General features: G+C 40.7%; 48 protein-coding genes and 1 tRNA gene (1 of these 49 only partly in view). 22 read left to right on the plus strand and 27 right to left on the minus strand.

Annotation, left to right across the window (positions count from 1 at the left end):
* Positions 1 to 56: 56 nt before the first annotated feature.
* Positions 57 to 992, minus strand: a complete 936-nt coding sequence (locus tag RMX89_RS07260; protein ID WP_322686460.1) for a heme A synthase — start codon at positions 990 to 992, stop codon at positions 57 to 59.
* A gap of 404 nt (positions 993 to 1396) precedes the next feature.
* On the opposite strand from RMX89_RS07260, the gene RMX89_RS07265 reads away from it, so the two are divergent.
* The 3 genes from RMX89_RS07265 to RMX89_RS07275 all read left to right on the plus strand — a co-directional run bounded on the left by RMX89_RS07265 (position 1397) and on the right by RMX89_RS07275 (position 5153).
* Positions 1397 to 2488 carry a cytochrome c oxidase subunit II gene (locus tag RMX89_RS07265; RefSeq protein WP_322688435.1) on the plus strand — a complete coding sequence of 364 codons (1092 nt, stop codon included), beginning with the start codon at positions 1397 to 1399 and terminating at the stop codon, positions 2486 to 2488.
* A gap of 144 nt (positions 2489 to 2632) precedes the next feature.
* Positions 2633 to 4369 carry a cytochrome c oxidase subunit I gene (ctaD, locus tag RMX89_RS07270; RefSeq protein ID WP_322686462.1) on the plus strand — a complete coding sequence of 579 codons (1737 nt, stop codon included), beginning with the start codon at positions 2633 to 2635 and terminating at the stop codon, positions 4367 to 4369.
* Positions 4370 to 4526: 157 nt separating this feature from the next.
* The gene (locus tag RMX89_RS07275; RefSeq protein WP_104909637.1) at positions 4527 to 5153 is read left to right on the plus strand and encodes a cytochrome c oxidase subunit 3; all 627 of its coding nucleotides are present in this window, start codon (positions 4527 to 4529) and stop codon (positions 5151 to 5153) included.
* A 1192-nt stretch (positions 5154 to 6345) separates the two neighbouring features.
* Here RMX89_RS07275 and RMX89_RS07280 read toward each other — a convergent pair.
* Positions 6346 to 6486 (minus strand): hypothetical protein, encoded by a 141-nt coding sequence (locus RMX89_RS07280; RefSeq protein ID WP_322688436.1) that lies wholly within the window; start codon positions 6484 to 6486, stop codon positions 6346 to 6348.
* On the opposite strand from RMX89_RS07280, the gene RMX89_RS07285 reads away from it, so the two are divergent.
* Positions 6485 to 7642 (plus strand): serine/threonine-protein kinase, encoded by a 1158-nt coding sequence (locus tag RMX89_RS07285; RefSeq protein ID WP_322688437.1) that lies wholly within the window; start codon positions 6485 to 6487, stop codon positions 7640 to 7642. The two genes, RMX89_RS07280 and RMX89_RS07285, sit on opposite strands and share 2 nt — an antisense overlap.
* Positions 7643 to 7898: 256 nt before the next feature.
* Positions 7899 to 8972, plus strand: a complete 1074-nt coding sequence (locus RMX89_RS07290; RefSeq protein ID WP_322688438.1) for a PstS family phosphate ABC transporter substrate-binding protein — start codon at positions 7899 to 7901, stop codon at positions 8970 to 8972.
* A gap of 93 nt (positions 8973 to 9065) precedes the next feature.
* Here the strand turns inward: RMX89_RS07290 and RMX89_RS07295 are convergent, their stop codons facing one another.
* The 4 genes from RMX89_RS07295 to RMX89_RS07310 all read right to left on the minus strand — a co-directional run bounded on the left by RMX89_RS07295 (position 9066) and on the right by RMX89_RS07310 (position 13726).
* Positions 9066 to 9686: a Uma2 family endonuclease gene (locus RMX89_RS07295; protein ID WP_322688439.1), complete on the minus strand. Its 621-nt coding sequence runs from the start codon at positions 9684 to 9686 to the stop codon at positions 9066 to 9068.
* A 90-nt stretch (positions 9687 to 9776) separates the two neighbouring features.
* Positions 9777 to 11537: a tetratricopeptide repeat protein gene (locus RMX89_RS07300; RefSeq protein ID WP_322688440.1), complete on the minus strand. Its 1761-nt coding sequence runs from the start codon at positions 11535 to 11537 to the stop codon at positions 9777 to 9779.
* Entirely contained in the window at positions 11527 to 12819 is a 1293-nt protein-coding gene (locus tag RMX89_RS07305) for an ATP-binding protein (RefSeq protein ID WP_322688441.1), read from the minus strand. Before RMX89_RS07305 ends, RMX89_RS07300 begins: the two co-directional genes overlap by 11 nt.
* A 682-nt stretch (positions 12820 to 13501) precedes the next feature.
* Positions 13502 to 13726, minus strand: a complete 225-nt coding sequence (locus RMX89_RS07310) for a hypothetical protein (protein ID WP_322688442.1) — start codon at positions 13724 to 13726, stop codon at positions 13502 to 13504.
* Between the two features lie 176 nt (positions 13727 to 13902).
* Between RMX89_RS07310 and RMX89_RS07315 the strand changes: the two genes are divergently transcribed.
* The 3 genes from RMX89_RS07315 to RMX89_RS07320 all read left to right on the plus strand — a co-directional run bounded on the left by RMX89_RS07315 (position 13903) and on the right by RMX89_RS07320 (position 14924).
* Entirely contained in the window at positions 13903 to 14271 is a 369-nt protein-coding gene (locus RMX89_RS07315) for a hypothetical protein (RefSeq protein ID WP_322688443.1), read from the plus strand.
* A gap of 270 nt (positions 14272 to 14541) precedes the next feature.
* The gene (locus tag RMX89_RS34455; protein WP_416211968.1) at positions 14542 to 14703 is read left to right on the plus strand and encodes a DUF6888 family protein; all 162 of its coding nucleotides are present in this window, start codon (positions 14542 to 14544) and stop codon (positions 14701 to 14703) included.
* 8 nt (positions 14704 to 14711) lie between these two features.
* Positions 14712 to 14924: a DUF6887 family protein gene (locus tag RMX89_RS07320; protein ID WP_416211969.1), complete on the plus strand. Its 213-nt coding sequence runs from the start codon at positions 14712 to 14714 to the stop codon at positions 14922 to 14924.
* 188 nt (positions 14925 to 15112) lie between these two features.
* Here RMX89_RS07320 and RMX89_RS07325 read toward each other — a convergent pair whose 3' ends face one another.
* The gene (locus RMX89_RS07325) at positions 15113 to 17191 is read right to left on the minus strand and encodes an SUMF1/EgtB/PvdO family nonheme iron enzyme (protein ID WP_322688445.1); all 2079 of its coding nucleotides are present in this window, start codon (positions 17189 to 17191) and stop codon (positions 15113 to 15115) included.
* Between the two features lie 4 nt (positions 17192 to 17195).
* Positions 17196 to 17588, minus strand: a complete 393-nt coding sequence (locus RMX89_RS07330; protein ID WP_322688446.1) for a hypothetical protein — start codon at positions 17586 to 17588, stop codon at positions 17196 to 17198.
* 273 nt (positions 17589 to 17861) lie between these two features.
* Between RMX89_RS07330 and RMX89_RS34460 the strand changes: the two genes are divergently transcribed.
* The gene (locus RMX89_RS34460) at positions 17862 to 17963 is read left to right on the plus strand and encodes a hypothetical protein (RefSeq protein ID WP_416211971.1); all 102 of its coding nucleotides are present in this window, start codon (positions 17862 to 17864) and stop codon (positions 17961 to 17963) included.
* A 187-nt stretch (positions 17964 to 18150) separates the two neighbouring features.
* Here RMX89_RS34460 and RMX89_RS07335 read toward each other — a convergent pair whose 3' ends face one another.
* The 3 genes from RMX89_RS07335 to RMX89_RS07345 all read right to left on the minus strand — a co-directional run bounded on the left by RMX89_RS07335 (position 18151) and on the right by RMX89_RS07345 (position 20334).
* Positions 18151 to 18414 (minus strand): type II toxin-antitoxin system RelE/ParE family toxin, encoded by a 264-nt coding sequence (locus RMX89_RS07335; protein WP_322688447.1) that lies wholly within the window; start codon positions 18412 to 18414, stop codon positions 18151 to 18153.
* Positions 18407 to 18685 carry a hypothetical protein gene (locus RMX89_RS07340; RefSeq protein ID WP_322688448.1) on the minus strand — a complete coding sequence of 93 codons (279 nt, stop codon included), beginning with the start codon at positions 18683 to 18685 and terminating at the stop codon, positions 18407 to 18409. The genes RMX89_RS07335 and RMX89_RS07340 overlap by 8 nt, the downstream gene beginning before the upstream one ends.
* A 134-nt stretch (positions 18686 to 18819) precedes the next feature.
* Complete coding sequence (locus tag RMX89_RS07345) at positions 18820 to 20334, minus strand: phenylacetate--CoA ligase family protein (RefSeq protein ID WP_322688449.1); 1515 nt, start codon at positions 20332 to 20334, stop codon at positions 18820 to 18822.
* 169 nt (positions 20335 to 20503) lie between these two features.
* On the opposite strand from RMX89_RS07345, the gene RMX89_RS07350 reads away from it, so the two are divergent.
* Positions 20504 to 22204: a serine/threonine-protein kinase gene (locus RMX89_RS07350; RefSeq protein ID WP_322688450.1), complete on the plus strand. Its 1701-nt coding sequence runs from the start codon at positions 20504 to 20506 to the stop codon at positions 22202 to 22204.
* A gap of 64 nt (positions 22205 to 22268) precedes the next feature.
* Complete coding sequence (locus RMX89_RS07355; protein ID WP_322688451.1) at positions 22269 to 24446, plus strand: serine/threonine-protein kinase; 2178 nt, start codon at positions 22269 to 22271, stop codon at positions 24444 to 24446.
* 212 nt (positions 24447 to 24658) lie between these two features.
* On the opposite strand, the gene RMX89_RS07360 is transcribed toward RMX89_RS07355, so the two are convergent.
* The 3 genes from RMX89_RS07360 to RMX89_RS07370 form a co-directional block, all read right to left on the minus strand.
* Positions 24659 to 25537, minus strand: coding sequence for a TauD/TfdA family dioxygenase (locus RMX89_RS07360; RefSeq protein WP_322688452.1), 879 nt, complete (start codon positions 25535 to 25537; stop codon positions 24659 to 24661).
* Between the two features lie 126 nt (positions 25538 to 25663).
* Complete coding sequence (locus RMX89_RS07365) at positions 25664 to 26281, minus strand: NUDIX hydrolase (RefSeq protein ID WP_322688453.1); 618 nt, start codon at positions 26279 to 26281, stop codon at positions 25664 to 25666.
* Positions 26282 to 26446: 165 nt separating this feature from the next.
* A complete protein-coding gene (locus RMX89_RS07370; RefSeq protein ID WP_322688454.1) occupies positions 26447 to 27649 on the minus strand; it encodes a phosphoglycerate kinase in 1203 nt (400 codons plus the stop codon).
* Positions 27650 to 27738: 89 nt separating this feature from the next.
* Here RMX89_RS07370 and RMX89_RS07375 point away from each other — a divergent pair, with 89 nt between their 5' ends.
* Positions 27739 to 28149, plus strand: coding sequence for a universal stress protein (locus tag RMX89_RS07375; protein WP_322670366.1), 411 nt, complete (start codon positions 27739 to 27741; stop codon positions 28147 to 28149).
* 170 nt (positions 28150 to 28319) lie between these two features.
* Here the strand turns inward: RMX89_RS07375 and RMX89_RS07380 are convergent, their stop codons facing one another.
* From RMX89_RS07380 to RMX89_RS07390, 3 genes are all read right to left on the minus strand, one after another.
* Positions 28320 to 30854 carry a type II CAAX prenyl endopeptidase Rce1 family protein gene (locus RMX89_RS07380; protein WP_322688455.1) on the minus strand — a complete coding sequence of 845 codons (2535 nt, stop codon included), beginning with the start codon at positions 30852 to 30854 and terminating at the stop codon, positions 28320 to 28322.
* A 285-nt stretch (positions 30855 to 31139) separates the two neighbouring features.
* Entirely contained in the window at positions 31140 to 31850 is a 711-nt protein-coding gene (locus RMX89_RS07385) for a GDYXXLXY domain-containing protein (protein ID WP_322670216.1), read from the minus strand.
* A gap of 247 nt (positions 31851 to 32097) precedes the next feature.
* A complete protein-coding gene (locus RMX89_RS07390) occupies positions 32098 to 33516 on the minus strand; it encodes a DUF2157 domain-containing protein (protein ID WP_322688456.1) in 1419 nt (472 codons plus the stop codon).
* A gap of 192 nt (positions 33517 to 33708) precedes the next feature.
* Between RMX89_RS07390 and RMX89_RS07395 the strand changes: the two genes are divergently transcribed.
* The gene (locus RMX89_RS07395) at positions 33709 to 34674 is read left to right on the plus strand and encodes an RsmB/NOP family class I SAM-dependent RNA methyltransferase (protein ID WP_322688457.1); all 966 of its coding nucleotides are present in this window, start codon (positions 33709 to 33711) and stop codon (positions 34672 to 34674) included.
* A gap of 21 nt (positions 34675 to 34695) precedes the next feature.
* On the opposite strand, the gene RMX89_RS07400 is transcribed toward RMX89_RS07395, so the two are convergent.
* The 6 genes from RMX89_RS07400 to RMX89_RS07425 form a co-directional block, all read right to left on the minus strand.
* On the minus strand, positions 34696 to 36207 hold the full coding sequence (locus RMX89_RS07400) for a radical SAM/SPASM domain-containing protein (protein ID WP_322688458.1): 1512 nt from the start codon (positions 36205 to 36207) through the stop codon (positions 34696 to 34698).
* Entirely contained in the window at positions 36200 to 38992 is a 2793-nt protein-coding gene (locus RMX89_RS07405) for a tetratricopeptide repeat protein (RefSeq protein WP_322688459.1), read from the minus strand. Before RMX89_RS07405 ends, RMX89_RS07400 begins: the two co-directional genes overlap by 8 nt.
* A gap of 20 nt (positions 38993 to 39012) precedes the next feature.
* Complete coding sequence (locus tag RMX89_RS07410) at positions 39013 to 40671, minus strand: hypothetical protein (protein WP_322686476.1); 1659 nt, start codon at positions 40669 to 40671, stop codon at positions 39013 to 39015.
* A 17-nt stretch (positions 40672 to 40688) separates the two neighbouring features.
* Entirely contained in the window at positions 40689 to 41582 is an 894-nt protein-coding gene (locus RMX89_RS07415; protein ID WP_322688460.1) for a trypsin-like peptidase domain-containing protein, read from the minus strand.
* Between the two features lies 1 nt (position 41583).
* Complete coding sequence (locus tag RMX89_RS07420) at positions 41584 to 41925, minus strand: CU044_2847 family protein (protein ID WP_094352373.1); 342 nt, start codon at positions 41923 to 41925, stop codon at positions 41584 to 41586.
* Positions 41926 to 42879: 954 nt separating this feature from the next.
* Positions 42880 to 43125: a hypothetical protein gene (locus tag RMX89_RS07425; protein WP_322670209.1), complete on the minus strand. Its 246-nt coding sequence runs from the start codon at positions 43123 to 43125 to the stop codon at positions 42880 to 42882.
* A 229-nt stretch (positions 43126 to 43354) separates the two neighbouring features.
* On the opposite strand from RMX89_RS07425, the gene RMX89_RS07430 reads away from it, so the two are divergent.
* Together RMX89_RS07430 and RMX89_RS07435 are read left to right on the plus strand one after the other, a co-directional pair.
* Positions 43355 to 45331, plus strand: a complete 1977-nt coding sequence (locus RMX89_RS07430; RefSeq protein ID WP_322688461.1) for an AMP-dependent synthetase/ligase — start codon at positions 43355 to 43357, stop codon at positions 45329 to 45331.
* A 42-nt stretch (positions 45332 to 45373) separates the two neighbouring features.
* Positions 45374 to 45823: a YlqD family protein gene (locus tag RMX89_RS07435; RefSeq protein ID WP_012412623.1), complete on the plus strand. Its 450-nt coding sequence runs from the start codon at positions 45374 to 45376 to the stop codon at positions 45821 to 45823.
* A gap of 91 nt (positions 45824 to 45914) precedes the next feature.
* Here the strand turns inward: RMX89_RS07435 and RMX89_RS07440 are convergent, their stop codons facing one another.
* Positions 45915 to 46433: a hypothetical protein gene (locus RMX89_RS07440; protein WP_322670206.1), complete on the minus strand. Its 519-nt coding sequence runs from the start codon at positions 46431 to 46433 to the stop codon at positions 45915 to 45917.
* A gap of 473 nt (positions 46434 to 46906) precedes the next feature.
* Here RMX89_RS07440 and RMX89_RS07445 point away from each other — a divergent pair, with 473 nt between their 5' ends.
* A complete protein-coding gene (locus RMX89_RS07445; protein ID WP_322688462.1) occupies positions 46907 to 48202 on the plus strand; it encodes a dihydrolipoamide acetyltransferase family protein in 1296 nt (431 codons plus the stop codon).
* Positions 48203 to 48364: 162 nt separating this feature from the next.
* A complete protein-coding gene (locus RMX89_RS07450; RefSeq protein ID WP_322688463.1) occupies positions 48365 to 49267 on the plus strand; it encodes an Rpn family recombination-promoting nuclease/putative transposase in 903 nt (300 codons plus the stop codon).
* 8 nt (positions 49268 to 49275) lie between these two features.
* On the opposite strand, the gene RMX89_RS07455 is transcribed toward RMX89_RS07450, so the two are convergent.
* The 3 genes from RMX89_RS07455 to RMX89_RS07460 form a co-directional block, all read right to left on the minus strand.
* Positions 49276 to 50088, minus strand: coding sequence for a class I SAM-dependent methyltransferase (locus RMX89_RS07455; RefSeq protein ID WP_322688464.1), 813 nt, complete (start codon positions 50086 to 50088; stop codon positions 49276 to 49278).
* A gap of 107 nt (positions 50089 to 50195) precedes the next feature.
* Entirely contained in the window at positions 50196 to 50378 is a 183-nt protein-coding gene (locus tag RMX89_RS34465) for a helix-turn-helix transcriptional regulator (RefSeq protein ID WP_416211970.1), read from the minus strand.
* Positions 50379 to 50678: 300 nt separating this feature from the next.
* Complete coding sequence (locus tag RMX89_RS07460) at positions 50679 to 51860, minus strand: RtcB family protein (RefSeq protein ID WP_322688465.1); 1182 nt, start codon at positions 51858 to 51860, stop codon at positions 50679 to 50681.
* Between the two features lie 318 nt (positions 51861 to 52178).
* Here RMX89_RS07460 and RMX89_RS07465 point away from each other — a divergent pair, with 318 nt between their 5' ends.
* From RMX89_RS07465 to RMX89_RS07485, 5 genes are all read left to right on the plus strand, one after another.
* Positions 52179 to 53066, plus strand: coding sequence for a class I SAM-dependent methyltransferase (locus RMX89_RS07465; protein ID WP_322670200.1), 888 nt, complete (start codon positions 52179 to 52181; stop codon positions 53064 to 53066).
* A complete protein-coding gene (locus tag RMX89_RS07470; RefSeq protein WP_322686486.1) occupies positions 53063 to 53791 on the plus strand; it encodes an HAD family phosphatase in 729 nt (242 codons plus the stop codon). The genes RMX89_RS07465 and RMX89_RS07470 overlap by 4 nt, the downstream gene beginning before the upstream one ends.
* Before the next feature lie 65 nt (positions 53792 to 53856).
* Positions 53857 to 53929 (plus strand) — tRNA-Ala (locus RMX89_RS07475).
* 510 nt (positions 53930 to 54439) lie between these two features.
* The gene (locus RMX89_RS07480; RefSeq protein WP_322688466.1) at positions 54440 to 57052 is read left to right on the plus strand and encodes a calcium-binding protein; all 2613 of its coding nucleotides are present in this window, start codon (positions 54440 to 54442) and stop codon (positions 57050 to 57052) included.
* Between the two features lie 147 nt (positions 57053 to 57199).
* Positions 57200 to 57671: the 5' portion of a calcium-binding protein gene (locus tag RMX89_RS07485; protein WP_322688467.1), read on the plus strand. Its footprint extends 923 nt past the window's final position; only the first 472 of its 1395 coding nucleotides appear in the window; it begins with the start codon at positions 57200 to 57202; its stop codon lies beyond the right edge, outside the window.

Genomic DNA, 57671 nt, shown 5'->3' on the forward strand with positions numbered 1-57671 from the left:
GCGTCTCCCCTTGGGAGAAGACCGCACTGCCTCCCCAATGCCCAATGCCCCATTCCCTACTCAGCACTCAGTACTCGTGACTCAGCACTCACAGAGTCACGCAGTGCGAGAACTGTGAAAACCACCAAAGTACCCAGCAAAGTAGCTCCTATAGCTTGGTGAGAGACGGTGAGAGGCTCTACTTGGAGATGTAATTTGAAAGTGGCGAATCCCAACAAGATTTGTAAGGTTAGCAACGCACCAGCCAAATTTGCCAGTCGCCGTAAGGCTGGATGTAGTGCTGGTGTCCGCCAACAGATAAATACTATTGCCAAGGTTGCCAAGGAAGGCGGCACCAAACCAGCAATATGACTGTACATTACAGTACAAAGTTGAGAACCGCCGAGGCATTGGTGTAGCGCCCAGCGAGAGCCTACCAAAGCACCCAAGAGACTTTGCAGGTAAACCAGAACAGTGGCAGTTAAACCGACCCAAGGCAACTTACCAACGGTTCCATTCCCCTGATAGGGAGTAAGTGCCGTGCCGATAATCAGCAGGGTGCAAAAAAATAACAGCGCCGTTCCTAAATGAGCGGTAACGATATCAAACCGCAACAGTTCGGTAACGGTGAGTCCCCCCAAGATGCCTTGGAAGACGATTAGAAATAGGGCGAATGTAGATGCCCAAGGCAGCCAAGAGGGTAAAAAACGACGATGCCACCACGACAAACCGAAGAGTGCGATCGCGCTTACACCAATTAAAGCTGCATCCAATCTGTGAAACCACTCCAAAAACACTTGGAGATTCATTTGCTTGGCTGGCACCAGTTCGCCATAGCATAAGGGCCAGTCTGGGCAAGCAAGTCCAGCATTCATCACACGGGTGGCGCTGCCTATTGCCATCAAAATTAAGGTGGCTATGCATATTTTCCACACCAAGCGACGAATCATTTCCTTGGGTTTTTGCTGCTGAAGCGCCGCTTCATTTTGTTGTTGTAGGACAAATTCGCTCATGAAGGATACCTTCTGCCCGCTCTTGGTGAATCTCTTAAAATTTTCAATTTTCTTTTAGTGTCCCATCTCCACCCTAGCGTATAGGCTATGGGTTTATAGATTAGCACTCACTTATACTTTGAATCACTCCAGAAAGGTTTTGCCTGAAGCTTTAGGTATTTTTCAAGATGTGAGAAATTGATTCATGGGAATAAATTTAAACATCCTAAATTTTTCCTTAAACTTTTTCACTGATTTTCATCTATTTTTGGCGTTGTATGATAGTAAACTCATACTCAAAATTAGTGAAATAGCCAAAAAAATTAATAAAAATTTCAGACCTTTCTCCCCCATGTCTGACAGCCTAGACTACCTTAGTAAGTGAGCAGCTTTAAGATAACGTAGTAAATTCAATTAAGTAAGCCGTGAAGATTCCAAGTTCAATCTGGACATTACTCATTGGCATCGTGCTAACGCTCGCCAGCCTTTGGTACGGTCAAAATCACGGTCTGTTGCCAGCAGCAGCCACGGATGAAGCCGTCTTAGTGGATGGTCTGTTCAACGCGATGATGATCGTTTCAACAGGTATATTCCTGCTCGTCGAAGGTGTTTTAATTTACTCTGCATTTAAATATCGTCGGCGTGCAGGTGACAATGAAGACGGCCCGCCAGTTGAAGGCAATGTACCTCTAGAAATTCTCTGGACGGCGATCCCAGCAATTATCGTTATCGGTATTTCTGTTTACAGCTTTGATGTTTACAACGAAATCGGTGGCTTTGATCCCCATGCTATCCATGAAGCACCGATGATGAATCAGGAGTCGATGAAAATGCCAGGGCATGGGAGTGCTATGGCCGCAACTTTAAGCGATACTCCACCCAGCACCGAACCCAACCTCAATCAAGAAAAATCTGATGAGGCAATGCAAGACCCAGCTACCGCAGAAGTCCGCAATGCTGACCAAATTCCCCAACTGCGGAATGCCCCAGGTGTCGGTAGTGTTGCCCCGACGATTGGGGGAACTCCTGATAAAGCAGGTAAACCAGCAGAATTACAAGTCAACGTCACAGGTCTACAATATGCCTGGATTTTCACCTATCCTGAAACTGGTATAACTACAGGTGAAATGCACGTTCCTATTGGGCGAGAAGTGCAAATCAGTATGACAGCCAACGATGTCATCCACGCTTTCTGGGTTCCAGAATTCCGCTTGAAACAAGATGCGATCCCCGGTAGGCAAAGCGAGATTCGCTTCACCCCTCAAAAAGCAGGAGACTATACCCTGATCTGTGCAGAACTTTGTGGCCCCTACCACGGTGCAATGAGAGCGCCAGTAGTTGTTGAGCCACAAGAAGCCTTTGATAAATGGATGCAAGAACAGCTAGTTGCCAGCAAAGAAACGCTAAATCAAGCCATTGCTGTTAACCCTGCGAATCTATCCCCAAATGAATTTCTCGCTCCTTACACCAAGGATATGGGAATTAAGCCAGAAATCCTCCATCAAGTTCACAAATAGTCATTAGTCATTAGTCATTAGTCATTAGTCATTAGTCATTAGTCATTGGTCATTAGTACTCATACCAATGACAAAGGACAAATGACAAAGGACAAGTGACAAAGGACAAATGACAAAGGACAAGTGACAAAGGACAAATGACAAATGACCCAAGCTCAAGTGCAAGAAACTGCCAACGCCCCTGCTCTTGTTGAGGAGTCAGGGATCAGAAAATGGCAAGACTACTTTAGTTTCAACACCGACCATAAGGTGATTGGGATTCAATACCTAGTCACTACATTCATTTTTTACTGTATCGGTGGCGTGATGGCTGACTTGGTTCGTACAGAACTGCGAACTCCAGAAGTCGATTTCGTCACCCCTGAAGTCTACAACAGCTTATTTACGCTGCACGCCACGATCATGATTTTCTTGTGGATCGTGCCAGCTGGTGCGGGTTTTGCTAATTTCCTCATCCCTTTGATGATTGGGGCAAAGGATATGGCATTTCCGCGCTTGAATGCTGTTGCCTTTTGGATGATTCCGCCTGCGGGTTTATTGTTGATCGTCAGTTTAGTGGTAGGCGATGCACCGGATGCGGGTTGGACTTCCTACCCTCCCCTGAGCTTGGTAACAGGTCAAGTCGGTGAGGGAATTTGGATTATGAGCGTCCTCCTACTAGGTACGTCATCGATTTTAGGAGCAATCAATTTTCTCGTCACATTGCTCAGGATGCGTATCCCCGGTATGGGGGTTCATCAAATGCCCTTATTCTGCTGGGCGATGTTTGCTACCTCGGCGCTGACTTTGGTATCTACACCAGTGTTAGCAGCTGGTTTAATTTTGCTGGCTTTTGACTTATTCGCAGGAACGACATTTTTTAACCCAACTGGGGGTGGCGACCCAGTTGTGTACCAGCACATGTTCTGGTTTTACTCCCACCCAGCCGTTTACATCATGATTTTGCCCTTTTTTGGGGCAATTTCAGAAATTATTCCCGTGCATTCCCGCAAGCCGATTTTTGGCTATAAAGCGATCGCTTATTCGTCTCTCGCTATTAGCTTTCTGGGGCTAATTGTTTGGGCGCACCACATGTTTACCAGCGGTATCCCCGGTTGGTTGCGGATGTTCTTTATGATCACCACGATGATCATTGCCGTACCTACGGGAATTAAAATATTCAGTTGGTTAGCAACCATGTGGGGTGGGAAAATCCGGCTTAATACTGCCATGCTCTTCGCCATTGGCTTTGTTGGCACCTTTGTCATCGGCGGGATCAGTGGCGTGATGTTGGCAGCAGTGCCTTTTGATATTCATGTCCACGACACCTATTTTGTGGTAGCACACTTACACTACGTGCTCTTTGGCGGTAGCGTGTTAGGGATTTATGCAGGCATTTACCACTGGTTCCCGAAAATGACGGGACGAATGGTGAACGAATTTTGGGGTAAAGTTCACTTTGCCTTAACAATAGTTGGTCTAAATATGACCTTCTTACCAATGCACAAGCTGGGATTAATGGGCATGAACCGCCGGATTGCCCAGTATGACCCCAAATTTACCTTTCTCAACGAAATCTGCACTTACGGCGCTTACATACTAGCAGTTTCGACATTCCCCTTCATCATCAATGCGATTTGGAGTTGGTTATACGGTGAAAAAGCTGGTAATAATCCCTGGAGGGCACTTACCTTAGAATGGATGACAACCTCACCGCCAGCGATCGAAAATTTCGATCGAACCCCAGTACTAGCTACAGGCCCCTACGACTACGGTTTGGAAAAGGCTGACGAAGGTGTACCTTTATCCGATCCCAATCCAGTTTTATCTGGCGGGCCGAACTCAGTATTAAGAGCAGAACCCGATCCAGCGGTTGCTGCTAATCCCGAAGACCGGAAATAGAGTTATGAGTTATGAGTTATGAGTTATGAGTTATGAATGATGACTTTAATAAAGTTGTTAGTTCAAAATTTTTAACTCCTAATTTTTAACTCCTAACTTCTAATTCCTAACTTCTAACTCCCATTCCCCATTCCCCATTCCCCACTTATAAAAATTCATGCAAAGTCAAACTATTGACCCAGCTAAAACCGAACTAAATCATCACCATGCAGCGGAAGCGTCCGTCGGTCATCATGAAGAACATCCAGACCATCGGATGTTTGGGCTAATTGTCTTCCTAATTGCTGAAGGGATGATTTTTATGGGGTTGTTCGGAGCCTATTTGGCTTTCCGTGCTACCTTACCTGCATGGCCGCCAGCAGGTACTCCAGAATTAGAACTTTTGTTACCTGGAGTCAACACCATCAATCTAATTTCTAGTAGTTTTGTCATGCACAATGCCGATACTGCTATCAAAAAGAACGATGCGCGGGGTGCGCAAATCTGGTTAGCAATTACCGCTGCAATGGGTGCTATCTTCTTGGTGGGTCAAGTATATGAATATACCCATTTAGAATTTGGTCTAACTACCAATTTATTTGCGAGTGCATTTTACGTTTTGACTGGTTTCCACGGATTGCACGTTACCATCGGCGTTTTGGCAATCGTTGCCGTGTTGTGGCGATCGCGCCTTCCGGGTCACTATAGTAACGAAAAGCACTTTGGCATTGAAGCAGCCGAAATCTATTGGCACTTCGTTGACGTAATTTGGATTATTTTATTCGGATTACTGTATCTACTGTAAGTATTAATTAACTAGTTGTTTAATCCACGCGGACAACTTAATCAGCCCCCACTAGGGGGCTTTTTTAATTAACAGAATAAAAATATCAGTGAAAATGAACATAAAGACGTAGAAGTGCTACCCTTATGCAACAATACGCTTGGGTTAGCTCCAAAAACCTTAGACTTCTTGGCATTGTAGGGAAAAAAGTAAGCGGTAAAGGTTAAACAATTTTTCTGTATTGCCTTATACAAAGGTTATTAATATAAATAAGGCATATTTATTGCCTACCTAAAAAAGTTAAATAAAAATATATAAAAATCAGCTTCAACTATTTATTCCAACTATTACTTTTGCTAGATGCAACTGAGTGATTGAAAGTGATAAAAAGGCGAGTAAAGTAAAAGGTGGGAAAAGTCGGAAAAGTAGGATGTTTTAGAGAAAGTATTGAAGAACCAGTTAATATACTGTAAATTAATGTTATGAGGACTGAGTAAACCAATAAATAAAGTTCGCAAATTTATACGGATTTATATTTAAGGAAATATAATTCTCATATTTATTTTAGTCATAAAAGTAGCAAGAAACTTGAAGTTATTGGCGAGATTGCAAGTATTGTAATTCGCTTTGCTTTCTCATTGAAGTATTTTGATACCAATTCCAAAAATGTTTACGACAGATAACCCAACCTGCGCTGACACGCACCCTCCCCTTGCTAAGGGTAGGTAGGGATGGATTTTTTTTAACAATTGGTATCACACATATTAATTGGGGCATTTTGTGGAAGCGAATACGCATTAAAGATTTGCTATAATTATTAGTAAATTGAGATCGTAAAATGCGTGAGTAATTGAAAAGTTACACCTAACTATCTCAAAAACTTACCAAATCTTTTTTAGTTTTTTCGTCAAACTCACATCGATCTGACAACGCGATCGCAGTTAGTAACGACTAGAATCTGATGACAAAATGGTAGCGAACACTTTAAGTGCTATTTGTGCCTTGAAATTTCACTGCTCAACGTTTTGTCAGTAATCAGACTTAACAGTTAAAAGAATTAACCATCTTAACTCATAAATCTTATTCTCTGCCCACAGTTTAAATACTGTGGACTAGTGTTAAATTTACTTAAGTGATAATATTACAGAAGTATTTCATAAATTAATTTTGTATTAAGATACTTGTAAGGGTATTCAACAAAGCAGTCAAGCAACTAAGCACCAAAGGTATCCAAAGCATAGGTCGCGCGATGGCTAACTGCCGCAAAGATCGGCAAATCTAGCAGCAAGCAGTTATTAATAACCTCACTCAAGCTCTGAATGGTCAGTAAATTAAGAAGTAGTATACGCCACATGAGCCAGAACCCTCTAGTCAGAAAAACACTCCGAAGTCGCTTTGAAACTGTCAAAGTGATAGGAAGCGGAGAATCTGGTAATACTTACTTAGTAGGGGGTGCTATACGTAACAGACATCGCTCCTCTTTCAACAGAAAAACACTTCGGAATCGCTTTGAGATTGTCAAACAGTTAGGAAGTGGCGGTTCTGGTGATACCTACTTGGCCATTGACTTGGATTTACCAGGACAACCTCATTGTGTAGTCAAACATTTTCATCCAAAAGATTCTAACCCAGCTGTTCTACCCATTGCTAAAAAGCTATTCGATCGGGAAGCAGAAGTTTTATACCAGCTAGGCAACAACCACGAGCAAATTCCGAGACTGTTTGCTCATTTTAATGAAGACGGGGATTTCTATTTAGTTCAGGAATATATTGACGGTCATGCCTTGACTCAAGAAATTGTCCCAGGTCAGCGTCTCAACGAGAATACAGTCGTAAATTTATTAAAAGACATCCTAGAAGTACTGGCTTTCGTCCACCAACACGATATTATTCACCGAGATATTAAGCCTCAAAACTTAATGCGGCGGTACTCCGATCGAAAGATTGTGCTAATTGATTTTGGGAGTATTAAGAAAATTGGTGCTTTGGGAGCAGGCTTAACAATTGCGGTTGGGACTCCTGGCTATATGCCAAGCGAACAGGCTAAGGGCAAGCCAAAACTTTGCAGCGATATTTATGCAGTCGGGATGATTGGCATTCAAGCTTTAACAGGTTTAATGCCTGAGCAATTACCAGAAGATCCCACTACTGGAGAAGTTATCTGGCGCGACAAGGCAGAAATAAGTGATGCTCTGGCAAATATTTTAGATACAATGGTTCGCGATCGCTACAACCAGCGTTATCAGTCTGCCACAGAAGCTTTACAAGCACTTGATTCTGATGTAGCGTTATCACAGTCTTCACAATCTGCTGACATCAACTACAAAGCTGATGATACCAATTTGCTAACTTATAGAAACTTTATTTTGCTACTGGGTATTGGTCTTGGTGCAACTACGAGTTTGATAGTAATAGTTTTAATCTATACATTTATTAATACGGGGACATCGCTTCCAAACCAACCTACTCCACTAAAGAGTTTTATAGAAAGATTGAGTTCCCGTTATTAACTAATATAAGTAGTCTACTAGCTAAATCAGCAGCTAATAAAAGAATCTGTCAAAGCAATTGCACCATTGCAAAAACTACCAAAGAGTAAATTTAATTTCACTAAATTAGAAAAGTTAATTATCTAGCAGCAATCATCAAACTGGCTATTAACTAGCTATTACAAATTTACTGTAAATTTAAATATTTCAAGATTACTGTAGGATAAATACCTAGATATTCCTGTAAGATAAATACAATGAAACAATATTTAAAAAAATGGACAATACAAATCAAAGAAAAGCTTTAATTAACAGCGAAATCTCCCTCTTTCTTAGAGGTTTGATTATTGGTAAAGTTCTCACACTTATGGTTATTGGCGGATTACTTTGGTGGTTATTGAAGCCAAATATATTGCCCCGCAACAGCGTTAATTCCTCTAATCAAAATTTCAATCGCGTCTCTAAGAATGAATCAACTTTTCAGACAGTTGCTGATGTTCCCCCTGCATCATTCAACTACGGAGGTAGTACCGCTTGGGCATCTATTCGGCAATTGGTAGATTCTCAGATCCAGAGCGATCGCCCGGAACTACGATTACGCTACGTAAACCCTGTTAATGGTAGTCCTGGTTCTAGCTCTGGCATTCGGATGTTGCTTGATGGGAAAATAGACTTTGCTCAGTCTTCCCGTCCCCTCACAAATGAAGAACAAGCTATGGCAAAAGAGCGAGGCTTTACCCTTGAGGAACGCCAAGTGGGTAAAGATGGGATAGCAGTGGTAGTCAACCCATCACTCAATGTGCCTGGTTTAACTGTTGACCAATTGCAGCAAATTTATTTAGGTAAAATTACTAACTGGAATCAAGTCGGCGGGCCAAATCTACCCATCACAGCTTTTTCGCAACGACCAGAAGACGCAGATACAGTAATATTTCCTAACAATAGCGGCTTAAAAGGGCAAGCATTTGGCTCTAATGTGCAATATGTCTACTCTGCTACAGAGGCAGTGCGCCAACTCAGTAAAACTCCTGGTGGTGTGTATTATGCTTCTGCCCGTTCGGTAGTCTTTCAATGTAGCGTGAAGGCTTTACCATTGGGTCAGACTTCCGATCGGCTAATTACCCCTTATCAAACGCCGATGGTTTCGCCTGAAAAGTGTCCGCGTCAGCGCAACCAGCTAAATACTCAGGCGATCGAAAATGGCAGCTATCCGATGATTGCGAATTTGTTTGTGATTATTAAGCAGAATAAAGGACGGGAACAGCAGATTGGAAATGCTTATGCCAATCTTTTATTAACCGATCAGGGACAAAGGGCAATTGAGAAAGCTGGTTTTGTTGGCGTTCGCTAGTAGATTTGCAGGACAATTGAGCAAGCTTTCCAGAGATACCCGACTTGTTTAAGAGGTCGGGTATCTAAAAGTATAGACTGTGTGCGATCGCGGCTAGAACTGGGAACTACCAGCTTGCAGAATCTGTTGAGCAATCAGGTTTAGTTCGGGAAAAATAGGTGATACGATGCGGTCATCGCCTCTAAATTGAGTAACTCGGTATTCACCGTCAACTAATTGGTAGATAGAGATAGTAGGTTGTCTAGGATTACCGATAAACTTTTTACCACCGATAGCTAAATAATCAACAATCCAATATTCTTTTATCCCTATTTGTTCATATTCACCTAGCTTTTTATAATAATCATCCCGCCAGTTAGTACTAATAACTTCAATCACTAAAGGGATAGAATCGGCAAACTCAACCGTAGAATATTTCTGCCAAAGTAGCTCTAATTTTAAAGCAGGATGGTTGAGTAATAGCAAGTCTGGAGAATAGCAAGACTGACTAATAGCAGATTTAACTAATGCTGTTTTTGGGATGAAATAAGGTAGACCATTGCGAACGTACTCAACTGCAATTTTTTCAACCAAAAACCCGATAATATCTTCATGGTCTCCTACTGATTGTGCCATTTCAACAATCACGCCATCATGTAATTCATACCTTCCACCTTCAGGACGCCAAGCTGTAAAATCTTCAAAGGTTACTAATTTGGGTATAGCTTGAGTCATAAATTGCCTACCTTAGCTTATATATTGCGAACATTTTTAGTCATTGTTATTAGGTTTTTCATCACAGATCGTTTCAATCGCTACTTCCTTTTAATTATTCTGCATTGCTGCGGCAAGCTTATCTAAATTTTGACGAACAGTAACACTACGGTGATGATTTACACCCCAGACTCGTTCACAAATATCTAAAGCTTGCAAATAAAGCGGTTCTGCTTCACAGTAACGTCCAGTTGCACGATAAATTTCTGCCAGATTATTGAGACTTTCGGCAACATTGGGATGATTTTCTCCCAATAGGTGCTTATCAAGTTCTAAGGCTTTTATACATAAGGGTTCCGCTTCATTGTAACGTCCCTGTTCTCTGTACATATAACCCAGAGCATAGATCGTATCTGCTAATAGCGGATGCGCTTTTTGTAATACACGCTGCTTGAGTTCTAATGATTCTAAAAATAAAGATTCCGCTTCACTGTAGCGTCCTTGAGCGCGGTATATTAAACCTAAATTGTGCAAATCTGTGGCAACATCAGGATTTTCTTCTCCCAAAAATCGCTTATCTAATTCTATTGCTTGTTGCGACAAAGGTTCGGCTTCACTGTAACGTCCTTGATGATAATAAAGTAGCGCTAAATTATTTAGTATCAGAGCAAAAGAAAGATGATTTTCACCCAGCAGACGTTTTTCGAGTTCTAATGATTGCAAATACAGAGGTTCTGCTTCGTCATAACGTCCTTGTTCATCATATAGTAATGCCAAATTGTTCAGACTGGCAGCAACATCGGCATGGTTTTCTCCTAACAATCCTTTCCTCAGTTCTAAAGCTTGTTGATATAAAAGTTCTGCTTTACTATATTGTCCAGTAGATTTGTAAAGTCCTGCCAAATTATTCAGGCTAGTAGCAAAAGCAGGATGATTTTCTCCTAACAGGCGTTTTCTCAGTTCTAAAGCTTGTTTATATAAGGGTTCGGCTTCACTGTAGTTTCCCGTTGCACGATATATTCCTGCTAAATTGTTGAGACTATTAGCTAAATCTATCTGCAAACCTAATTCATTTTGTAACTCACTCGCTTTCCGCAAATATTTAATTGCTAATTCCTGTTCTTCTTGATAGTTTTGAGATTCACCCCGATCTAATCTGCTGTGGTAAATATCGCCCAATCTTGAGTATAAAGTAGCCAAGGTGGGGTCTTTAGCTCCCCGTTCTTGTTCTACTTTCTCAATTAACCTTTGTAAATCTTGAATGGGTAAGAAAAAGCGATTTGTTTCATTAGTATCTGTACTAGCTAATTCTGTGTCTCGAAAAACAAAGCGGATATTTTCTAATTCTTTACCAGGAATAGCATTTGTTTTTTGAGATTCAAACCGAAATACACCGTTGCGCCAACTCCAAAAATCAGGAGCTTTTTTAATTAAGTTGACTAAAATTTGGTTAGTTACCCAAAGCACGATCGCAAATGGAAATTCGCGCAATCCTTCCCTTGTCCACTGTAAGTAACCAAACAATTTCTCCTGTTCCGATTGCTCATTTCCCAATCTGAGAAAATACAATTGTTCAGCACCCGTCACAGTGATTACCGCCGGATTCTGCTGACGGAGATATTCTTCTTGTTGTACCAGTTGGTTAATAGCAGCTTTGAGACTAGGTTCTTGACGTGCTAGAGTTACTCGATATACACCGAAGGCAGGTTGTAGTTCAGCTTCATATTGAGCAATAATCCGATCGCGAAAGCTAGCATCATCGCAAACTGCAATCAGTAAGTTTAATCCCCGCTTTTGAGCTTCAATAGAAACAATTAAATCATCATACGCATCTTGATTTTCTCCTTCATCAAATAATTCCTCATTTAACATTAATGGCTCCCTGTCTTCTCAAGCTTTCGATAATAATTGGATGAACATCATACCAAGTTTCATCAGTGCGATATTCTAGAACATACAGCCCGTGTAACAAATCTAAAAACTCTGCTTGTTTGGGGTCGTTGGGCATAAATTGTTCATAAACGCTCTGTAAAATATCGATATCAGTTTTTCCTAAGCGTATCGAAAAATCATTGCGAATTTTATTGATTGCTTGCAGAAGAATTTTATCATCAATAATAACTTCGGCTGAGGGGTTTCGCCGGATAGTTCGCAAACATATCCGACAACATTCTTTAGAAATCCGAATTAATTCTCGCAATACGCCACCACTGTAAATCACAATTTTTTCAGCAGTTTCTACCGCGATTAATTCACTGGGAATCCGCTTTTGTAAAACTTCACCGAGAATCTTTGTTGCTTCCCGGCGAGGTTGGGCATTCGGTAAGCGATTTTTACCTTTATCAAATATTTTTAATACAGGCATTGCCACAACTTGATCGTTGGTTTCAGTGGCAATTATTGTACTAATAAATGTTTCTCGAAGGACTGCGATCGGGATAGTGTAGATAATTTGAAAGTTAGGTTGACAAAGAGCTTTAATGTTATCTCGATAAATTTCGTTAACTCTGCCTAAATCCAGTTTATCTAAATCATCAATAATTACTAAAACGTTTTGTTTAGTTGCAGCTTGAATTAAAGCAGCGATTTCGTTAATTCTCGCAACTAAATCTGATAACTTGCGTTCAAATTCTTGCTTAATTTCATCCCGAACACTTGCATCGGCTTTTAATTTCGAGCTAATCAACTTTAAAAGGTCAAAACCTATACTTACTTCTGCTTGCAAATTGGATTCTTCAGTACGAGTGCGGGTAGCGAACCACTTATAAAGAGCTTCTTTAGTAGATTGCGGAATATCAACTTTGCGGGCTTCTGCCTCTGTCATTAAATTAACTGCGATCGCAAACAGTATATTAATATGATTAACTGCCGACATTTCAATTTTGTCAGCAATAGAAAATAGAACTACAAAATATTTATCTTGAATTTGTCGGCTAAACTCAGCTAACAAAGTAGACTTACCACATCCTCGATGTCCTGTAAAGACTATTTTGCCATCTCCATTAGGACTATCTTCTACTAATTGGTTCAGGTCTGCAATCAAATCATCACCATATTCGACTCGAAATCTTTCCATTTCGTTCCGTTCCATTAACGGAAACAGTTCGAGATTGCTGTATGCTTCTTGAAAGGAGTTTAATAAGTCTTGAGACATTGGATAGTGCTGTTAACGTGCTAACTATTCATATAATGGCTCATGATTTTTGCAGCACAAGTTTAGGTCATGTCTAGGATAGAGTATGCCTACATAACTTCTCAAATTCAGTTAATAAATAACTACTAAGTGAGTGGTATGTTATGTCTGAAAAAGAGATGCCCTAATTCCCACATTTCAACCTATCAATGAGTAACAGAGGTTAATAATCAATCAGACTGAATGATAGATTATACATTCGATAATTCAGACTGAATGATAGATTATACAGATAATATCCTAAAAGCTACTTAACATATAAATAAAATAAAATTTTCAGTTATAAAAATAAATTTTTAGTGTGCTTAGTCTCATCCCCCTCTAGCCGAAATGGCTACGGCGTATACACAAGTCTGAAATAGCTGATTACCCCACCCTAACCCTCCCCTTATAAAGGGGAGGGAACTAGATTTCTTTTCTTGTTTCCCCCCTTTACAAGGGGGGATTAAGGGGGGTAATTCGACTTGTGTATACAGCGTAGCCCCAAAAGATGGAGAGGCTTTGATTCTTGCTCCCCTTCCCTGCAAACTGGGGGTTAAGTTTAAAAGAAAGTTGCACGCGGCGCTAAAAAGCATTATTTTAATTCCGCCTTGCGGTAATAGTCGCAACCCCACGGATAAATCTGTGGAGTTGTTCTGTTGAACTAATTAAGCGTTATGGAATTATTTAAACAATCTTTCATCAAACCAGCTTTTGCGACTTCAAAATCAGCTTTTGCGACATCAAAACCAGCTTTTGTGACATCAAAACCTGCTTTTGCGACTTCAAAACTAGCTTTTGTGACATCAAAACCTGCTTTTGTGACTTTAAAACCTGCTTTTGTGACTTCAAAACCTGCTTGTGCGACTTCAAAACCTGCTTTTCTCAACGAATTTCAGCAAATATACCCGCATCTATCTAGTTAGCTAATGCCATCCATGCTTTTATAATTCTGTAACTTCACTGTGGCTAGTGCATCCGCTTATTGCGTATTTTGATGATATATAAATAACTCAGTGTATAACATCCGGGTTATTTATAAATTAATCGAAACAGGAAAACTATATGACGCAACGCAAACGAAACTCCATGTCGCTGACTAAAGCTGAACGACGGATTGAAGGAATGCAGACAATTAACCCTGAGTTAGACTTTAGTAATGGGTTTTCAATAGCTACTTACAACACTAAAGTAGTTGAGTTAAGAGAGAAGCTAGCCGCTTATAATCAAGCACAAGCAGTAGTAAATAAGACACACAACGCATTGATAGAAGCAGAACGAGAGTTGAATACTTATTCTGAGCAAATGCTGTTAAACGTTGCATCTCACTATGGCAAAAATAGTGATGAATATGAGATGGCTGGTGGAACGCGCAGGTCAGACCGCAAGAAACCACGCCCAGTAGTAAACCAAACAGTGGCATCTGTGAAGTGATTGTTTGGACTCGCCGTTTCTTTAGATAAGGGTGCGTTGACCTTTGTGATAACGCACCATTAAATAATTCGTAATTCGTAATTCGTAATGGGCTACGCCCCGCTACGCTAACGTAATTCGTAATTAAGTTTTATGACGGGGATTTAGATTCGATATTTGATGGCGAGATTGAAAAACACTGCCTTATCAATTTACAACATAGATGGTTTGATATTTTCCCCTTACCTGCTATTCTGATTCCAAGCTATGGGGTTATGAGGTATACAAATCTTGCCAACTGCTGAACAAGGCATCAGGTGTGTCATACTATGTCAATCTTTGACCAATACATTCACTCCTATTTACATTATCCGCCTCAATGAACAAACAGATAATGTGTTTATTTTGGCAGGATATAACATAGAGATAGAAATCTATCGCAATGGTCTTTAGAGGTTCTTGTGATTGAGCCAGACTTTAGCAGCATGAGCAAAACCGAGTTAAGAGCCTTCGTCATTGCTCACCCCGACAACAAAGCAGCGTTTCGTGCTTTTGTTGACCGCTTTACATCTGAAGCGTCTCCAGAGACTTTTGACATCCCAAAATCGAATGCTGAGATTGAAGAAGTTGAAATTTTGATTAGACAAAAATTAGAACAATTAAAAATGATCTAGATTTTAGAAGTTTCTTTTAAATGTCGCATAATTAATTGAGTCGAACAACTGTTCGGTTTTGCAACCTACCAAGCTATCCGACTCGGTTTTATATTCGGAGGTTGTCGCCTTCCTCGCTGGTTCAGGTCTTGACTCCCTGGTGTACGCTTGATAAATTCCCATTTACCAACTCTGACAATGGGGAGTACTCACGCCACAGCCACCGCCACCACGCGAAAACCAACACTGTTGATCCGATTCGTACTCGCGTACCTTACGCGAAAGGCTGACTCGCAAAACCTGGCATCACCGTTCCAACCACCGCCACGCAGGAGCTTTATATTATTATCTTTACCAGTTAGCCACGCACTACCATCTTTTGGCGCACCCTGGTAATTGTCATTGTATACATCTTTACACCATTCGTATACATTACCATGCATATCGTATAAACCGAAAGAGTTTGGTGGAAATATTCCTACATCTGTTGTTTGTTGACGATATTCACCTTTTGGTGAGCCGGAAGGATAGTTACCGTTGTAGTTAACTAAATCTGTGGTAATCGTTTTACCAAAATAAAATGGAGTCTTGGTTCGAGCACGACAAGCATATTCCCATTCGGCTTCACTGGGTAGCCAATAGGTTTTTCCTGTCTTTTGGCTCAATTTTTTACAAAATTCTACTGCATCATCCCAACTCACCTGTTCTACAGGTCGTTTTTCACCGTGGAAGTAGGAAGGATTATTACTCATAATTGCTTGATACTGCGCCTGGGTGATTTCATATTTACCCATGAAGAACCCAGATATTTTTACCTGATGCTGTGGACTTTCATCTTTCTCTATGTCTCCTTTTGCTTCAGGTAAACCCATCATAAAGGTTCCCCCTGGTATCTGTACCATTTCCAGGGTGATACCATTCCCGAAGTTTTCAACAAAGTGTTTTGGTTCCTCTTTTCTTTCTGGTATAGTTGTTATTTCTGGTGCTCTTTCTGGTATAGTTGTTATTTTTAGGGCATCTGTTGGTTCACCTGTAGTTGCTGGTGTAGGTCTTATATTAGTTTCTCCTGAATCAGATGGCCAAAAACGTGGTACCGCAATTGTCAAACCCAACCCAGCAACTGCAAACCCAGCAGTTTGAATTACACGTCGTCGTGAGCAGTTAGGTAATATTATTTTTTTTGATGGCGAAGCAGCTGTTGAAGGTGTTGAAATAGTAGATGTTGCAAATTGTCCCGCACTAGAAGTCTGAGTATTAGTAACAGGGGATGGTGAAGTTGGCTTAGAAGATGGAATTTGAGGAGGTTTACTTATAGGTGTATTTGTGACTGACTTAGATGCTTGTGGAATTGTTTGCTGAGGTAAATCAGGAATTGCAGAACTATTTCGCAACCGTTCAATTCTTTGTAAACTTCTCACCGCCTCCATATCTTGCCCTGAAGCCGCAGCTAATACCCGAATCCATAATTGCTCTGCTAAATCTAAATTCCTGTTTACTTCTGCTTGGTAAGCATCATTTTTCAACGTGGCAATATCCGCTAGGGTTGCGTATCGTGGCACAAGTATTAGGTGGGATTTATTCACAGGTTCAGCAATCACATAAGGCGTTTGCCTTGTATTCTTATGCTGGCGAACCAGTTCAGGCACGCGAAACTTAAGATATTGCTCCAATCGTTCAACAGTAGCGCATTTACCTTGAATTCCTAACCCTTCTAGTAATGCAGAGGTAAAAGCACCTTGTTGTAAAACCTCAATTTCATAAGAATACTCCTGGGGAATACAGGAAAATATGCTGATAACTCCTTGTTGACGTGCTTCTTCTGCGGTTTGTCGCCCAATTCCTTCACCTGTTTTTTTACCTTCATTGCGACAAGCATCCAAAATCAAGACAACATTATCAGCACCGCAGCGACGCAGGCGTTCAGTGACAAAGTTAATCGCAATTGCCGTGTTTTCAATATCCTCTGGATCGCCATCACAGGGCATGAGATAATCACGGTCAGCGTATCTTATCCCATGACCACTGAAGAAAAACCAGAAATTATCTCCTGCTCCCATAAAGGGATTCTCAAATAACTGACGCAAGATTCGCAACAAGTTAGTGCGAGTTGGGCGAGTCGATTTTCCAGCAACATTAGGGGAATCATCCGAGAAGAAGAATATCCGCTCAAAACCGGCTTCATTACCCAGAAACTCCTGCATTAACTGTGCATCTCGCTTGGCATAGTTTAGCGGTTGCAGATAATCATACTGGTTAATTCCGATCGCGATCGCCCAATTTTTTGCCATCTCACTATGGTTCTTGGCGCTTGAACTTCAGCTTAATTGCTCCTTTAGTCCCAGCTTTTGCACCATTGCCAATTAATTTAACTTCTCCATCTGCACTAATTTCTACCGACAACTCAATTTCATCTAGCTGCATCTTGGAGTTGACTTTTGCTTGCTGTTGGGCTTGACTAAACAAATTCCCCACAACTTTGAGAAAGTGAGTCATATTTTGCTCTAATGTTTGAGCGCTAACCTTAACCGCATCTCCTACGCCTTTGCTAGCAATACTTTCCCTGATAGTTTCGTCTCCCCAACCGCGTGTATTACCACTCCCGCCTTTAGCACCATCAGGAATTGCTATTTGCGGCGTTTCATCGGTAACAATCCAAATGCCGTCGTCTTGAGGTGTTTCTGACATATTACTTTAAATATTTAGATGAAATTTTCCCATAAATACAGATACAAGGGTAGAGATAGCGATTCCGATTATTAAGAAATTTCAGTAACCCTGAAATTTCACTGAATATCTTGGATATTGTACCAAATACCATAGAGATGCCGAAATGTTTTACAGTCAGCTTCTTTTTGCGTCATTGAGATACTTCAAAACCAGCTTTACCCATTAGCAGTTAATAATTTAAAAGAATGCATCAATCAGAAAGAAGAAGACGGTTCTCAATTTATACGTAGAATATATTGCTACGAAGTTATTTGGAAGTGCGCCCAAAGTATGCTCTACCTAGCTTTTTATCAAGCTTGGCATCAACAAGAGAAAGTGAAAGATGGAGAGTAGGAAAAAAATACTTCCTCCAGCCAAAACATAAGCGAAATGTAGAAGCAGCAATCCCTTGCAAAGATGAGATTCATCCCATCTCGTAAGCGTCTCGTAAATCTATCACGTCCGATCTTTCCGCAATCTAGGGAATGCGATCGCCCCTAGTAAAACAGATATTGTAAACAGAATGGAAATGCGATCGCCTTTATGGTTCATATACATCACTGCAATGAGCGATCGCCACAACAAGTACCTGCACAACTTCATCGTCTATAGAATAAATGACTCTGTAATCCCCGATTCGGTAGCGATAGTAACCTGCATAATCTCCCTTCAGGGCTTTAATGTTGGGGTGCGATCGAGGAGTTTGTTCTAGCTGCTGCAAACATCGGGCAATTTTCTTAGCAAGGGCTTTGTCAGCATTGACATAAACTTCCTGGACATCGGGATGAAGAATAACTTCATACATCAGAGCGAAGAGTTCTCCAGGGGGCGTATTGGGCTTTAGGCGTTACTTGATTTTGCTTAACTCGCTCTAACAATCCAGGAATTGCCAAAAGTTCTTGGGTTGCAGCTTCGCTTTCAGCATTTGCCAAATAAGCAGCAAAATCAGTCAGCACTTGTAATCGTTCTGGAGATAGTTGCTGGAGTAAGTCATTAAGCTGTTGCTGTAACTCTGCAACAGAAATTAAATCTGCTGATGATCCATCATCCATCGGAGAATTATGGGTAGTATTCATTGCCTACTTCAGAATTTTCAGGTTTAGTTTTTATTATGCCGCAATCATGGAGATGATAGAAGCAACTAGCTTTTATGCTTCACTTTTAACCTCAGTCCCCTGCTATAATTGAAAACTATTTATTGTTGCATTTTCTATTGACGGGTATAACGATGTTTCACCCCAATGGGGAAATATTCAAAATCACCCATTGGCGCTAATGTAACCTGTGGTGTTTGATATTCTGCCGGAACATAATTAGCAAACTCGCTATTTAGACGTAACAATTGTGAAAGAATCGAAGATGCGATCGCAAGTCTTTGAGCTTCACTACCCTCTACCCCTACTGCTAATTCCACAACTACAGATAAAAATCGGTTTTTATCAGCATCTTCTTTCACCTGCAACACGAATTTACCCGTCACCCATTCTTGAATTCCTGGTTGTTCTAATCCTACCGTCACATTTTCGGGATAGATATTTGCACCAAAGTAAGAAACTGTAAAGTTGGAACGTCCAAAGACATAAACAAAAGGTAGCTGATGAATACCTCTTGGTGATTGTTGACTGTCAGAACGCAAATTTTCAAGTGGATTAAATCCCCATTCTGCTAAAAATTGCAGCATTGCATCATAACTAATTATCCCGCCAGTATCCAATATGTCATAACGCACTAAGGGAATACCGTTATCTCCCGAAAACAGCAATCCACCATCGTGAGCTTCAAAAAAGCGAGTGAAAGGATCGTATTGTACTAGTGTGGGTAAACGCGATTCTCCAAACAAAGCTCTCGCTGCATCGGGATTTTCTGCTAAAAAACGGCGAATACAGATACTTAACGGTGTTTCATTACCCAAAACTCCCGCATCCGCGGTGCCGTAAAGTGATGCAAAATCATAACAAGGATTTCGCGAACCAACTCTTTGGGCAACCAAACTCCGCCATTCTTCACTAAATACTTCTCCCGCCATCACTAATTTAACCTGATATTGCTGCCACTCCACACCACGAGCGATACCAGTATCAATCACATCTTTTAAAAATGGCGGGTATCCCAATAACACCACTTGCTCAAAACCTGAACCAAGTTCTTGGACAACTCGCAAGATTTCTTCTTTATTATTACCAGGAGTAATTACAGTGATGGGATAACCTTTGCTAGCAAGATAACGGCAGCAATTAGTGGTAAACATCCCACCTACCCAAGTGCCTAAAGTGAAACAAATCACTGCTAGGGTACGTCTGGTATCTGCATAGAAACTATCGTGAAAAATCTGTTCAAAACGTGTGGCGATTTGGAGTTCATCTGTGAAAAAACGAGGCCAAAATGTCGGTTTACCAGTAGAACCTGATGAAGCAGCTATCATGTCGCATTCTTGGAGTTGTCCGTTACGGCACAAGTCAGCTAGTGGATAACGCAGTATATAATTTTGTTTAGCGATCGCTGGTAGTTTTTGAAACTCCTCTAAGGTTTGAATAGTCGCGGGATTAATTTCCCTTTCTGCTAAAAACGCCTTGTAGGCTGGTACATTCGCCGCCACATCGTGAAATAAGCTCAAAGCTGCCGAAGTTGGAGTGTTGAGATGCCTTTGCAGTAGAGTTTCTAGGGGGGTAGACAAAAAATCTTCAAATGCTTTAATTACTTGCTGATGTCTTGATTTGCCGTTCATGACACTTGCTTATTTATCCTGAAGTAGAACCAACACCGTTTAAAATAATTCGTAATTCGTAATACTCGCCTTCATGCGAGAAGCAAGCTACGTAATTCGTAGAATATCCGAAAATGAGGGTATGTGCGTTGTAGTCATTAAATAAAACCTTAATTTATCCTTCAGCACCATGCAGCTCTATTGCAGTAAACAACACACAAATAATGGTAGTAACCGCTTTTGCACCCATTGTGGCGAACCATTACCTCTTGCTGTGGGACAGGTTGTGGATAATCGTTATCAAATTATCCGTCATCTAGGACAGGGCGGCTTTGGACGCACCTATTTGGCGGAAGATATCAATAAATCTCATCAAACCTGTGTGCTGAAGGAATTTGCACCCCAAGTACAAGAAAATCAAGATTTACAAAAAGCTAAAGAGTTATTTGAGAGAGAAGCAAATGTCCTGAAAAAACTCCAGCATCCACAGATTCCGCGTTTTCACGCCTCGCTACAAGTGAAGATAGGCACTAAAGATTTTTTCTTTTTAGTGCAAGATTATGTGGATGGTGATAACTACTACCAGTTATTAGAACAGCGTGAAAGTCAAGGAAAAACCTTTAGTGAAGAGGAAGTAATCATCCTCCTGCAACAAATTTTACCTGTACTATCCTACATCCACTCACGAGATGTAATTCACCGTGATATCTCTCCCGATAATCTCATCTGGCGGCGTTCTGATAATCTACCAGTGCTAATTGATTTTGGTGGCGTCAAGCAATTGCCAGCTTATCAAGGTTTTTGGCGTACCAAGTTGGCAGAAAATAATACTTTGCTGGGTAAAAAAGGTTACGCTCCAGAAGAACAGCTACGGCAGGGAAAGGCATTTTTTAGTAGCGACCTATACTCTTTAGCGGTAACATCACTGGTGTTACTCACAGGTCAAGAACCGCAGAAACTATACGACAGCTATCAGGGAATTTGGAGGTGGGGAAAAGAAATTCGAGTTAGTCCCCAACTGGAAACAGTGTTAAAAAAGATGTTGGCTTATCGACCGAGCGATCGCTACCAACGAGCCGAGCAAATCCTCAGAGATTTACCATCGCCAACTGCAACTAAATCTTCAGGCAATTATATTACCACCAAAATCAAGACGATGGTAGTTGCTCCAGGAAGACAACGCGCCAGTGCTGTTGTAAGTCGATTCCAGAGGCAAACACAAGCAATTGTGAAACCGGCATCTTTCCCTGTTTGGATTCGCCCTTTTGTGATGAGTTTAGGGGGAACGGCTTTAGTTGTCTTAACTGGCGCAGGTGCTTGGGCGGTAGTAAATGCAGTGATTAAGAGTGTAACTTCAATTACTATCCCATCAATTTCATTACCGCAAATCCCCCAGTTTCCCAATCCCAGCGGTAAACCAGCAGGCGACAAAGGAAAAAATAGCGATCTCCAGAAACTTATCAATCGTCGTCAAGAGCTAGAAATTACTGAAGGATTTTTTATTCGCACAGTAGATGATTTATTTTATACAAAAAAACCTGAATTAAAGGGACGTAGCCTGACATCTAAACCTGAAGATGCTGGTTTACGAGATGAATGGTCTGATATTGCCGATAATTTATTAGATAAACTAGAACAGGCTGACCTCAGTACAGCAGCTCGTCGGAAATTAGGTAACTATAGTCAAAAAGATTACGATACATTGAGACAACAAGCGCGATCGGGGCAGTTTGGCAACTATACAATCGATCAGTTGACCAAAGAAACCAATGAAAAATTCGATCGCTTGTTTCCCGATCAGCAGCGTAAGAAACTCAATCAACAGACTTTTGGTCAAATTTGGTATGCGATCGCAGCCGATCGAGTCAGTAAAGTACAATCTGGCAAATAAAGCGACTGGGGATTGGGAACTGGGGAAGAGTAACAAATGACAAATGACAAATGACAAATAACAAATGACAAAAATATATTGTTCTAAAGGACATGAAAATTCCCCAGGTAGTCGCTTTTGTCTCCAGTGTGGCGAAAATTTGTTGGATATGCCTATGAGTTATAGTATCCAACCAGGAATGACTTTAGGCGATCGCTATGCGATCGTGCGTCAAATTGGCCAAGGTGGCTTTGGACGCACTTATTTAGCTGAAGATATCAACCGTTTCCGCGAACTTTGTGTTTTAAAAGAATTTTCCCCCCAAGTTCAAACCGCTTACGTTGTCCAAAAAGCTGAAGAACTGTTTGAGAGAGAAGCAAGTGTTCTTTATAAACTGCAACATCCTCAAATTCCCCGTTTCCGAGAACTGCTGCGGCTGAATTTAGGGGGCAAAGAATATCTATTTTTGGTGCAAGATTATGTAGAAGGGGAAACTTACAATTCTTTGTTAAATGCCCGGATACAACAGGGTTTGCGCTTTACAGAAGTAGAAATACGCCAATTATTCCAGCAAATTTTGCCAGTGTTGGAATACATTCACTCACTAGGAGTAATTCATCGAGATATTTCCCCAGATAATTTAATGCTTCGGACTGTTGACAAACTGCCAGTTTTAATTGATTTTGGCGGTGTCAAACAAGTAGTAGCAACCGTAGCTTCCGAATATTACCAACCCGGTATGGTTGCACCTCCGCCAGCACCAACCTTATTAGGTAAAATCGGATTTGCGCCCCCAGAACAAATGCAAACAGGGTTAGTATCTCCCCACAGCGACTTGTATGCTTTAGCAGCAACAATGTTGGTTTTACTGACAGGGAAACAACCCCAAGAATTAATTGATACCTATACTCTCAGTTGGCAATGGCGACGGGAAGTTAATCTGAGTCAAGATTTGGCACAGGTATTAGATAAAATGCTATCTGCTAGACCCAGCGATCGCTATCAATCAGCCCGTCAAGTACTCCAAGCCCTCAACTCACCCCCAGCGAATTATCCGCCAACTCAATATCCCACTCCACCACAACCCACAGCCGCCACCGTCGCCGTCTCTCCACCTCCCCCAGCTTCCCCAACCCCTCCATATCCTTCATATCCCTCATCTTCTCCCTCTTCCTCCTGGTGGACACCAACAAAAACCTTCATTGTGGCAGCGCTAGTAGTTGGGAGTGTGGGATTAATTTGGTGGGGATTGAATGGCAGACGAGATGTCGGGCAAGTCGATCCTAATCCTACAGCCAGCCCCATTCCAACCAGCGAACAACCAACCGATCCTCTAGCGCAATATTCGCCAGCAGAACGAGAACGCAAAGAAAGATTAAGCGATCGCCGTCAACAGTTGGGTATTGACTCTAACTTCTACGTGAACTTGGTGAATCAAGTTTTTTGGGACAGAAATCCCAGTTTACGGGGACGTACTCTCAGCAATGGCCCTGAAGATGAGAGTTTGCGCGCAGAGTGGGATAAAACAGCTTCGGAATTACTAGAAAAGCTTACACCACTGAGTAATAATGCCCGCCAAAAACTAGGAACTTACACAACTGCTGAACGCGATCGCTGGAAAGTCGAAGTCAACAAAATCAATGTTGGTAGCCGTTCTTTGTATGATTTGGGAGATAATGCATTCTTAAGTGTATTTCCTGAGCAACGCGGTAAAAGTTTCCAAGGTCAGCCCATTGGACAAGTTTGGTATGGATTTGTTAGCGATCGACTCAGTGCAATCCTTGACGGTAGCGCTTTCCAGAAACTTGTCTTCGATCCTGGGGCTACTGGCAAAACAGTCAATGGTACTCTCCAATCTGGTGGTGGGAAAGTATTCATTGCTGGACTTGCCAAAAACCAATCTCTAGACTTGAAGCTAGAAGCAAATTCCCAAGTCTTGTTATCAGTCTATTCACCCTCTGGCAAAATTCGATTTTTAGAAGATTCTACTAAGCGTAGTTTGTCAACTAAATTACCAGAAAATGGATTTTATGAGTTTGTTGTAGTTTCCACAGCAACGAAACCAGTAGATTATCAACTCACTATTACAGCCGAAAATCCCACAGTTCCCCCATCACCAACACCCACGCCAACGCCCACGGAAACATCCACACCTATACCAACACCCACGCCAACGCCGACACCTACGCAAACACCCACGCCTACAGAAACCTCCACACCTGAACCTACACCAATACCAACTCCTGAGACAACGCCCTCGTAGGCTGTCAAGTTTAAATTGATAGTAAGCAAGTTCGTAGTAAGGACTTTAGTCCTTAATTTTCTAAGCACTAAAGTGCTTACTACAAACTTTTCATTACTAGTACAAACGGCGTAAATAAACCACCTATTCCAAATCAATGAAACGCTTACGCTGTATTCATTTTGAATTTTGAATTTTGAATTTTGAATTCCGCCTTGCGGTAGTAGTATCTTTCAATCTGTTTGCACTACACCTAAACGCAACGCAATTCGCTGGTGTTTGGTTGGATCGTAAGGTCTACCTCTGTGCATCACTTGTGAGTTGTCCCAAAAAAGAATATCTCCTGGCTGCCAAACATGAGAGTAGACTGGCGTACAGTCTAGAACAGTCCTAAACAAATCCTCCCAGAAACGTTTTGCTTCTTCTGGTCGATCTTCCATACCAACTGCGATCGCAGTGTCCGAACCTAAATATAATCCCTTTTTACCAGTGACTTTGTGAGTGGACACAATGGGATGCAGTTTCTTTGGTATATCAGTATCTGCATTGGGTTTTTTAGAAAACATTGGTGGCGAGTGATACATCGACATCTGCTCTAACTGCTGCTGATATTGAGGATCTAGGTTATTGTAAGCTTCTACCATATCGAGGAACTCAGTAGTGTGAGGTTGCCCATCTACACCTTCCGGCACTTGTATCCCATAAAGCATCACAACATATAGTGCGTTCATATCCAGTCCCTCTGTACTGGGGAGACCATCTTTATCATGATGCCATTGCCATGCATATTTCCCGGCTGGATCGGCAACCGGCCCTTTAGGATTGCCCAATATATAGACATATTGGCTTTGTAAGTCTGGGCTAATCTCAGGATCTAATGTTTTCGGAGGGCCGCCAAACATAAAATCGCCAAAGGTCTGCTTGGCAAATTCTTTTAATTGTTCTGCGGTAAGCTGTTGCTGTCTAACTACTACAACGCCATGTTTCCAAAGTGATTCTTTTAATTCACGCGACTCTATTTCTGTGAGGCAGTTAAGATTGCAACCGTGCAGAACTTCAATTCCGAGTCTTGAATGGTACTGGATTGGCTGTTGTTGAGTAAGTTGAGTCATTGCTATGCATTTATTTTGGTAGCAAACTATCGGATAAAACTATATAGTTAATTAGTGTAGATAGGAAATTTCTGTAGTATCTTATCTAAAAAAGTTGCCCAAGTATATTAAATATTGAAAAGGCTACTAATCAAAGTCTGTCGGTAAATTTGGTTGGCGATAATGTTGAAAAAGTCGATTGATTTGTGCTGGTGTCACACGTCCGAGAGAAAGTTCTGGTAACGCGCCTTCAGGAAAAAAACCTACTTCTTCAGTTTCAATACTTGATGATGGAGAACCACCAATAAGTTCACAGTGAAAAAACAACTTGTAGATATAAAACGGTAATGGTGGATGTCCCTGTTTGTTTCTGTCATAGACTGCTAAAAGTTTGATAGCGCGTGCTTGATATCCCGATTCTTCATATACTTCTTTCACAACTGCCTCACTGGCAGACTCGCCAACATCAGCCCATCCACCAGGTAAAGTCCAGCAGCCGTCTACTCGTTCCTTGACTAACAATATAGTATCGTCACGAAAAATAGCTGCCCGCACGTCAACTTTAGGAGTTGCATATCCGAGTTCACGGCTAAATAAATCGAGGACATAGCTGTGTTCTACATTTGAGTAATTCGCCATGATTTCCGTGGCGATCGCTCGTAATTGTTGGTAACGTTCGATATCAAAAGGGTTTTCAGAATAGGTTAGACCATTTTGAGCGATCGCTTGTAAATTTTGCGCCCATTCCAGCCATTTAGGTTGCATATATTTTTCTCATGTTGAGGATTGGGCATTGGGCATTGGGCATGGGGCATTGGGCATTGGGCATGGGGCATGGGGCATGGGGTATTGGGAAGGGACAAGGAAGAAACTTGTTCAATATTTCTCCCTTATCCCCCTAGTCCCCAGTCCCCAGTCCCCAGTCCCTACTTAAGCATCATCTAAAGCTGCAATTCCAGGCAACACTTTGCCTTCAAGTAACTCCAAACTAGCGCCCCCGCCGGTGGAGATGTGGCTCATTTGGTCGGCTAAACCAACCTTTTCCACAGCCGCTACCGAGTCACCACCGCCGATAATGGTAGTTGTGCCAGTTTTACCGATTTCGGCGAGGGTATGAGCGATCGCTTCCGTACCTGCGGCAAACTTATCAAACTCAAACACACCCATCGGCCCGTTCCAAATTACCGTTTTGGTATCTGCAAGGGCATCTTGGAAAACTTTTACTGAGTCTGGCCCAATATCCAAACCCATACCATCATCGGGGATGTTCTCAATGCTGACGGTTGTCGCATTAGCATCAGGAGCAAACTTATCTGCTGATACGATATCCGTGGGTAACAAGAAGGTAACGCCCCGTTCTTTAGCTTTAGCTTCCAAAGACTTCGCTAGTTCTAGCTTGTCCTCTTCTACCAATGACTTGCCAACACTCAAACCACGGGCTTTGTAGAAGGTGAAAATCATCCCACCACCGATGATTAGCTTGTCGCACTTCTCCAGCAGTGTTTCAATCACACCAATTTTACTGGAAACTTTGGAACCGCCAATAATTGCCGCCAAAGGACGTTGGGGATTTTCAATGGCGTTTTGCAGATATTCCAATTCCTTCTCAACTAAATATCCAGCTACGGAAGGACTGAGGAATTTTGTCACACCTTCAGTAGAAGCATGGGCGCGGTGTGCAGTACCAAAAGCATCATTTACATAAAAATCAGCATTAGCTGCCAATTTTTTGGCAAATTCTGGCTCGTTTTTCTCTTCTTCTGGGTAAAAACGGACATTTTCGAGTAACAGCACTTGGCCATTTTGCAACGCGCTAACTTTAGCTGCGACTTCATCACCAATGGAATCATCAGTTTTAACGACTTCTTGCCCCAGTAATTCAGACAGACGCTTGGCAACGGGAGTTAGGCGTAATTTGTCATCTACACCCTTGGGACGGCCAAAATGACTTGCGAGAATGACTTTAGCACCCTTCTGCGTCAAATCTTGGATGGTTGGTAGAGCGGCGCGAATGCGAGTATCGTCGGTAATGTTGCCTTGATCGTCTACAGGCACATTAAAGTCAACCCGCACCAAGGCACGTTTCCCAGAGATATCAGCCGAAGATAAACTTGCTAAACTTTTTTTGGACACACCAAACTCTCCTGATTGCCTTTTTGTTATTGTTTTGAAAGTAGAACCATCAAGATTTTACCGGAGTCAGGGGTACCCAAGTGACAGATATATTTAAGACGGTATTATTTCCTATCGATCAAAGCCGGGAAACGCGGGAAGCTGCTGATGTTGTTACCAACGTAGTCAAAAAATACAGCAGTCGCTTGGTACTGCTGTCTGTGGTAGAAGAAGCGCCTCCAGACGCACCTAGCGCTGACGATCCAATGGTGTCGCCAGAGGTAGTTGCGAAACTACTGGAAAATGCCCAATCTTTATTTTCTGGGCAAGGAATTCAATCTGAAACCTTGGAAAGGAAAGGCAAACCAGCTTTTACGATCTGCGATGTCGCTGATGAAATTGGGGCAGATTTAATTATCATGGGCTGTCGGGGGCTAGGTTTGACTGAAGAGGGAGCGGATGATAGCGTTACCACTCGCGTGATTAACCTTTCTCCTTGCCCAGTGTTGATTGTGCCTTAGCAGTGTGTTGCCGAATACTAGTTGTAGTGCGATCGCTAATAAAAAGTTCTGCGGTTGTTGTAAAAAGGGGGCTGAGGAAGGTTGTCCTAGATTTAGTAATGCTAAATAAAGGCATCAAGTTTTAGCCTTAAGCAAGCATTATTGATTCCTACCTCCTGCCCCCTGCCTCCTTAAACCTTAGCATTTTGAATTTTTTGATTATCTAATTTTCTGATTCCTCCAAAAACAATTAACCAAACTACTACTACAATCCAGTGAATTAAAACGATCGCAAATAAAGATCCTGTGAGGGTATATGCAACAGTACAGATAATTCCCAAAAATGCTGCTAAAACAAGAAAAACACGATCAAAAAATGTAGTAATTCCAGCTTTAAAAAATGTTTTAGTATTCAAGGGATGATACAAAATAAATAATAATAAACTCACTATTGCCCACAAAGACCATTGGAACCAACTGGTAATTTTGCTAGGATGAGGAAGCAAAAAAACGCGAAAAAAGAGTTCTTCCACAATTGCAGGTAAAAATAAGCAACGTAATATTAGCAAGCATTTATTAGTCCAATTTGCAGACCATAGTTCTATCTGTAAAAATCCAAATTTACAACCATAAGGTAGAGCAAGAATACTATAAATTATTAACAGTACAACAATAACTAACCAATCTTTAAACCTCGGAACTACTAAGGACGCTAAAGTGCGATTTAAAAGAATTGAAAGTGGTGAAATATTGGTAAAAGGAATCTTAATTTGTCCTAAAAGTGCTGTTGGGGCAATGGGTGTAATATTAGATTCCCAACCACCAACTTGATTAGTTCGCAATACTTGCATAGTTGCGCCATGTTTTAAAAATATTGCGGCTAGGTCGTCGTGTGCAAGTCTTGGCATTATTGTTCGCCATGTTGTCAAACCAGCCCAAATACTACGATCTTGAAATGGTTCCGTCGTTTTTCCTCTACCCGTACCTGCAAGTATACCTGCTTGACTTTGCCAATCAGCGCGAACTATACCCAAGGGTGCTAATTGTTGTTCCAAAGATTGACCTAATTCAACTAGCTGCTGAAAGCGTAATGTTTGCGGGTGATTGGGGTTGGCGCGTATCCAAGTTTGAATTTGAGGAGTTGTAGTAACTTGGTTTTTAATTGCTAATATCGCAGCATAAAGTGCTTGGCTTGAGTCTTGGACGCATGAGGTAGCAGGTGATACCATTGCGCCACCAGTTCCATCACCAACTCGATAACGTGCCATTGTTATCTGTAATTGTTGCTGAAATTGTTTTAAAGGCGAAAGTTTAACACCATCAAAATCATAATCCTGCGTTACAGGGTCGAATTCGATCAGAATATCTGATACTGGACGTGTTGCTAGCCAACCACGTTGTAAATTACCCATATAATCAGCCCATGTATGCATTCCGGCAATAATTCCATCGGGGTTATGGGCATAAATTTGGTGGTATTTAGTCTCAAAGCGTAATTCGTTAGTAAACTCGTCACGGACAACTTCTGCAATTCCAAAAGCAAAATGTCCGGTGATAGTATAAGGTACTCCTAATGGTTCAGCTTTACGTCCGCCAATTCCACCAAATAGGTGTAGGACAATAGCCTTATTGCCTTCTTGCCATTTTGATATAGATTGATTATGTGAATTTTGTATTTCTACAGGCTTTAATAATACAGTATTGAATTTACCTTTATTTTTCTCAGTATTTTGCCAATTTACATCTTGGATGTAATTTAGCCCTAATTCCTTACCAGTAATAATTTGACGGGGTTGAATTTGCAACAGAGAACGAGGTGCAAGTGCGCGTACCGTAAATACGCCCTTTGCATCGGCAGCACCATAAATATACCACCCATCTTCACCCGCAGGCGATCGCTCGATTTGCTGCGAACTTGAAGGAGCAAAATTTCGCGAATCTATTACTTGTTGGGGAATGCGAATAGTTTCTTCAATCCCATTAAATTGATTTGCATTAGGATTATAATGTTGTACTAAAAAATAATCGTTAAACTGCTTTTGATTTGAAAATAAACTAGTTTTATATTGAGATTCAATCGGTTTAATTATTTTTACCAACCCATAAAATCTACCAGTTGCCAAAACAGGTTCGTGTTCAATTTGCAAAATAGATTTTTCTTGATTTGCATCAATGATTGTAGTTGAATCTAAAACAACAATTGTTTCATCATCAGGATTTGCACCAGCCAAAGAGCGTAAAATCCCTACCTGACGAACTCCATTTAGTCGAAAAGGATGAATATTTCCTTGTTTTTGGCTTTTAATCACTTCAGGAGTGAAATTTATATCTCGCGTTACAACTCGTTCTAAAGCCAGCAAATTTTTATTCTTTTTCCACTCCAAACGTACAATTTGACCAACCAAATTTTGTGCTGTAGGTGGTGCATATTGTACTTCCATCCATACCCAATCTAAACCATCTTGTAATTGCTGTTTTGTTGGTAAAATTAACCTTCCTACCCAATCGCCAATAGGTTTATAAAGGTTTGTAGATGGAATTTGGGCAATGGGATAAAAAGCAGATTGATTAAAGTTTTGTTGAATATGGATTGCGTAATTACTTTTTTGTACTAACTGAGGTTGGGTTGGGGAGAGTTGGCACAACGCAATTACTGCAATGAACACTAGCAGTAAAAATTTCGTAAATCGTAACCTTGCTTTTCGACTTAATCCCCGGAAAATCATATATTATCAGCAAGTTTTATTTGCTGATAATCTTACTATAAATACACAATTTTGACTTTTTGCTCTAATTTAGGGCTATTTCATTCTAAATGTAGGCGATATATAAGACATCTGGTGAAATTAAATATGCTTTATCTAGAATCTTTGTAGAGACGTAGTAATGCTACGTCTCTATATTCTTTTTCAGCAAATATCTAATGACAAACAGAAAATTCTGAGCGTGGAAAATCAGCGCTTAGAACTTTAGAGACAAAGCTTGCATATTTACACGCTTTGCCTAACAGCTTAAAAACGATAGTTGCGATCGCGCACCCACATACTAACTGGCACTGCCTTTCCTTGTGGATCTACTTTCGCCTTGACCACAATGGGTGGTACTTGTCCTCTGCGGGCGCGTTGGGCTTGTAAGTCGTTGCGAATCTGCTGCCGTTGGTTTTCTGGGATGTAATATGTTTCCAAGCCGTAGTTAACAGAACCATCCTGATAAACACCTTTTAAGGCTGCCTGATTGGCTCTAAGAGTTGTGGGGCGATCGCTACTTACTCGTAACGGTCTCCAAGCCCTAGGAACACCGCGACCAGAAGATAATTGCTCTTGCAAAGTCACGTAAATATTGGTTCCTTCAGGCAATCTTCTGCCACTTCCACGACCTCTGCTGACTAATGTTTGCCAACCAGGTAGTCTGCTCAAATTTGAGGTACGGGATATGTTGTAGTCTAAGGCTAAGGTGTTACCTTCTAGCACATTGTTAGGATCTACAGGTACGGTTTGCAAAATCACCGTCTTACCTGTGACATCTGTATAAACCGCTTGGGCTGGTACTGCCATAATTAGCCCTGTTTGCAGCGCCAGGGGAGCTAGTAACCGCCAAAAAGGTAAGGGCTTATTCGATTTTTGTTCAGTAGCAATCAAGTAATCCCGAAAAGTCACCTTATTGGAAAATTCGGCTTCGGGAGACAAGGGTTTATTTTTAGATTCAGAAGAAGTATTACTCATGAGCGTAGTCCTAAAAAGCAGAGGTCTTGAGGGGTTAAAAGTAACGAGATTAGGACTGACGCAGAGAAAGTTTAAAAATTTTGACGCACAGAGATTTTTAGTTAGGAGTTAGGAGTTAAGAGTTAGGAGTTTAGAGTTAGGAATCATTCAATTTTAGATTTAGTGAACTTTTCCTGAATTCTGACTCCTGTTAGCGGATAGCTAAGGTTTAGCCCATTCTGACTCCTGAATTCTTTCATCTTTTGCCCTACTTTTTACTTGTAGAGCTACCACCAGGTAGGCGGCGTTCAAACCAAAGTCCAGCGCTAATTAAAGCAGAACCGCACAGGATATAAACTAGCGACTTAAAAAGTAAGTCGGTGTCGTACTCCTGCACGCGACTGATAATTTGCAGTGTTACTAACAGCATACCGCCCCAAAAGGAACTTCTGTTGCTTAATTTCAATCCTTCTTGAATTAGTCCCCAGGCTAATGTTGCAAGAAGTACATTGAAAATAAAAATGCCAAGTTCATCAATGCGGCTAATAGTTTGATGCCAAAAAGGTACGATTGCAATAAAGACAAGAAATGTACTAATGACAGCAGTTGTGAAAATCACTTCGCGGCGCGGAGGATTATTTCTTTGGCGCAGTAGAAACAACCATTGCAATACCGCCAAGCCGCTGAGAATCCCCAAATCGATAATCGGCAGAGACTCAAATAAGTTTGTCAAATTCGTTGGCTGATTATAACTATAATTTGGAGATTCCCAGACCCAACGAAAAGACAGAACGTAAAAGACAACGCCGAAGCTTACTAACGCTAAATTACGGGCTAGATATTGAAACAACCTGTAATTTATGGTTGGAAACAGTAAATCATCATAACTCCAGAATAATGCAGGTGGGAGTGCAAAAGCAAAAGATGCCACCCAAGGGGCTATATCAGCATAATTTAGCAGTGGCAGTGGATTAAGGTTAGCTTGTAAGGAACTAGCAAAAACAAAGGCTGCTAGACCAAAAATCCAACGCGATCGACAGAAGTATGCTAAAGGTACAAATACCAGCCATGCCAACAAAGGCAGATGCTGCACTACTAGCCGCGACCAAGTTAACTCTCCTGTTGCGTACCATAAGTCTTCTAGTCCAGTCCAATAGCCGATTTCTACGAGGACAATTGATAGAATTCCTAAAGAATTTAAGGACAAACTGAAGGCCATGACTACAACACCGAATCCCCAAGCGAGAAACAGTTGGGAAGCTGAACCGACAATATTGAACATCTGGGCCATCAGCAGTAAATTTGCACCGAAGATGAAGGCGCTTAAAATTAGCAACCCTTCTCCTAGTAGGCGTTTGCTTCGTTCTGGCTTCTTTCCTTCAGGTGGCCTCCAGTTGTAAAATCCAGCGATCGCGATCGCAAAAAACAAACTCATCATCAGAATAATTTTGACTTCTCGCGATCCTCCCTGCCAGTTTCCTGATACAAAGGTAATTATGCCTAAGCATAAAAGGATGCTACCGATAGCGATCGCTATTGCTTTATTGCGATCGCGTGCAGCAGCTTCCAGGTTTTTAAATTGATAACGTTCTGCTATCTGCTCATACTGCGAAGAACTAATTAATCCTTCATCCCTCCATAATTGTGCTTGTTTGCGTAATTTTTCCTGAAAACTATCTAAAAACATGACCTTCTCCGGTGCAGTGGGGTAGCTTGGCCATTGCGTTCCCAATGGCGGTCATTATATTTTGAGTATGAAGCCAAAAGCCTTAATTACATTGTTCTTGTGTAACAGTTTGATTTTGATTTAGATACAACGGACTAATTCGTAATTCGTAATTCGTAATTCGTAATTCGTAATTTATAATTTATAATATTGATGGAAAAACCTTCTAATTTATTACTTAAAGTTTCGCGGCGTTTGTTCGCTAATCTAGATGAACAAGAAAAATTTATTGAGGCTTTAATGAATCCTCAGCCTTTTTCACCTAGTATTCTTTGGTGTCAAGAAAAGCCAGATATTTCACCTTTGACAGTGCAAACACCAACAGCTTGGCAACCACAATTTATAGACCGCTTATCTCTGGGAGAAAAACCTGGTAAGCATCCCTTGCATGAAAAAGGATATTTCTATTGTTTAGATTTTTCTTCGGTGTTTGCAGCTAGTACTTTGTTAGCTATTCCTGAGTCAGTGCGTTTAGTTTTTGATATGTGTGCCGCACCAGGAGGTAAAAGTATCTTCGCTTGGAGAGCTTTAAAACCTGAATTGCTCATCAGTAATGAAGTAATTGGTAAACGTCTGGGAATGCTAATTTCTAATTTGAAGCGTTGCCAGGTTAGCCCTAGCGCGGTGGTTAATCGAGATTCGAGCATATTTGCTGAAATGTTTCCCGGCTCTAGCAATCTAGTCATCGTAGATGCTCCGTGTACTGGACAATCTTTACTTGCCAAAGGTGAAAAAGCACCCGGATGTTTTCACCCAAATGCTATTAACAAGAGTGCAAATCGGCAAAAGCGCATTATAGCTAACTCCGCTAAAATTGTTTCACCGCAAGGCTATCTGGCTTATATGACTTGCACATATTCGCCGGAAGAAAATGAGCAAGTTTGTGAATGGTTTTTAGAACGGTTTCCCTCTTTTAAAGCAATAGAAATTAGTAATTTAGCTAAATATCAATCGCATTTAACGACGATGCCTTGTTATCGGATATTTCCTCAAGATAGGTTAGGTGCTGGTGCATTTACAGTCCTGTTTAAAAATACTAATGAAGATGAAGATGAGCCTAAAGAAGCGGATTTAAATACAATATCTTCTCTATATATCTACCAAAATTTGAAAAATTAAAATTATATTATGTCCGTATAATTAGTTATGACTTAGTTGGGAACTATATTTGATTAATCGTAACCCTTCTAGTCTGAGAGCTTCAGGATAGAGAGCTTTGTAAATATTGCAATTTGGAGATTGAATATCGTAACGACCTGTAGCTTTAAAGGTTGCTAGAGAACAACCACCTGTACACCAATATTTCCACTCACATGTACGACAGCCTTCTTTTTCTTCAACTGACAAATTTTGAATACCTGCTTTATCTTGTCGCACAAGAGTTAAAGGATCTTGAGTTTTAGAGGCAGATATAATTTTATGTAGCTGCATCTGGCATTTAGCAATTTGCCCTTTGTAATCAAATACAAGATAGCTTTGCCCAACTCCACAAGTTCGTTTATGAGGAGATGCTAAATTAGCACGATCGATCAATGAACCTAGCAAACTTCGATTAGGTAATTTCAATTCGATAACTTTGAATGCTGCCAACATTCCCTCAATTAACCGAGATTCTTCTAGTTGCAAGTCTTCATAAGAAGCTGACAGTTCGTTTTCTCGATAGAAATTTAAACTAAAGGGTAGATTATATTCTAATATCCATTCCAGAAGATCGGGTAATCCTTCTGCATTCCGCCCACTAATTGTAATCGAAATATCTGGTATTAACCCATTTTGCAAAGTAATCTTAATACCTCGTTCAACATCTGCAAACGATCCCTTTTTGCTTGTATAAGAACGTTGAATATTGTGGAAATTTGATAATCCATCTAGTGAAATCATTAGACGCAGATTTAATCTTTGTAGCATCTCAATAATTTCAGGCGTAATCAATGTTCCATTACTGAGAACAACTCCATCTAATATAATGTCTGTTTCTTTGCTAAGGGATTGAGCGTACAAATGGAGATCCTTAATTAAAGGAGAGCATAGTAATGCCTCTCCTCCTGCATATTTCAGTTTGACGCGGCGGTAATTATTTAAGGTTGCAGAGCGAAATGTAGATTCAATAGCTGCTTTACCTATATCGATTGACATATCTTTTGCTTCGTGCGGAAGATAGCAATAGTCACATCTTAAATTACAGCGATCGGTGATATGCAACCATGCTGTTAAAGTCTCTGGTATTTCATTTAAGTCAAATGATGAATAATTATTGGGTGCTATTAAACGTGCTTGGTATAGTTCTTGAATAGCTGTCTGTATGTCTATTGGGTCAATCTCAGAATACTCTATTGCAATCTCATCTAATTTATGAGGATTTGTAAATTTTTCAAGTAAAAATATCGCTGATTGATTCAGAACTGCTACTTGATGATAAGTACCAAAACAGATAGAATAAGTATCATCTAAATTCATCATCTGCGAGTTAGGAACTCTCACAAATTCTGTGTCCAACATCCCCAGAGGTAATCGGATATTTGAGCTTAATTCTGTTAAAGGGGATAAGTCACAGGCACAATCTCCTCCATCACAATCGCATTGCCCAGTTGGTACGTAGGTAGAATTAAGAGAAACTAAAATTTGGGGTCGATCAATTTTTTTACTAAGCATGAGAAGATGGCTGTTTTGTGGCACGTATTCTGGTCAAAAACATTTGTTGATCGCACCATTCCTTGAGAGCTTTATGATCTTTCCACTGAGATTTTAGTTGCTGAATCAGAGTTTTAGAAAGTTCTATAGGCAATCGTTCAATTTTCTTTTGGAGCAGATTTAGCTCATGTTTAATCGAATACGGGCCGAAACCTCCATGTTGAAAGATTTGGGGTATTCCTTGAGCATATTTACTAAAAGCAAAATTGTAGTTAGCTTGTTGAAATGCAACATCACCTTCTATGCGTAACATGCGGCCAAAGTATAGTGTGTGGATATTTTGATATGATTGAAAGCGATCGCTAAGTTCTTGTGCATAATCGGAAATATGCTCGTAGGCTTTTGCATAATAATCAAACTCTGCTTTACCTACCAGGCTATCGATGGCATACCGCATGTCATTGTACTCTAAACTAGTCTGATAAGAGCGATCGTTGAGTTTTAAAGCTTGGTCTTGTAGCGTGCGATCGCCTGTTTGAAACCCAAGATGCCAATATACACTAGCAATTTGGTGCAAAATTCCAGGTAATTCCTCTTCAAGTCCATATTTCTCTGCGAGTTTTAGGCTTTTTTCTAAAGCATTTTGAGCAAGACTTAGCACATTGAGATCCCACTGCACCTGTGTCACATCCCAAACAGCTTCATTTACTACCTCAGCACTAAACCACTGATTTAAGCCTAACTGAAAGTATGCCCTACACAGTATTTGATTATCGTTTTCTTCATTGTCACAACGGCTTAATGCTCGTTCAAGTAGTTGTTTCGCTTTAACATAATTACCATTATCTACCAAAATAGTAGCAGAGGCAATTTCGGCGTTGGCTATTTCGCGTTCGCTCTCAACACTCGACCACATATCAATAGCAGCCTTAAAACACTGTTCAGCCTTGACATAATCTTTTTGTTGTCCGTATAAAAATCCCAAATTATTCTGAATGCTAGCCATAACTTGAGTTAAACCTTTGTCAGGAGTATCAATTTCCATAGCAGCCTCCCAACCTAGTTTGTAATATTTCTCAGCTTCCTGAAAGTTGTTGAGTTGTCTATGCAGATAACCAACTAGGTTAGCTACAGCAGGAATAGCGTATGATAGCTTTTTGCCTTGAACTAGGGATAAACACTCTTGCTGATATTTTAAAGCTTCTTCATAAAGGTGTAACTTGGTATTTAGCATTCCCAAGACATTGTAAATATCCGCTTGATGAGAAGAATTAGAAGATTGATCGGATAGCATTCCCTCCAACTTTACTAGTTCATTTTCTTTTGTACTCTTATCTTTAAGAGCATGAACAATCTTTGATTCAAAAATAATCATTTTAAATTTTTGATCGGGATTTATTTCTGTTTCAAACTGTTTGGCAATTGCCAACAATTGATTTACAAAGCCAAATTTTTTGGATTGGCGGCGTATCCTATCAGTAACTTCATGCCAAGTTTCAAAGCCTGTTATCGGATCGGCATATAAAGCATTCCAGAGCCATCGCGTAGTATTGAATTCTCGCCGTTGCTTAACTTCTTCAATCAGAAACTCGATACTAGCAACTTGATGGGAATCATCACAATAACGTTGAACCTCCAATATCCTTTTTTGTGGGCCTAAATCATAATCTTTTTGCTCAAAATATTTAGCAGCAATCCGACTATCTCGTTTTCTCCATTCCAAATCGGGGTCAATATCTGCCCATACATATTTTTCAACTAAGTCTCGCACAATATCATGTAATGATATTTGAGAACCACCGATTACTGGTTTTATAAAAAAGTAGCTTTGTGCATCAAGAAATAATCTTTGAGCATCTTCTGTAGATAGTTCTAATAAATTAGCAATATCACAGCTATCTAATGGGTAGATACGTGAAAGTAACAAAGTTAGCCGATCCATTGATGTCCGAAGCTGTGTAATATGTCGAACCATCTCAGCTTCAAATCCACCAGTTTTTTCTAACCTGCTGGGAATAGTTTCTATATTTTCACTTTCTAACCAATCTGGTATGACTTCCCGATAAGCATACTCTACTCCAAATTCAATCATGATCGGGCTACCACCAGAAAGAACTATGATCTTTTTAACCAATTCTTGTCCGAGAGTAAAGTGAAGTTGTTCCTCCTTGCAACGAATGTATGTTTGTACATCCTCATGAGTAAATTCATTTAATTCCAAATAAGTTAATTCTTCTTCTTTGAATAATTTTTCTAAAATTTGATGAGCAATATTAGGACGACCTGCTAAAATAAATACGGCATTCTCTAGTTGATGGCATAAATTGCCAATACACTCCCAAACTTGCTCTCTGACATCTGCTTGTCCTAACTTTTCAACCGTATCAATTAGAAAGACTAGTCTCTGTTGGCTGGATTTGCGATTAATTTCATCGACCAAGAACTTTTCAAGTTGTCTGCGTTCTTGTTCGTATGCACTTTGACTGAGGCGGTTTTCATCTTCTCGCAGTTGTCGTAACCGCAGCAACCATTCTTTATATGTATGGTCGTATAATTGTTTGGCGATTTGAGTGTATAAATCTTCTGCATCATTAAAAACAGGGATATCGCAATCAATAATTTCACTTGTGCCAATTTGAACTTGGTTTAGACGAGATTTTAATGCATGAAGCAACCAAGTTTTGCCAATTCCACCTCTACCCTCTACTAAAACTACACGCAGTTTATTAGATTCCTGAACAAGGGAAATAATTCGATTTAGATGTTCTGCACGACCAACAAACTCTAATTTATTTAGTTCAGACATAATAGACTCCTATTTAATTGTTAGTTATTTTGAATGGCTTCATCAAGCTTCTGAATTAAATCTCGATAGGGTGCGTCATTATATTCATCATTGTGTAGATAGTAATTGACAAGAAACTGAAATTCCCAGTCATTTTCTACTTCAGATTTAAGCGTATAAATAAATTCATGGAATTGCTCTCGATCTGTATTGCGAAATATTCCCAGAGTTTCCTCAACGGTTTTATCAAAGAAATCATTACGGAGTTCTTGTCGATAAGCCAGACTATTTGGGCCATAATTGATGAATCCAGCGTGTTTCTGAAGACTTTGAAAAAAATATTGCATAGACCAAGTACCCGCAACAGCAGAATTATTCTTTGATTTCAGTTCGTGAATATATTCCCAACAGATTTGAGCCGCTTCAGTACAAAGTTCTTGAAAGTTATCAGGCGAGGTTTCTCGGAGTAGACCAATAACTAACAGCCGCCGTGTCATCCCATCTTTAATAATCGTTTTATCACGAGTAAAAATAGATGTCTTTGTCAGTTCAGCATTTAATTTAAAACTATCGTCACTGAAAGGTAACTTAAATCTCCGAACAGCTTCCTTTAATATCCAAGTTCCATTGAGTATAGGAAATATACTCAATTTTTCAATAGATTCGTATAGATGATTATTTTCTTTTGTCAAGCTTTCTTTAATCTGATCTCTACACTTTTTGAGGTTTTTTTCCCATAATTGGTTTCCATAACTGTTTAAAAGCCAACTAACTGTGTAACAACCATCTCGATAAACTTTTAGCGCTTCAGCAATTCCCCCTGGATGTCCACCAGTTAAATACAATAAGTGTCCTGCTAGTAAAGCAAGACTTTCAGAAGTCATCTCTATAGGCTTGAGATATTTTGTTGCTGTATCCTGAATTACTTCCCAGTTAAAAGGAGAGAGTATGAGTTTAGGAAAAGTCCGATCTAATGGAAGATCGATCAAACAACGAGCTGCTATCACAACTCGAAGTCTCCGCGAATTATCTTTAAAGAACTGTAATTCTTTTAAACATTTTTCAATTCTCCAGGCAAATTCCTTAAAGTCATTAAAAAGTTCATTTAAACGTTGCTTTTGTGGGGCACATCCATCCAGATCGATTAGCAGCACAATACCTTTTTTGCCCTGTGATTGCCATTTAGCCCAATTTCTATGCAATAGTGAACCTAAACGTTCTCCCCAACTTAAATCATGTCCTTCAGGAAGCTTAAGTTGCAGAGAATTTGCTAATCGGTTTTCTAAGTTTTCAATAGTTTCATAACCAGAGATGGGAGCGTAAGCACAACACCATTGCAATTCTTGAAACCGTCCCAGGATTTGTTTGAGAAATTCTGTTTTCCCATAACCTTCAGGTGCTGTCACCAGACGATAAGGAGGAGAATTAATTGCTGTAATTTCATTAATTGCAGCATCGCGATTAGTGAATGGAATATTATCAGATTCAACTTGCACTAAAGATTGTTGATTTAGCTGGTTTAACTCTGATTCGATTTTATACATTTCCTCGAATTTATCATCAACTTGTCTTTGCAATTTATTTTTATCTACATCATTACTCGTCCGAGCCATTTGCTTGCTGAGGCTTTCAACCTCAGTTTTTAAATTGGCTATTAACTGTTCTAGATAGTTTTTTCGTAAATCTACAGAGCTTTTCATTTTATTTAGGTATTAAATTAATTGTTTATAGTATTAAGTTCGCTTTCTACTCGCTCTAGTTCTTGTAAAATGCTATCAATTTGGCGTTGAATGATATTGCGATCGCTCGCACTAAGTGTATAGTTGAGTTGATTGTAAGCCGCCTCATAATCACTACTTAGAACGTCAAAGCGTTGTTGCAAAGTTTTGATTTTGAGTTGTTGAACTCTACTAGGAATATTCTGGATATGCGCACGAGATGAAATAGACAAGCCGATTTCATCCCATGCTTCAATCAATACATCCGCAGGAATCATGAAAGCAGTTTTGATATCTTCTCGCCGCTTCTCTGCCGCTACTGCCATCCCAACCACTCCTACAAGAGTTTCATCCCATATCGGCGCACCACTAAAACCCGGTTCTATTCTGTAGCCGGTGACTTTACTATCTTCCAGTTGCACCCATCCCTTTCCTTGGCCATCTCGCAACACGCCTGTGGCCCAAACGCCATCATTATGTCCGTTAGGAAAACCGAATATGCGGAAAGGATGCTGCCAAATATTGTTAGCTCTTATTAGTTGGATAGCTTGAGTTTCTTTAGGCAACTGCTCTTCTATTTGTAACCCGGCAATATCTTCAGGCTCAGAGGTTGATGCATTGCTAACGACAGGTTGCCAAAAAACAACTTTAGCTTTTAGTTGTTGTCCTGATGCAATTAGGGGGAAATCTAAATAAATATCATTATTAGGAGCTTCAACTATATCCTCTGGTAAAGATAGGGCTGAGGTAACAACATGAGCGCACGTCAGGATGTAATTTCGAGTTCGTCCAGAGACTAAAAAACCTACACCAACTACCGCACCATTGGCATGAAAAATCCGGGCGATCGCTGACCTAAAAGTTTGAATATAATTATCTGTATTCGCTACCATACTATGCCTTGTCTTGCTTCCATTTCAAGGTAATTTCGTAGTTAGCTTCACCACTTACAGAGGTAAAAATTGCACCCGCCGCCGCATTTAATTTAATCCCAAACTTAACCTCTACCTCATTGGCAGGTGTATTAAGCTGACTCAGTTTGGTGATAATTGCTGAAGCGACAGGTTGTATTTGATCTAATACATCTTCAAATTTCTTTTTAGCTTCAACTACCATTTGCCCTGTATCTGGTCTAGCAACACGTACAAGAGCATTGCTATTTTCTGGTTCATCAACTTCAGCTAAAAACTTCGTGCCATCTTTGAGAGAAAACTCTGCGATCTGTTTCTGATTCATAGTGAAACCTGTGATTTTGCACTAATAGTTTAATGTGTTGACCATCAAAAGAGTTGGCAGAAAATTTTGTAATCTTATTCACATTTGATGGTTAACTCGTTAAATACTTCTCCAACAATTCATTACTTTCTCCCATTTCATTCAGCTTTTGCCAATACTCTCCCCACCCATCATTTATTGATTGACAGCTTAGTAGAGTTTGTCTCATCAATTTTGCCGGGTTGCGAAATCCCCAACTTCTTCAAGAAGTCGAGGATCTCGTAGCCCTTACCTATCAGAATTAATGACATGAACTCTAGTAATCCATTAAGTTAACTTTGCCTGCTACGTAGTAAGCACTTAAGTGATTAACACAGGACTAAGGTCTTGACTACAAACTGATTTACCCAGCATCTTTGACTTGGTAGCCCACTAGAAATTTGTGAAGTTTCTAAATAAACTGACCAACTTCCTGCTGCTTGGGCATTACAGCTTGCTTGACTGTCATGTAATAGATTTAATAATTGTTATATTAGTTATATCTGTAGCTTTAGTTCAATTAGTAATTATACTGACTAAGCTGGAAAATTGCTTGAATCTAAACTAAGTAGGCAAGAATAATACAAGCTATATTACAAAATGTAAATTTAATTAAACTTTCTCGTAGTAACGTTATGTAAACCCTGAAAATCCTAATAGCTTCGATCGATGCGCGCCTTATGGTTATCGACTCATGCCATGTCCAGCTAGATCGTCGCTGGAAGTTTCCTAAAGAGCCTACTACAGAGACAGGTTTAATTATGAATATGGACGAAGTTTAGGAATCCTTGCAGGAGTTACGAACAAAAATATCCCCGACTTTTTCAAGAAGTCGGGGATTTCAAGCTGTCGAAATGAGAATGAATATGTGTTGAAGAATTAATTGAATTGCTGGTTTTCGGAAGTACCAAGGAAAAATTCCTCGCGAATATTCTATCAATTTGGAGAACAGTTAGCGCAAAAATCAGGACTGAATTTACAGTATTGGCTACCTGTCAATTGGTAAGCTGTACAATAAGGGAAACTTGTAAGTGGAATTTTGGCTGCTTGTAATTTGGAACCATTCGCCAATGTTTCAGTAAGTTTGGTTTTATCAGCCAAAAGGATAGCTAAAATCTTCGGTAACGCTATGCAAGCAACAATATTGAGCAACGTTAGTATTATGCCGTCGATAAAATTCATAGGTAATCATCTCCCGTAAAATATAGGCGATTGCTGTTCTTAGATGCAAACACAATCATTGCTTGCACTCTATGTAAATTAACTTTAACATAAATTTTTGTAAATATAAACGTGGAATTCCTGGAATTATCATACACAGAAGGGAATGTGGATAATAAGGATGGTTATTGTAGCAAAATAACAAAATAAGCTGGAAAATAATCAGTTTAAAATCTTTAAGTAAGGTGTTATGTCAACAACCCAAACCGCGTCTTCTTTTTTATCTAACATCAGCGAGCGAGAACGTGAGGCATTAAAGCGGTTGGTAGATTACACAAATGTGGAATCGCTACCAGAAATTTGGCCTTTGGCAGCTCAAAGATTTGGTGATGTTGTCGCCCTCCGCAATCCTCATGCTAAACCAGAAGTAGCGATTACTTATACCCAGTTGGTAGAAAAAATGCAATTATTTGCTGCTGGGTTACAAGCGTTAGGAGTAAAGGTAGGCGATCGCATTTCCTTAATTGCTGACAACAGTCCTCGCTGGTTCATTGCCGATCAAGGCATCATGACTGCTGGAGGCGTTGATGCGGTGCGTAGTTCCCAAGCGGAAAAAGAAGAATTGCTGTTTATTATCATTAATAGCGGCAGTACAGCGATCGTCGTTGAAGATTTAAAAACACTTAAAAAACTCCAAGATCGCCTCAAAGATTTACCAATTCAAGTGGTAATCTTACTCTCCGATGAAGCACCACCAACAGACGAAACCCTAAAGGTACTCAACTTTTCGCAGTTGCTCGAAATCGGGAAAAATCATAATTTTGTGCCAGTCAAGCAAAATCGTGACGCTCTGGCAACCCTAATTTATACCTCTGGCACTACGGGTAAACCCAAGGGTGTAATGCTGTCTTATAGTAACTTGATGCACCAAGTAATCAGTTTTGGCACAGTATTGCAACCAAACCCTGGCGATATCGTTCTCAGTATTCTACCTTCGTGGCACAGCTACGAACGAACTGTTGAATATTACCTACTGTCTCAAGGTTGTACGCAAGTTTATACCAACTTGCGCTCTGTAAAAGGGGATTTGAGACAATTTAAACCCAATTACATGGTCGGTGTACCCCGCCTGTGGGAGTCGATTTATGAAGGAGTGCAAAAGCAGTTCCGCGAACAACCAGCAAATAAGCAACGCCTAATTAAATTTTTATTGGGCATTAGCGACAAATATATCAAAGCCCAGCGAACTGCTCAGGGATTGGATTTAAATAATCTTCATGCTTCAGCCGCCGAACGATTAACAGCTAAGATCCAAGCATCAGCTTTATTACCCCTCCATGCCTTGGGAGAACGACTGGTTTACGCCAAAGTTCGGGAAGCCACAGGAGGACAAGTTAAGCAGATGATTAGCGGCGGCGGTGCGCTTCCCAGACACATAGATAATTTCTTTGAAATTATTGGCGTCCAGATTTTACAAGGCTATGGCTTGACAGAAACTTCTCCTGTCACCCATGTACGGCGTCCTTGGCGGAATTTGATTGGCGCATCAGGGCTACCACTCCCGGCTACAGAAGCTAAAATCGTCGATCCTGAGACAAAAGCGCCTTTACCAATAGAGAAGCGAGGCTTAGTATTGTTGAGAGGCCCGCAGATTATGCAAGGCTATTACCAAAATCCCGAAGCGACAGCGAAAGCAATTGACGCTGAGGGTTGGTTTGATAGTGGCGATTTGGGTTGGCTGACACTACAAGACGACTTAGTGCTGACTGGCAGGGCTAAAGATACGATTGTATTAACTAACGGGGAAAACATCGAGCCACAGCCGATCGAAGATGTGTGTTTGCGATCGCCATACATCGATCAAATTATGCTCATCGGTCAAGATCAGCGCAGCCTGGGAGCCTTAATTGTCCCCAATGTCGAAGCCTTAGAAAAATGGGCAGCAAGTCAGAATCTAACGCTGGATACGCTGGGCGATCAAGTGACTTCCTCAGATAGTCAAAAAATTGACTTCGAGAGTAGAATGATCCAGGATTTATTTCGCCAAGAATTGAATCGAGAAGTCCAAAATCGTCCAGGCTATCGACCAGATGACCGCATCGGAACGTTTAAACTCATCCTGGAACCGTTTTCCATCGAAAATGGCTTGATGACACAAACACTAAAAGTTCGCCGACATGTCGTCACGGAACGCTATCGCGATATTATTGACGGCATGTTTGCCTGATGATTCCACCTGCTAACTGTAAAGAGTGAACGTGAAATATTTATGGATGTCTCCAAATCTAATTTGCTTCTGAAACGCGTCGTCAACGTCAAAGTTATTGTGACTCCCCTCTGGAAAGAGGAAGTACAACAGCAGCTGCAAACCCAAATCAATCAACTTGACCAGCAACTGCAACAGCTAGACGTTGAAGGACAAAGAGCGATCGCAGCAATTCAAAAGCAGAGTCTGCAACCACCTGGGCCTCAGACTCTCCAACAAATTGACAATATCCAACTCCAAGTCAATCAAAAGAAAAGTGAATTTTTGGAGCAAAAAAATCAGTTGCTGCAAAATCTCCAGCAAGTGCAGTTTCTCCAGCAAGATCAGGAAGTCAATCAATTCCAAATGGAAGGCTTTTTCCGGGTAGAAATCGGTGATAACCTGATTAGCAAAATGCAAGTCGAAATCGTTCTGCGCGATGGCGTTGTAGAAGAAATTCGCGGCGACATTTAAATTTGTCATTTGTCATTTGTCATTTGTCCGTTGTCATTTGTTTTGTGACCAATACAATACTTCGACTACGCTCAGTACAAGTGACCAATGACTAATGACAGATGTGATTTAACTTAGTGTGACGGCTCCCAGCCCAACATTCCACCTGGGAGCCAGCCCAAACGATTTGCCACACTGGAGGTGAACTAATAAAAAGCGATCGCCCAAAGGTTGTCATCTCTGCTCGATATTTAACCGTCCCAACTGAATTATTACCCCGCTTGATTTGCGTAATCGTCACTAACGCCTGATTTGGTTGGGGATAAACTACCTCTATCTTTTGCGATCCTCCCACTGCTATCTCCTCAAAGGCATTCAGGGCAAGGGTAGTAGGATTACTGCCTTGGAGAGATGAGTTAAGTTTTTCTAAAGGTATAGTTTGATAATCGGAACGCTCTGAGAAGGCTGCAACTTCCTGAGACTGATGTATTGCTCCCACCTGCTGGGTTTGCCCATCACTAGTCTCAACAATCGGTGCAGATTGCTGGTGCTGGATAATATAAACTCCAGCACCAACCGTAGCAGAGATACCTAATATCACAATCAAAAAGAATTTCAGCTTTGCCGACATAAAAGTAAACAGGAATTTCAAATAGGTTTATTACCAATTTTGAATTCTAGATTGAACTACATCCCATATCCTCTATCCGTGAGAAGCTCGTGTATCTTAAGTAGTGGTTATGAGAAATATTAAATAGCAAGGGAACAGGGAACAGATGTATACTAAGTTTTTTCAAAAATCAAATACAAATCCTATAGACCTCTAAGCTATATTTAGGTTCCTAGAGTTATTAGTGAATAACCAATGCCCCATGCCCAATGACGCCACTTGCTCCACTTGGTGAGCGAGTCCGGTCTTGTTGTTTCAACAAAGAGGAACTCGCGAACCCGAAGGGGGAGACCCCAAGACCGCAGTGGCTCCCCAATGCCCCATGCCCCATGCCCAACCTAAAATATAAACAGTCTAAAACTCTCCCACCAAGATACAATTCGATCTGATAAAAACTGTTAAAGTCCATAAACCATTGATTTCCAAACCACCCTATGAGCATTCACGAAGTATTTATGCCGGCGCTGAGTTCCACCATGACGGAAGGCAAAATCGTCTCCTGGGTGAAATCGCCAGGGGACAAAGTGGAAAAAGGCGAAACAGTGGTGGTTGTAGAGTCAGATAAGGCAGATATGGATGTAGAAACCTTCTATGAAGGATTTCTTGCCCATATCATAGTTGAAGCTGGTGAAACTGCCCCGGTAGGATCTGCGATCGCCTTTATCGCCGAAACGGAAGCTGAAATTGAACAGGCGAAATCTCAGGCTAATTCTGGTGGCGCGGCTGCTACTCCTACCTCTTCCCCTGAACCAGTTGCCGCCACAGCCTCAGTCCCCACACCTGCCTTAGCATCTCAAAACGGCTCTAATCACAAAGAAGGAAGGCTTGTAGCTTCACCTCGTGCCCGTAAGTTAGCCAAAGAACTCAAAGTTGATTTGACTACACTGCAAGGTAGTGGCCCCCACGGACGCATTGTCGCCGAAGATGTAGAAGCATTGTCTAACAAGGGCAAGCAACCCACCCCAGTTGCCCCACCAGCACCCGTACCAACCAGCGCCCCAGTTGCACCCCCAGCACCTCGGACACCAGCACCCGCACCCGTGGTAGCGGCTGTTCCTGGTCAAACCGTACCTTTAACTACCTTCCAAAATGCCGTAGTGCGGAACATGGTAGCTACCATATCCGTGCCCGTCTTCCGTGTAGGTTATACAATTACCACCGATGGATTAGACAAACTTTATAAACAAATTAAATCCAAAGGCGTGACAATGACAGCGCTACTGGCGAAAGCTGTAGCGGTAACGTTGCAAAAACACCCATTGTTAAATGCTAGCTACTCAGAGCAGGGTATTGTTTATCATTCTGATATCAACATTTCTGTAGCAGTGGCGATGGATGATGGCGGATTAATTACACCTGTGCTGCAAAATGCAGACACAGTGGATATTTATTCTCTATCGCGTACTTGGAAGTCTTTGGTAGAACGTGCCAGGACAAAACAACTACAGCCCCAAGAATATAACAGTGGTACTTTCACCCTGTCCAATTTGGGGATGTTTGGCGTAGATAAATTTGATGCGATTTTGCCACCTGGACAAGGCTCAATTTTAGCGATCGGGGCATCCCGTCCGCAAGTAGTAGCAACACCCGACGGTTTATTTGGCGTGCGTCAACAGATGCAGGTGAATATTACTTCTGACCACCGGATTATTTACGGTGCCCATGCTGCGGCGTTCTTGCAAGATTTAGCAAAATTGATTGAGACAAATCCTCAGTCTTTGACACTGTAATTTTGAAAAAACACCAAATTTAAATGTTAGCGCTATTAACGACCAGCAGTTTGTCGTAAAGTAGCGCTAACAAGAAACAATACTTACACTTAAATTTTTTATGGACAAACTATGTGGCGATATTACGTCTCTACATGAGTTCATGTTCAAAGTGATATCAAAGTGACATACGACAATACCCTGAAATATCTGGTTGAGGAGTATCCAGAAGATTTTATCCGCTACTTACTCGCATCTGAAGCAACGGATATCCAGATTCTCAAAACAGAATTAAATCAAGAACCAATCCGTGCCGATTCTGTAACCTTTTTGCAAACTGCCAATCAAATACTGCATTTAGAGTTTCAAACCTTACCAGCATCCACTCCACCCTTACCACTGCGGATGTTGGACTATTGGGTGCGGCTATATCGACAATACAATTGCGATATCGAGCAGATAGTGATTTTTCTTAAACCGACAACTTCAGAAGCTGTCTTTGTAGATCAATTTACTGCCCGCAATACTAGCCACCGTTACCGCGTCATCCGAATTTGGGAACAAGAACCAGAACCCTTGCTGTTATCTCCTGGTTTATTACCTCTGGCAACTTTGGCGCGAACGGATTCTCCTCAAAGTCTACTTCAACAGGTAGCAGTTCAGGTGAGTATGATTGAAGAAGAAGCCACCAAACAGAGTATCTCGGTATGTACCCAACTTCTAGCAGGGTTGGTATTCGAGCCAGAACTAATTCGTCAGTTTTTGAGGAGAGAAGATATGAGAGAATCTGCCATTTATCAAGAAATTCTCGAAGAAGGACTTCAAGAAGGGAGACAACGAGGCATTGAACAAGGTATTGAACAAGGTATTGAACAAGGTATTGAACAAGGTATTGAACAAGGTAGACAATCAGAACTAAGGCTAGTGATGCATCTATTAACTCGTCGGCTTGGTTCAATTAATTCTCAGTTACAATCTCGGTTGCAAGAGTTGTCCTTAGCTCAATTAGAAAACTTGGGTGAAGTATTACTAGATTTCGCCAGTGAGGCTGATTTGATGAATTGGCTTAATACAATAGAAAGTTAGAGTTTGCTTTAAAGCTTTTTACCAGTTACAAAAAAAGTCAAATTTTCGTACCAAGCTCCTTGTTCAGTTGCTTCTGCTTCAGTTTTTTGACTATATTCTGCTTTTAATTGTGCCATTTGCTCTGATGAAACCTGTAACAAGGGGTTTTCTCTAGGATGAAACCATCCACCATTCCATTCTTTAGCTTTCTCTAAATTGCGGTAGAAACCTAGTTGTTGGGTCTTCACTTCAATATTTTGAAAACCAGCTTCTGCAAGCAGATGATGGCATTTTTCGGGTGTACCTGTTGGCTCATTGATGCTTGTCAGCGAAATGCCATGTTTGTCACAGATTTCGATTATAAGTGGCGCTCCACAAGATTCCTCAGAGCAACAAGAAAAACCCACAGTTCCCCCTGGCTTTAGAAAACGATACCATTTACGTAGAGCAGCAGGAATATCTTTAAAATAAACTATTGCTGTAGAGCAAAAAATAACATCGAAACTCTCATCATTGAAGTTGATATACTCAGCGTCGGCTTCAAGAAGCTCGATATTTTGTAAACCTAATTCATCAATTTTCTGTTGTGCTTGAGCTAGCATCACTGAAGAAAAATCTACTCCAGTGACTTTTCCTTCGGAACCAATAATTTGTGAAATAGCAATGGCAATGATACCTGTGCCAGTTGCCATATCCAATACTTTTTGTCCCTTTTGCAGTTGAACTAAATCTAGTAGAGGCAGAGCACGATGAATTGTATAATCGTTGTCATAGCTAGTTCTGCTATCGAAGAAATCAATTACTCTTTTCTTATACTGTTGTTCGTATTGGCTATTTTGCATGATATTCTCAATTTTAACTGGACAATTATGAGAATAAATTGTGAGTGAAACTTCTGTCTTCTGAAAACTTGCTTTCAAAATGTTTAAATCTTGCAAAATCCGAAAATTTATATCATTTCTCTATATGCTTTGGGTGTGATTCCTATATGCTTCCGAAAAAGGGTGGTAAAGTTGCTTTGGCTAGAACAGCCAACTTGAAGTGCAATTTCGATAAGAGGTAATTGAGTATAAGTGAGTAAAAATTTAGCTCGCTCAATCCGGCATTGAATAACGTATTGATAATGATTCAATAATTCCTTCCAAATGAAAAGAATATAAGACTTTAATATAAGATGTAAATGGATAATATTTTTAGCTTACCAGAAACACTAGTAATTTATCATCTACTTATACTTTTAGATACAAGCAATACCACCCAACAATCTCTACATCAAGTAATAATTGGACAGCTTCAGTCATTAATTTATTTTCGCTAACGCTGGCAGATTGCTCTATTTGTTCAGTCGATTCACTTAAAAAAATCATTTCTTCCTCAGCGTACCTCTGCGTTTAAAAAAATAAAAAAGGTGGGCATTACCCACCCAACAAACTTATCCCTTCACACAAAGAACTTGCTTGAGAGTCGCTACAACCTCAACCAAATCCGCTTGATTTGCCATAACTTGCTCTATCGGCTTATAAGCACCAGGAATCTCATCTAACACACTCTCATCTTTGCGGCATTCTACGCCATTTGTTTGCTCTATTAAATCATCAAGTGTATAGACATTTTTTGCCTTATTTCTAGACATCAAACGCCCTGCACCGTGAGAGCAAGAACAAAAACTATGGGCATTACCTTTACCCTTAACAATGAAAGACTTTGCCCCCATTGAACCAGGAATAATCCCATAATCTTCAGTCTGGGCGCGGACTGCACCCTTACGAGTAACGTATACATCTTCGTCAAAATGCACTTCTTTTTCGGCGTAATTATGATGACAATTAACCTGCAAGAAAGGTTTAGTTGCTTTCCCACCTGCTAAATGCTTCTCGACAATATGCTTAAAACGCGCCATCATCACATCGCGGTTGACACGCGCATAGTTTTGTGACCATTGTAAATCGTGCCAGTATGCTTTAAATTCTGGCGTACCAGCGACAAAATGAGCTAAATCAGGGTCAGGCAATTTATTACCAGCCATTTTTGCTAATTCTCTAGCTGTGTGAATATGGCACTGGGCGAGTTTATTGCCAATGTTACGCGAACCAGAATGCAGCATCAGCCAAACTTGATTTTCTGTATCGAGGCACACTTCAATAAAGTGATTTCCTCCACCCAGAGAACCCATCTGTTTCATTGCTTTACTTTGTAGGTCTTGTACGCCGCGATGCAAGTCTTTAAAATCATCCCAGTGTTGCCAATTGCTGACAGATTTTTCAACGTCTTTGTTTTCGTTAAATCCAGTCGGAATTGCTGCTTCAATATCCAAGCGGATTTTCTTGAGTTTCCCTTCCAGTTGTTCGGCGGTAAATGATGTTTTGATAGCGCTCATTCCGCAACCAATATCTACACCGACAGCAGCTGGAATAATTGCCTCTTTGGTTGCAATTACAGAACCCACTAAAGCACCTTTTCCTAAGTGAACGTCTGGCATTAATGCCACGTGCTTAAATACAAATGGTAATGATGCCACATTCTTGGCCATCTTGGTTTCTTCTGGGCCCAAAGAGTGATTTGCCCAAGATAAGACGGGTGCTGGTGTGGTAATTTCTAATTTTTCGTAGGGCATAATTTTTTCTATTTTGGATTTTAAATTTTAGATTTTGGATTTGGTATAGGGCAGTGACACTTATCGGTATGACATATAACCCATTACCTTGTTAGTTGTAGCAATTTATATGTTGTATTGTCTTTCATTTGGCTCCCTGAATTTTTGTGAAGCTGAAGAACTTACTTTTAGGAGTTACGTTTTGTATTATATCTGTAACAAAAAAGATTACAATTGTCAATCTATCACCACAGGGAGAAAGCAAATGTTTTCCCAATGTATTAAAATTTGTAAAGAAAATCACTGTGTTTAAATAATTCCTTAAAGTTCCGACACAATATGGCAGTGCGTCAAGATACAATCTGGGAACGTTTTTTATCCCCTGTAGTGCGTCTTTTGATTGATGAAGATGGGTTACGGCGTTACGCTGATAGTATTGACTGGGAGAAAGAGTGCGATCGCTATCGACGAGATGATGTCATAATTCCGTCGTACTACAGCAGTCAAAACTTTCACGGTATTACTGGCGGATATCTCACTTACGATGCAGCAGTTACTTACGATCCGGTTACTCAATACGTTCTACCGCCTAATGAAGGTATTGTCCGTCAAGCTTTAGTTGATGCCGTCCAGGTAAAACCACGACGCATACTCGATTTAGGTTGCGGTACTGGTTCCACTACTTTAATGTTAAAGCAGGCTTTCCCCGAAGCGGAAGTAATTGGTTTGGATTTATCACCTTATATGCTGGTAAGGGCGGAAGATAAAGCTAGAAATGCTGGCTTGGAGATAGTCTGGCGACACGGAAATGCTGAAAAAACTGGTTTGAGGGATGCAACATTTGACTTAGTAACAGCTTCTTTGCTATTCCACGAAACACCAGATGCGGTGTCTCTAGCAATTTTACGAGAAAGCTTCCGGTTGCTGGTAACTGGAGGACAAGTATTAATTCTAGATGGAAATCAGAAGACTCTGCGTCAGTTAGAATGGCTCAATGACGTTTTTGAGGAGCCATATATTCGTGAGTATGCTGCTAGTAGTACAGAAGCGAATATGGGTGCAGCCGGATTTGAAGCGGTGCGATCGCAAGATGTATGGTGGATAAATCAGGTAACTAGCGGCATAAAACCGATCGCAACTGAAAATGTTCGTCATTATACTCCCACATCAGTAGATAATAATGATTTGGAGGGACTTGGTTCTCCAGCATTTGGCATAACGGCATGAGTTTAAAGGCAGTTCTCTTTGATTTTAATGGTGTCATTATCAACGATGAGCCAATCCACCTGCAACTGATCGATGAGATTCTCATTGAAGAAAATCTCCAACCCCAAAAGGTGAGTGAGCGTCAAGCTTCTCTTGGACGCACAGATCGCGCTTGTTTTGGGCAACTACTTGCTAATCGTGGTAGAGTAGGCGATGAAAAGTATTTAACTCAGTTGTTGTACCGCAAAGCAGAAGCCTATGTGGTGGAATTAGAGAAAATAGAGAAACTGCCTTTATATCCAGGTGTAGAAGATTTAATATTTCAGGTGCGATCGCGGAATCTGAAATTAGGGTTAGTCAGTGGCGCGATTCGCAAAGAAATAGAACTGGTACTCAATCGCGCCAAACTAGCCCAACATTTTAAAATTATCGTTGCGGGTGATGACATCACCAACAGTAAACCAGAACCCGATGGTTATTTACTGGCCGTGAAACGTCTGAATCAAGAATATCCCGAATTGAATCTTCAACCACACGAGTGTCTGGCGATTGAAGATACACCAGCCGGGATTGCAGCAGCGAAGCGAGCGCAAATGCAAGTTGTAGGTGTAGCGAATACTTACCCATTCCACATGCTCCAGCGCTGCTGTAATTGGACTGTTGATTATCTCAGTGATTTGGAACTCGAACGGGTGCAGAAGGCTTATTCCCAAAAAGAGCCTCAACCATCGATAACTGAATGTTAGAATACTATATGGTGATGGTGTATTGAGTTAATGAGTAATATTACTCTTGACTTGACACCGACTAAGGGGAATTAGCTCAGTTGGTAGAGTGCTGCGATCGCACCGCAGAGGCCATCGGTTCGAATCCGTTATTCTCCATTTGTCCATTAAATAATTGTTTATTGCCTATAATATTTACCTATAATATCAAGTCCGGCTAATTAGTTATAATTCCTGAATCTATCCAAAAAGCCCAAAAGCTCCTCTCCTCTGCACCCCTGCTGCTCTAATGATAAGTCTTTAACCGGGCATGATATAACCTAGAAGAATATAAAGAATTCACAAAACTCAGTAATTATATATTTTTGGCGAATCATGTGAAGAGTATGACAAAGATGACTATTTAAGTATGGACATCTAAGTAAGATATTGACTATGTAGTTATTTTGAGATAATTAAAATGTTCTCTATTCTCAACCTAGACACTCATGGAGAATAGTCCACAAGGAGGGCATAAAAATCTTTTTCCCAATCAACAGTTAATTATTAACTATTTTGAGCTAGTAGGACTTAAGCGCTGGTATAAAATCAAATATTGATAAAACAGTAAAAATAGCAAATTTACAACTTAAAATTACTGAATAAATAAATTTAGGTAGGTAGAAAGTAGTGGCAAATATCAATGGCACTAACGGTAATGATACCCTCAATGGTACAACCAGTGATGACCTGATTAATGGTTTAGCAGGTAACGATAAAATATATGGTAACGGAGGAAACGACACCCTCAACGGTGATACTGGTGACGATTACTTGAGTACTACTAATGATTCATCAGGCGCTAACCTGGTTTTTGGGGGTGATGGTAATGATACTCTTTTTGCCTTTGGCTTTAATGTTGATAGTACCTTCAACGGTGGCAAGGGGAATGACACCTTCTATAATGATGAGTTGGGTAAGGTAAGTAATACTATTAATAACTTGACGATTGGTGGCGGCGGCAAGGATAAATTTGTTTATACTATCGGCGAGAACAGTTATGATACCATTGTCATCGCTGATTTCAGTGGCATTGGTAAAGGTTTAAACCCATCAGCGGCGGTAATTGCCGAATTGGATACCTTGCAATTTACAGGATTTGAGCTATTAACTGCGAGAAATTTACAATTAACTCAAAATGGTAACGACCTAGAAATCAGCTTTGAAGGTGTGGTTGGTGACAAATCTGTGGTTTTGCAAAACTTTGCCTTGGAAAACCTAGATAATTTAGCCCAGGTCGGTAATATCATATTTTATGGACAAACTAGCATTACAGACAGCTTTGATGTCTTTAATGCCAGCTCCACCCAAAACACTATCTTCAATAAAAATACAGTCACTTTTCTTAACGACCTCTCCAATAACGTTGACGGCTTTGACAACTCAGATGATGTCATAAATGGTCAAAAGGGCGATGACATCATTGATGGCTTGAGTGGTAACGATCTTTTGAGAGGTGGTACGGGGAATGACTTGCTTATTGGTGGTGCAGGAAATGATACCCTTTTTTGTGATACAGGCAATGACACCGTCAACGGTGGTGCAGGTGACGATGTTTTGAATGTTAGCGTCTATTCAAAAGGCGATCACTTGTTGTTTGGGGGTGATGGGAATGATTCTCTATTTGCTTCTAATGACTACATCGTCGATAATACCCCAGGGAATGATACTCTCAACGGTGGCAATGGGAATGACACCTTCTATAGTCATTTTGGTGATACTAATTATTCTAATACTGCTATCTTGACGACTGGTGGCAGCGGCAAGGATAAATTTGTTTTCCAGTCGTCTGAGGCGTTGTATCGAAGTGGCAGTATTATTACTATCACCGATTTTGTCAGCATTGGTAAAGGCTTAAACCCATCAGCAGCGGTGATTGCCGAATTGGATACCTTGCAATTTACAGGATATGAGCAATTAGCTGCGAAAAATCTGCTGTTAACTCAAAATGGTAACAATACAGAAATCAGCTTTGAAGGGTTGTTTGGTAGCAAAGTGATCTTGCAAAACTTTGCCCTGGAAAACCTAGACAATTTAGCCCAAGTAGGTAATATTCTATTTGATGGTCAAACTAGCATTACCGACAGCTTTGATGTCTTCAATGCCAACTCCACCCAAAGCAGCATTTTCAATAAAAACACAGTTACCTTCCTTAACGACCTCGACAACAATGTCAACGGCTTTGACAAATCAGATGATGTAATTAATGGTCAGGCGGGTGATGATATCATTGATGGCTTGAGTGGCAACGACTTGCTGCGAGGTGATGCGGGCAATGATACTCTCATTGGTGGTACTGGTGACGACGTTCTATCGGATAATTCCGATTTAACAGGCAATAATTTGCTCTCTGGGGACGATGGCAATGATTATCTCTCTACCACTAGCTCAAATGGCTACTACATATTATATGACTATGTATCTGGCAATAACACCCTTAACGGTGGTGCTGGTAGCGATACCTTGCTTGCTGACATTTCAAAAGGCAATAATTTGCTCTCTGGGGACGATGGCAATGATTATCTCTCTGCCTCTGGCTACTATAGCTATGAAGGGCCATTTTTTAAAGTTTATGGCAATAATACCCTCAACGGCGGCCCTGGTAACGATTCCTTGATTGTTGATTATTCAGAAGGCGATAACCTGCTGTCTGGAGGTGATGGCAATGATTTGCTCTCTGCCTCTGGCACATCATTAGACTACTCTGGCACAAAAGATGCTACCTCTTCTGGCAATAACACCCTCAATGGTGGCGCTGGTAACGATTCCTTGAATATTAACTTTTCATTAGGTGATAATCTGCTGTCTGGGGGCAATGGCAATGATTTTCTCTCTGCATTGATTGCTTTAGGGAATAATACTCTTGATGGTGGCAATGGCAATGACATCCTCACAAGTGGGAAGGGTAATGATACCCTTTATGGAGGAGATGGTAATGATGTCTTTACTTTCAACAGTTACAATGAGGGACTTGATATTCTTTATGACTTCAACGCTACGAATGAACTGATTCAGGTCTCGGCTGCTGGTTTTGGTGGCGGATTATCAACTTCTTCACTTAAGACAAGTCAGTTTACAATCGGAACATCTGCAACAACAAGCAATCAACGATTTATTTATGACTTTATTACAGGTGCATTGTATTTTGACCTTGATGGCAGTGCATCTGGGTTTAGTCAGGTAAAGTTTGCACAACTATCAACTGGATTGTCAATAACCGAAAACAATTTTGTGGTTGTTTAATCTTTATTAGCGCATTAGCTCTCTGCCATTACTAGGCAGCACAGAATGGTAGCTGCTATTCTAGGCATCTTTTGTGCTGTTTTAAGCACAAATAGCAAATTAATAACTGAAATTACTAAAAAAATCGATTTAGGTAGGTAGAAAGTTATGGCAAATATCAATGGCACTAACGGTAACAATACACTCACTGGGACAACCTCTGATGACCTGATTAATGGTTTAGCAGGTAATGATACCCTAAATGCTGAAGGAGGCAACGACACTCTTTCTGGTGGTTTTGGTAACGATCAGCTTTATATTTACTACTCTACTGGGAATAACAGCCTTAGTGGAGATGCAGGGAATGACGTGCTTAATATTTCCGACTCTACTGGCAACAATACGCTTTCAGGCGGAGATGGCAATGACATATTCGGATTAACAGCTTTAAAGGCTAACTCCTCTTCCTTTTTCACAGTAGATGGGGGTACAGGTGACGATACCTTGTTCGGTGGTGATTACGCCGATGCTACTAAAAAAATCACCTCAAGTTTCGATGCCACTACTAACATTGGCTTGATTACGATTGGTATGAGTCAAATTAGCTACAAAAATATCGAACGATTAAATCTCACAGGTA

Origin of the sequence: Nostoc sp. DedSLP04 (assembly GCF_034530775.1) — a bacterium.
Classification (GTDB): Bacteria; Cyanobacteriota; Cyanobacteriia; order Cyanobacteriales; family Nostocaceae; genus Nostoc.

Coding starts and splice junctions, on each gene's coding strand:
- RMX89_RS07395 (WP_322688457.1), top strand. CDS start 33,709: ATGGAAAAACCTTCTAATTTATTACTTAAAGTTTCGCGGCGTTTGTTC.
- RMX89_RS07390 (WP_322688456.1), bottom strand. CDS start 33,516: ATGTTTTTAGATAGTTTTCAGGAAAAATTACGCAAACAAGCACAATTA.
- RMX89_RS07440 (WP_322670206.1), bottom strand. CDS start 46,433: ATGTCGGCAAAGCTGAAATTCTTTTTGATTGTGATATTAGGTATCTCT.
- RMX89_RS07415 (WP_322688460.1), bottom strand. CDS start 41,582: ATGGTAGCGAATACAGATAATTATATTCAAACTTTTAGGTCAGCGATC.
- RMX89_RS07435 (WP_012412623.1), top strand. CDS start 45,374: ATGGATGTCTCCAAATCTAATTTGCTTCTGAAACGCGTCGTCAACGTC.
- RMX89_RS07350 (WP_322688450.1), top strand. CDS start 20,504: ATGCAGCTCTATTGCAGTAAACAACACACAAATAATGGTAGTAACCGC.
- RMX89_RS07260 (WP_322686460.1), bottom strand. CDS start 992: ATGAGCGAATTTGTCCTACAACAACAAAATGAAGCGGCGCTTCAGCAG.
- RMX89_RS07355 (WP_322688451.1), top strand. CDS start 22,269: ATGACAAAAATATATTGTTCTAAAGGACATGAAAATTCCCCAGGTAGT.
- RMX89_RS07295 (WP_322688439.1), bottom strand. CDS start 9,686: ATGACTCAAGCTATACCCAAATTAGTAACCTTTGAAGATTTTACAGCT.
- RMX89_RS07305 (WP_322688441.1), bottom strand. CDS start 12,819: ATGTCTCAAGACTTATTAAACTCCTTTCAAGAAGCATACAGCAATCTC.
- RMX89_RS07275 (WP_104909637.1), top strand. CDS start 4,527: ATGCAAAGTCAAACTATTGACCCAGCTAAAACCGAACTAAATCATCAC.
- RMX89_RS07360 (WP_322688452.1), bottom strand. CDS start 25,537: ATGACTCAACTTACTCAACAACAGCCAATCCAGTACCATTCAAGACTC.
- RMX89_RS07335 (WP_322688447.1), bottom strand. CDS start 18,414: ATGTATGAAGTTATTCTTCATCCCGATGTCCAGGAAGTTTATGTCAAT.
- RMX89_RS07455 (WP_322688464.1), bottom strand. CDS start 50,088: ATGCAAAATAGCCAATACGAACAACAGTATAAGAAAAGAGTAATTGAT.
- RMX89_RS07345 (WP_322688449.1), bottom strand. CDS start 20,334: ATGAACGGCAAATCAAGACATCAGCAAGTAATTAAAGCATTTGAAGAT.
- RMX89_RS07330 (WP_322688446.1), bottom strand. CDS start 17,588: ATGTCAGAAACACCTCAAGACGACGGCATTTGGATTGTTACCGATGAA.
- RMX89_RS07285 (WP_322688437.1), top strand. CDS start 6,485: ATGAGCCAGAACCCTCTAGTCAGAAAAACACTCCGAAGTCGCTTTGAA.
- RMX89_RS07465 (WP_322670200.1), top strand. CDS start 52,179: ATGGCAGTGCGTCAAGATACAATCTGGGAACGTTTTTTATCCCCTGTA.
- RMX89_RS07300 (WP_322688440.1), bottom strand. CDS start 11,537: ATGTTAAATGAGGAATTATTTGATGAAGGAGAAAATCAAGATGCGTAT.
- RMX89_RS07340 (WP_322688448.1), bottom strand. CDS start 18,685: ATGAATACTACCCATAATTCTCCGATGGATGATGGATCATCAGCAGAT.
- RMX89_RS07365 (WP_322688453.1), bottom strand. CDS start 26,281: ATGCAACCTAAATGGCTGGAATGGGCGCAAAATTTACAAGCGATCGCT.
- ctaD (WP_322686462.1), top strand. CDS start 2,633: ATGACCCAAGCTCAAGTGCAAGAAACTGCCAACGCCCCTGCTCTTGTT.
- RMX89_RS07325 (WP_322688445.1), bottom strand. CDS start 17,191: ATGGCAAAAAATTGGGCGATCGCGATCGGAATTAACCAGTATGATTAT.
- RMX89_RS07425 (WP_322670209.1), bottom strand. CDS start 43,125: ATGAATTTTATCGACGGCATAATACTAACGTTGCTCAATATTGTTGCT.
- RMX89_RS07400 (WP_322688458.1), bottom strand. CDS start 36,207: ATGCTTAGTAAAAAAATTGATCGACCCCAAATTTTAGTTTCTCTTAAT.
- RMX89_RS07290 (WP_322688438.1), top strand. CDS start 7,899: ATGGACAATACAAATCAAAGAAAAGCTTTAATTAACAGCGAAATCTCC.
- RMX89_RS07470 (WP_322686486.1), top strand. CDS start 53,063: ATGAGTTTAAAGGCAGTTCTCTTTGATTTTAATGGTGTCATTATCAAC.
- RMX89_RS07420 (WP_094352373.1), bottom strand. CDS start 41,925: ATGAATCAGAAACAGATCGCAGAGTTTTCTCTCAAAGATGGCACGAAG.
- RMX89_RS07280 (WP_322688436.1), bottom strand. CDS start 6,486: ATGTGGCGTATACTACTTCTTAATTTACTGACCATTCAGAGCTTGAGT.
- RMX89_RS07460 (WP_322688465.1), bottom strand. CDS start 51,860: ATGCCCTACGAAAAATTAGAAATTACCACACCAGCACCCGTCTTATCT.
- RMX89_RS07410 (WP_322686476.1), bottom strand. CDS start 40,671: ATGAAAAGCTCTGTAGATTTACGAAAAAACTATCTAGAACAGTTAATA.
- RMX89_RS07445 (WP_322688462.1), top strand. CDS start 46,907: ATGAGCATTCACGAAGTATTTATGCCGGCGCTGAGTTCCACCATGACG.
- RMX89_RS07315 (WP_322688443.1), top strand. CDS start 13,903: ATGACGCAACGCAAACGAAACTCCATGTCGCTGACTAAAGCTGAACGA.
- RMX89_RS07430 (WP_322688461.1), top strand. CDS start 43,355: ATGTCAACAACCCAAACCGCGTCTTCTTTTTTATCTAACATCAGCGAG.
- RMX89_RS07380 (WP_322688455.1), bottom strand. CDS start 30,854: ATGATTTTCCGGGGATTAAGTCGAAAAGCAAGGTTACGATTTACGAAA.
- RMX89_RS07385 (WP_322670216.1), bottom strand. CDS start 31,850: ATGAGTAATACTTCTTCTGAATCTAAAAATAAACCCTTGTCTCCCGAA.
- RMX89_RS07405 (WP_322688459.1), bottom strand. CDS start 38,992: ATGTCTGAACTAAATAAATTAGAGTTTGTTGGTCGTGCAGAACATCTA.